Origin of the sequence: Vibrio sp. TRT 1302, from assembly GCF_050113875.1 — a bacterium.
Classification (GTDB): Bacteria; Pseudomonadota; Gammaproteobacteria; order Enterobacterales; family Vibrionaceae; genus Vibrio.
In genome coordinates, this window is the sequence record NZ_JBNJOF010000026.1 from 1 (window position 1) to 54,063 (window position 54,063).

The 54,063-nt window shown below is 43.8% G+C and carries 49 protein-coding genes; 21 read left to right on the forward strand and 28 right to left on the reverse strand.

All coding sequences use genetic code 11. The annotated features are described in order from the left end of the window. The 3 genes from ACQEXP_RS19275 to ACQEXP_RS19285 form a co-directional block, all read right to left on the reverse strand. The coding region (locus tag ACQEXP_RS19275) for a YagK/YfjJ domain-containing protein (RefSeq protein ID WP_426971269.1) at nucleotides 1–371 on the reverse strand (371 nt) is incomplete at its 3' end. Between the two features lie 53 nt (nucleotides 372–424). Next, nucleotides 425–1,099, reverse strand: a complete 675-nt coding sequence (locus ACQEXP_RS19280; protein WP_426971270.1) for an inovirus Gp2 family protein — start codon at nucleotides 1,097–1,099, stop codon at nucleotides 425–427. Nucleotides 1,100–1,163: 64 nt separating this feature from the next. Beyond that, nucleotides 1,164–1,799, reverse strand: coding sequence for an inovirus Gp2 family protein (locus ACQEXP_RS19285; RefSeq protein WP_426971271.1), 636 nt, complete (start codon nucleotides 1,797–1,799; stop codon nucleotides 1,164–1,166). Nucleotides 1,800–2,306: 507 nt separating this feature from the next. On the opposite strand from ACQEXP_RS19285, the gene ACQEXP_RS19290 reads away from it, so the two are divergent. Beyond that, nucleotides 2,307–3,425 (forward strand): hypothetical protein, encoded by a 1,119-nt coding sequence (locus ACQEXP_RS19290; RefSeq protein WP_426971272.1) that lies wholly within the window; start codon nucleotides 2,307–2,309, stop codon nucleotides 3,423–3,425. Between the two features lie 425 nt (nucleotides 3,426–3,850). Here the strand turns inward: ACQEXP_RS19290 and djlA are convergent, their stop codons facing one another. Next, complete coding sequence (gene djlA, locus ACQEXP_RS19295) at nucleotides 3,851–4,705, reverse strand: co-chaperone DjlA (protein WP_138970729.1); 855 nt, start codon at nucleotides 4,703–4,705, stop codon at nucleotides 3,851–3,853. Nucleotides 4,706–4,853: 148 nt separating this feature from the next. On the opposite strand from djlA, the gene lptD reads away from it, so the two are divergent. The 6 genes from lptD (at nucleotide 4,854) to apaH (ending at nucleotide 11,695) form a co-directional block, all read left to right on the forward strand. Next, nucleotides 4,854–7,271 (forward strand): LPS assembly protein LptD, encoded by a 2,418-nt coding sequence (lptD, locus tag ACQEXP_RS19300; protein ID WP_426971273.1) that lies wholly within the window; start codon nucleotides 4,854–4,856, stop codon nucleotides 7,269–7,271. A 54-nt stretch (nucleotides 7,272–7,325) separates the two neighbouring features. Beyond that, nucleotides 7,326–8,624, forward strand: a complete 1,299-nt coding sequence (gene surA, locus ACQEXP_RS19305; protein ID WP_426971274.1) for a peptidylprolyl isomerase SurA — start codon at nucleotides 7,326–7,328, stop codon at nucleotides 8,622–8,624. Then, on the forward strand, nucleotides 8,614–9,606 hold the full coding sequence (gene pdxA, locus ACQEXP_RS19310) for a 4-hydroxythreonine-4-phosphate dehydrogenase PdxA (RefSeq protein ID WP_426971275.1): 993 nt from the start codon (nucleotides 8,614–8,616) through the stop codon (nucleotides 9,604–9,606). The genes surA and pdxA overlap by 11 nt, the downstream gene beginning before the upstream one ends. A 12-nt stretch (nucleotides 9,607–9,618) precedes the next feature. Further along, nucleotides 9,619–10,425, forward strand: coding sequence for a 16S rRNA (adenine(1518)-N(6)/adenine(1519)-N(6))-dimethyltransferase RsmA (gene rsmA, locus ACQEXP_RS19315; RefSeq protein WP_138970725.1), 807 nt, complete (start codon nucleotides 9,619–9,621; stop codon nucleotides 10,423–10,425). Nucleotides 10,426–10,492: 67 nt separating this feature from the next. Further along, complete coding sequence (apaG, locus tag ACQEXP_RS19320; protein ID WP_269377505.1) at nucleotides 10,493–10,870, forward strand: Co2+/Mg2+ efflux protein ApaG; 378 nt, start codon at nucleotides 10,493–10,495, stop codon at nucleotides 10,868–10,870. A 9-nt stretch (nucleotides 10,871–10,879) separates the two neighbouring features. After that, entirely contained in the window at nucleotides 10,880–11,695 is an 816-nt protein-coding gene (apaH, locus tag ACQEXP_RS19325) for a bis(5'-nucleosyl)-tetraphosphatase (symmetrical) ApaH (RefSeq protein ID WP_426971276.1), read from the forward strand. 41 nt (nucleotides 11,696–11,736) lie between these two features. On the opposite strand, the gene folA is transcribed toward apaH, so the two are convergent. The 6 genes from folA to rplU form a co-directional block, all read right to left on the reverse strand. After that, the gene (gene folA / locus ACQEXP_RS19330) at nucleotides 11,737–12,222 is read right to left on the reverse strand and encodes a type 3 dihydrofolate reductase (protein ID WP_426971277.1); all 486 of its coding nucleotides are present in this window, start codon (nucleotides 12,220–12,222) and stop codon (nucleotides 11,737–11,739) included. A gap of 20 nt (nucleotides 12,223–12,242) precedes the next feature. Further along, nucleotides 12,243–12,716, reverse strand: a complete 474-nt coding sequence (locus tag ACQEXP_RS19335; RefSeq protein WP_138970721.1) for a threonine/serine exporter family protein — start codon at nucleotides 12,714–12,716, stop codon at nucleotides 12,243–12,245. Further along, nucleotides 12,713–13,480: a threonine/serine exporter family protein gene (locus tag ACQEXP_RS19340; protein WP_138970720.1), complete on the reverse strand. Its 768-nt coding sequence runs from the start codon at nucleotides 13,478–13,480 to the stop codon at nucleotides 12,713–12,715. The genes ACQEXP_RS19335 and ACQEXP_RS19340 overlap by 4 nt, the downstream gene beginning before the upstream one ends. Nucleotides 13,481–13,749: 269 nt before the next feature. Beyond that, complete coding sequence (gene cgtA, locus ACQEXP_RS19345) at nucleotides 13,750–14,922, reverse strand: Obg family GTPase CgtA (RefSeq protein ID WP_269377509.1); 1,173 nt, start codon at nucleotides 14,920–14,922, stop codon at nucleotides 13,750–13,752. 262 nt (nucleotides 14,923–15,184) lie between these two features. After that, entirely contained in the window at nucleotides 15,185–15,442 is a 258-nt protein-coding gene (gene rpmA, locus ACQEXP_RS19350; protein ID WP_004409945.1) for a 50S ribosomal protein L27, read from the reverse strand. A 20-nt stretch (nucleotides 15,443–15,462) separates the two neighbouring features. Further along, nucleotides 15,463–15,774 carry a 50S ribosomal protein L21 gene (gene rplU / locus ACQEXP_RS19355; protein WP_005383096.1) on the reverse strand — a complete coding sequence of 104 codons (312 nt, stop codon included), beginning with the start codon at nucleotides 15,772–15,774 and terminating at the stop codon, nucleotides 15,463–15,465. Nucleotides 15,775–16,045: 271 nt separating this feature from the next. On the opposite strand from rplU, the gene ispB reads away from it, so the two are divergent. From ispB to ACQEXP_RS19385, 6 genes are all read left to right on the forward strand, one after another. Next, nucleotides 16,046–17,017: an octaprenyl diphosphate synthase gene (gene ispB, locus ACQEXP_RS19360; RefSeq protein ID WP_426971278.1), complete on the forward strand. Its 972-nt coding sequence runs from the start codon at nucleotides 16,046–16,048 to the stop codon at nucleotides 17,015–17,017. Nucleotides 17,018–17,397: 380 nt separating this feature from the next. Next, entirely contained in the window at nucleotides 17,398–19,158 is a 1,761-nt protein-coding gene (locus ACQEXP_RS19365) for a lysophospholipid acyltransferase family protein (protein ID WP_426971279.1), read from the forward strand. A 256-nt stretch (nucleotides 19,159–19,414) separates the two neighbouring features. Then, nucleotides 19,415–20,497: a TRAP transporter substrate-binding protein gene (locus ACQEXP_RS19370; RefSeq protein ID WP_269377512.1), complete on the forward strand. Its 1,083-nt coding sequence runs from the start codon at nucleotides 19,415–19,417 to the stop codon at nucleotides 20,495–20,497. A gap of 503 nt (nucleotides 20,498–21,000) precedes the next feature. Then, on the forward strand, nucleotides 21,001–22,953 hold the full coding sequence (locus ACQEXP_RS19375) for a PTS mannitol transporter subunit IICBA (protein ID WP_426971280.1): 1,953 nt from the start codon (nucleotides 21,001–21,003) through the stop codon (nucleotides 22,951–22,953). Between the two features lie 113 nt (nucleotides 22,954–23,066). Then, nucleotides 23,067–24,215 carry a mannitol-1-phosphate 5-dehydrogenase gene (locus tag ACQEXP_RS19380; protein WP_426971281.1) on the forward strand — a complete coding sequence of 383 codons (1,149 nt, stop codon included), beginning with the start codon at nucleotides 23,067–23,069 and terminating at the stop codon, nucleotides 24,213–24,215. A 59-nt stretch (nucleotides 24,216–24,274) separates the two neighbouring features. Next, nucleotides 24,275–24,805, forward strand: a complete 531-nt coding sequence (locus ACQEXP_RS19385; RefSeq protein ID WP_138970713.1) for an MltR family transcriptional regulator — start codon at nucleotides 24,275–24,277, stop codon at nucleotides 24,803–24,805. 195 nt (nucleotides 24,806–25,000) lie between these two features. Here ACQEXP_RS19385 and ACQEXP_RS19390 read toward each other — a convergent pair whose 3' ends face one another. From ACQEXP_RS19390 to ACQEXP_RS19405, 4 genes are all read right to left on the reverse strand, one after another. After that, on the reverse strand, nucleotides 25,001–26,167 hold the full coding sequence (locus tag ACQEXP_RS19390) for an oligogalacturonate lyase family protein (RefSeq protein ID WP_426971282.1): 1,167 nt from the start codon (nucleotides 26,165–26,167) through the stop codon (nucleotides 25,001–25,003). A gap of 57 nt (nucleotides 26,168–26,224) precedes the next feature. After that, nucleotides 26,225–27,994 (reverse strand): sodium:solute symporter family protein, encoded by a 1,770-nt coding sequence (locus tag ACQEXP_RS19395; RefSeq protein ID WP_269377516.1) that lies wholly within the window; start codon nucleotides 27,992–27,994, stop codon nucleotides 26,225–26,227. A 299-nt stretch (nucleotides 27,995–28,293) separates the two neighbouring features. Further along, on the reverse strand, nucleotides 28,294–30,522 hold the full coding sequence (locus tag ACQEXP_RS19400; RefSeq protein WP_426971283.1) for a right-handed parallel beta-helix repeat-containing protein: 2,229 nt from the start codon (nucleotides 30,520–30,522) through the stop codon (nucleotides 28,294–28,296). A gap of 15 nt (nucleotides 30,523–30,537) precedes the next feature. After that, nucleotides 30,538–31,215, reverse strand: coding sequence for an oligogalacturonate-specific porin KdgM family protein (locus ACQEXP_RS19405; protein ID WP_426971284.1), 678 nt, complete (start codon nucleotides 31,213–31,215; stop codon nucleotides 30,538–30,540). 129 nt (nucleotides 31,216–31,344) lie between these two features. Here ACQEXP_RS19405 and ACQEXP_RS19410 point away from each other — a divergent pair, with 129 nt between their 5' ends. Beyond that, entirely contained in the window at nucleotides 31,345–33,075 is a 1,731-nt protein-coding gene (locus tag ACQEXP_RS19410) for a sodium:solute symporter family transporter (protein WP_426971285.1), read from the forward strand. Nucleotides 33,076–33,222: 147 nt separating this feature from the next. On the opposite strand, the gene ACQEXP_RS19415 is transcribed toward ACQEXP_RS19410, so the two are convergent. From ACQEXP_RS19415 to kduD, 6 genes are all read right to left on the reverse strand, one after another. Further along, entirely contained in the window at nucleotides 33,223–33,846 is a 624-nt protein-coding gene (locus tag ACQEXP_RS19415; protein ID WP_269377523.1) for a bifunctional 4-hydroxy-2-oxoglutarate aldolase/2-dehydro-3-deoxy-phosphogluconate aldolase, read from the reverse strand. Between the two features lie 10 nt (nucleotides 33,847–33,856). Continuing rightward, the gene (locus ACQEXP_RS19420) at nucleotides 33,857–34,786 is read right to left on the reverse strand and encodes a sugar kinase (RefSeq protein ID WP_426971286.1); all 930 of its coding nucleotides are present in this window, start codon (nucleotides 34,784–34,786) and stop codon (nucleotides 33,857–33,859) included. 188 nt (nucleotides 34,787–34,974) lie between these two features. Beyond that, nucleotides 34,975–35,610, reverse strand: coding sequence for an RpiB/LacA/LacB family sugar-phosphate isomerase (locus ACQEXP_RS19425; protein ID WP_269377525.1), 636 nt, complete (start codon nucleotides 35,608–35,610; stop codon nucleotides 34,975–34,977). A 40-nt stretch (nucleotides 35,611–35,650) separates the two neighbouring features. Further along, on the reverse strand, nucleotides 35,651–35,971 hold the full coding sequence (locus ACQEXP_RS19430) for a cupin domain-containing protein (protein WP_269377527.1): 321 nt from the start codon (nucleotides 35,969–35,971) through the stop codon (nucleotides 35,651–35,653). Nucleotides 35,972–35,974: 3 nt separating this feature from the next. Next, nucleotides 35,975–36,499 (reverse strand): YgjV family protein, encoded by a 525-nt coding sequence (locus ACQEXP_RS19435; protein ID WP_269377549.1) that lies wholly within the window; start codon nucleotides 36,497–36,499, stop codon nucleotides 35,975–35,977. Nucleotides 36,500–36,515: 16 nt separating this feature from the next. Further along, entirely contained in the window at nucleotides 36,516–37,277 is a 762-nt protein-coding gene (gene kduD / locus ACQEXP_RS19440; RefSeq protein WP_269377551.1) for a 2-dehydro-3-deoxy-D-gluconate 5-dehydrogenase KduD, read from the reverse strand. A 255-nt stretch (nucleotides 37,278–37,532) separates the two neighbouring features. Between kduD and kdgR the strand changes: the two genes are divergently transcribed. From kdgR to ACQEXP_RS19455, 3 genes are all read left to right on the forward strand, one after another. After that, on the forward strand, nucleotides 37,533–38,315 hold the full coding sequence (gene kdgR / locus ACQEXP_RS19445; RefSeq protein ID WP_269377528.1) for a DNA-binding transcriptional regulator KdgR: 783 nt from the start codon (nucleotides 37,533–37,535) through the stop codon (nucleotides 38,313–38,315). Nucleotides 38,316–38,397: 82 nt separating this feature from the next. Further along, nucleotides 38,398–40,266, forward strand: a complete 1,869-nt coding sequence (locus tag ACQEXP_RS19450; RefSeq protein WP_426971287.1) for a DUF294 nucleotidyltransferase-like domain-containing protein — start codon at nucleotides 38,398–38,400, stop codon at nucleotides 40,264–40,266. 2 nt (nucleotides 40,267–40,268) lie between these two features. Further along, nucleotides 40,269–40,985, forward strand: a complete 717-nt coding sequence (locus tag ACQEXP_RS19455) for an exonuclease domain-containing protein (protein ID WP_426971288.1) — start codon at nucleotides 40,269–40,271, stop codon at nucleotides 40,983–40,985. 85 nt (nucleotides 40,986–41,070) lie between these two features. Here the strand turns inward: ACQEXP_RS19455 and glmS are convergent, their stop codons facing one another. After that, a complete protein-coding gene (glmS, locus tag ACQEXP_RS19460) occupies nucleotides 41,071–42,903 on the reverse strand; it encodes a glutamine--fructose-6-phosphate transaminase (isomerizing) (RefSeq protein WP_269377531.1) in 1,833 nt (610 codons plus the stop codon). Between the two features lie 85 nt (nucleotides 42,904–42,988). Next, nucleotides 42,989–43,750 carry a DeoR/GlpR family DNA-binding transcription regulator gene (locus ACQEXP_RS19465; RefSeq protein ID WP_269377532.1) on the reverse strand — a complete coding sequence of 254 codons (762 nt, stop codon included), beginning with the start codon at nucleotides 43,748–43,750 and terminating at the stop codon, nucleotides 42,989–42,991. Nucleotides 43,751–44,181: 431 nt separating this feature from the next. Here ACQEXP_RS19465 and pykF point away from each other — a divergent pair, with 431 nt between their 5' ends. Then, nucleotides 44,182–45,594, forward strand: a complete 1,413-nt coding sequence (pykF, locus tag ACQEXP_RS19470) for a pyruvate kinase PykF (protein WP_269377533.1) — start codon at nucleotides 44,182–44,184, stop codon at nucleotides 45,592–45,594. Nucleotides 45,595–45,688: 94 nt separating this feature from the next. Here pykF and ACQEXP_RS19475 read toward each other — a convergent pair whose 3' ends face one another. Then, a complete protein-coding gene (locus ACQEXP_RS19475; protein WP_426971289.1) occupies nucleotides 45,689–46,384 on the reverse strand; it encodes an oxidative stress defense protein in 696 nt (231 codons plus the stop codon). A gap of 96 nt (nucleotides 46,385–46,480) precedes the next feature. Further along, nucleotides 46,481–47,377, reverse strand: coding sequence for a LysR family transcriptional regulator ArgP (locus tag ACQEXP_RS19480; RefSeq protein ID WP_426971290.1), 897 nt, complete (start codon nucleotides 47,375–47,377; stop codon nucleotides 46,481–46,483). Between the two features lie 137 nt (nucleotides 47,378–47,514). Here ACQEXP_RS19480 and ACQEXP_RS19485 point away from each other — a divergent pair, with 137 nt between their 5' ends. Both ACQEXP_RS19485 and ACQEXP_RS19490 read left to right on the forward strand, forming a co-directional pair. Further along, nucleotides 47,515–48,138, forward strand: a complete 624-nt coding sequence (locus ACQEXP_RS19485) for a LysE/ArgO family amino acid transporter (protein ID WP_269377536.1) — start codon at nucleotides 47,515–47,517, stop codon at nucleotides 48,136–48,138. 16 nt (nucleotides 48,139–48,154) lie between these two features. After that, nucleotides 48,155–48,643, forward strand: a complete 489-nt coding sequence (locus tag ACQEXP_RS19490) for a YbaK/EbsC family protein (protein ID WP_426971291.1) — start codon at nucleotides 48,155–48,157, stop codon at nucleotides 48,641–48,643. Between the two features lie 63 nt (nucleotides 48,644–48,706). Here the strand turns inward: ACQEXP_RS19490 and mscS are convergent, their stop codons facing one another. The 4 genes from mscS to epd form a co-directional block, all read right to left on the reverse strand. After that, entirely contained in the window at nucleotides 48,707–49,573 is an 867-nt protein-coding gene (mscS, locus tag ACQEXP_RS19495) for a small-conductance mechanosensitive channel MscS (RefSeq protein ID WP_269377538.1), read from the reverse strand. Between the two features lie 326 nt (nucleotides 49,574–49,899). Further along, the gene (gene fbaA / locus ACQEXP_RS19500; RefSeq protein ID WP_138970699.1) at nucleotides 49,900–50,976 is read right to left on the reverse strand and encodes a class II fructose-bisphosphate aldolase; all 1,077 of its coding nucleotides are present in this window, start codon (nucleotides 50,974–50,976) and stop codon (nucleotides 49,900–49,902) included. Between the two features lie 153 nt (nucleotides 50,977–51,129). After that, nucleotides 51,130–52,290 carry a phosphoglycerate kinase gene (locus ACQEXP_RS19505; protein ID WP_269377539.1) on the reverse strand — a complete coding sequence of 387 codons (1,161 nt, stop codon included), beginning with the start codon at nucleotides 52,288–52,290 and terminating at the stop codon, nucleotides 51,130–51,132. Nucleotides 52,291–52,443: 153 nt separating this feature from the next. After that, a complete protein-coding gene (gene epd / locus ACQEXP_RS19510) occupies nucleotides 52,444–53,469 on the reverse strand; it encodes an erythrose-4-phosphate dehydrogenase (protein ID WP_426971292.1) in 1,026 nt (341 codons plus the stop codon). Nucleotides 53,470–53,666: 197 nt separating this feature from the next. Here epd and ACQEXP_RS19515 point away from each other — a divergent pair, with 197 nt between their 5' ends. Continuing rightward, on the forward strand, nucleotides 53,667–53,903 hold the full coding sequence (locus tag ACQEXP_RS19515; protein WP_426971293.1) for a hypothetical protein: 237 nt from the start codon (nucleotides 53,667–53,669) through the stop codon (nucleotides 53,901–53,903). Nucleotides 53,904–54,063 lie beyond the last annotated feature (160 nt).

Below are 54,063 nucleotides of genomic sequence, written 5' to 3' on the forward strand. Positions count from 1 at the left end.
CGCTTGTCCCAACAAATAGCGGGACCAAAGTGCTGGCTATAGTCACTAAACAGCATCACGCGATAGTTGTGGGATGGCACCTTGTCCTCCCGCTTACGCCATACATAAAACAGAGAATCCGTATCAAGCTTTTCTTTAAGCAGATTAAAGTAATCGTTGAGGATACTGAGGTCGGTATCTTGATGGTCTTTAGGCAGGTATAAGTCCAAACGTGTAGCGAGAGCGATGTCAAACTGACTGAGTGCCTGTTCAAAGACATCGACCATTGAGGTCAGTGCTGACTCGTATACCCCCTTGTCGCTGTAATACAGCGGGTAATCTTCAAAAGTTCTATCAAGGGTAATGTTTGGGAGATAGGTTCTATTCGCCATGAGTAATACCTTTTCGTGTGTGAATGACATAGGTATTGCTCACGTTGTATTTTTTAAGGTGAGTCGTGACTGCAACCAAAGCTCTTGTTGCGGTGATCCTTCCGGTTGGCAATGGGCTTCGCAAGACGACTGATTCGATAGAAGAACTCGTTTAACTGCAACGGGAACGTTTCTGTATCGGAGAATAGTTCAAAGCCCTCATTGCTAGGGGAATAGGCTAACCCTGTGCATGGTCGGCTGTAATTAGCTTCAACCACCCTATCCCATGTCTTCCTCACTTTTTTATAGAGAAAACGCCCCCAACCCTCTCGACCGGTCCCTAAGTTTTGAAAGAGATCCCTATCAAAGAGCAATATAAAATGATGGTGATCGCTGGTGGACTCACTCGCCGTCGTCCAGATATAGCGAATGACCGTTTGCTGGTATTGATAAGTTCTGTCGGTGTATTTGTCCTTACAGAGCCCATTAGTCTCCGACTCCAAAATACGAAAGAAATGGGCAAACACCGTTAGGTAATCACCCCCGAAGTCACTCGGTAGATTTAGGTTGATGTGAACAGCAAAAATTCTTGGGTATTGGTTTAGTGCTTCAGTCAGTACTCGGTCGATCTTCTCTAGGTATTCGAGGACGAGACCATCCTCAAAGTAATAGAGTGGTTTACCATTGAAGGTTCTGTCATGAGTGATGGTGTGGGCACTTTGATGAGTAACGTTAAGTTGATGAGCCATGATTGGTTCCTGTGGTTTGTTGTGATTCCCACAGGAACTGAGACTACCGTTATTTTTAAGGGTATTAAGAGCTAGTAGCGAAGTTTCTCATAGTCCCTCCGTATACCTTTGAATTAGGTTTAGCGAAATAACACACCCTTTTGAATAGTTCATTCTTCGATTGTTCAATATCTGATGCATTCAGGTTTAAGCGATACACACCATTCTTGCAGAAATGAACTAGTGCTGGTTTCTCCTGTTTGATAGCGCTGCACCACGCTTGCTTAATCAAGTCGGCTAAAGAGCCGTCTGACGCCCCTACATCCCCGAGTTGATAATAGATATCTTTGTTCAGGAAGAGTGCAACATGGTAGTGGTACTGCTCAGAGGTATTCTTCTCTTTTGCCCAGATGTAACTGGTCTTGTTTCTCAATCCCCTTCCCCAGTTTTTCTCTTTACGTTTTATATCTACGTCCAATTTGGCATTTAGGGATTTGAAGAATCGGGTGATGACTTTCGAATCTGAATCATCGAAATCTTCGGGTAAGTGTAGGTCTATCCGAAAGACGGATAGCCTAGTGTGATACTTCAAAGCTTTCTCTATCAATTGAGAAATCTTGTAGAGGTGAAACTTACGATAGAAGAATCGTTGCTTTCGTTTCGTTGGTTGAGGTAAGTCGTAGTTGTTGAACTTGTCTTCAGATGTGTACTGGTGATTCATGGTGTTGTTATCCCTATTCGTGTGTCTCTCATACACACAGGGAGTAACGTTAATTTTAGTAGTTGATGGGGTTATGTATATTACCTATACCAACAAGTTAAAAATAACTTCCACACCAAAACCATGGCATAAATTCAGATTCACCTACCAATAATCATATCAAACTCAACTTACACCATCTATATGACTACCCATATATTACTTTCATCATAAATCACCAACTCGAAACTTAAATATTGATATCACATTAAATTTCAACCATGCTAATATAATGATTGACATAGCAGTAAGAATTCAAGTAAATAAAATTAACATTTGAAAGGGTAATCTCATCCACTCATTTTTTTTCAAAAAAAGTTGACTAATGAAGAAAACACAGAAACGATAAAAACCAACAAAAAAACCACATCAATCCCACAAAAAACAACAAAAACCCACTGTAAATATGTACTAAATCCGGTATATTTCTTACAACATTCCCACAAAAATCTTACTCAAGGATTCAGAATGAGTTCATACCGATATTTAGAATTAATAAAAAAATCCACTGAAAATGAATTAAAACGATATATTAGAATCATTGAATCAGAATCCGGATATAGCTATGCAATTACTAATTTTAATAATCGCAATAAAGCTAACCTTGAATTAACATTGAAGGAATTAATTAGTAAAAAATTAAAAATAGCTAGAGAAAGCTTAGATAATGGAAACTTAACCGAGATAGAAGAATATGAACTAGGCGATTGTATTGACGATCTTTTTGATCAATCAAGAGGAATCCAATATGAATTTAGCAATCACATCGGATGGCTCAATAACGAGCCAAGAGCCCTTTATTTTTTTGTTGTTATCGTTAAGGCCATAGTTAACACAGGCAACATAGAGCTTAGCTACCCTGTAACTACATTTTCTTTCGAAGCCAAATCAGAATCAGAAGATAAATCCAAATCAAAAAGTCTTTCAGGGGAAAAATACTTACCTCGAGACACCGACTACCTACAGCCTCTAGCAGATTTCTGCCCAAACAAGACTGGTTCAACCTACGATAATCTTGTTAGTGCACTAGAAGTGATAATCACCTCAAGCTTACCAAAGGAACAGCGAAGCACATACCGCTTACTTAGGAAGGTAGAAAGCTTATATGCAACTGTTTTCATCAACAGAAATGCAGATAGAAAAGCCTTTAAAACAGATGATGCTGAGTTAATCAATTGGTACTACCTATCTTTAACAAGACAATACCCATACACAGGGTTATCCATAACAGAGGATATCGATAAGCAGAAGCAAACTATTATGTGTATTTTTGATGTACTTTGTGCGACGACCGAACCAAACACGTTTACAAAGTTAGAAGACAGATTGGTCGAGAAATTCAATAGAAGAAAAAGAGATAAAGCAAATGGTAAAGTATCAAAGACGACTAAAGAAGAAAAAACACTGACATTCAGCGAATCAGATTGGGCCAAGCTTATCGAGATTGCAGGAGATAGTGCAAAGAACGGGATTAAGGCCAAGCTTAAGGAATTGATAGACAAGGAACTAGCAAATCAAAAGGATGCTAAAGAAGGCAATGTAGGTCAAGATTCCAACGGCAATCTTCAAGCAACTCAAACTCACTAAGAACAGCAAGAACAGCAAGAACAGCAAGAACAGCAAGAACAGCAAGAACAGCAAGATGATCGTTCAAGTCGTTTTTTACCTAAAGAAAGCAAATATGTTCATCTTTTATAGTCAATGAAGCGGCAGAACAACATAGTTACGCTTTAATCCAAAACAGTGGAGCGATTAGGTTCAGGCTAATTGCAATGTGATCTAGCCAAGATTTTTCGTAAATCACTCTGATTTTGAAAGAATGATGCTATTGGTTTCGCCATGATGTACCACCAAATGTACCAATGAATAAAATACAAACCATAAATAACATTATTTAACAATAAGTTAAAATATAAAATTGAGTCTGGGAGGGCCACCAGATACAGAAAGGCCTGAGAGCGATTACGCTTCTCAGGCCTTTTGCTTTTGTGATGAATCACAACTCAACGAATTCAGAAACCTTTGGCTTTCTTAATGACATCATAAGCATTCTGGATCTCTTGAGCCTTCTCTTTAGCAACATTCATCATCTCAGGTGGCAGACCTTTTGCCATCAACTTATCTGGATGGTGTTCATTCATCAGTTTACGATAAGCACGTTTCACACTCTTAGCATCTGCGCTGCTATCAACACCCAAAAGTTTATACGCGTCACTCAACTGGTCTGCTGTTGAAGCCTGCTGCCAACTACCACCTGACTGATTAGAATAGCTGCCACCGGATTGGCCGCCAAAACCACCTTGCTGAAAACGGAATGCCGCCTCTTGCATACGCAATCGCTGTTCTAGCTGATCAGATGAAAAACCAAGGCCACGGGCTATCTTATGTAAGACGTTACGCTCACTAGGATGAACATCTCCATCGGCAAATGCCGCTGAGATCTGTAGTTCGAGAAAGAACTGCATTAGATCGAAACGACCACCAGCAGAAATCCGCACGCGTTCCAAAACGGTCTCGAGTGGGAAGTCGCTCTCTTTGCCTTCACGAAACGCATCCTGAGCAGCTTTGCGCTGCGAACCATGCAGATTCATGCGATCCATCATGGTTGTAGCAAGTTGAATCTCTTCGCGCGTAACTTGCCCTTTCGCTTTGGCAACATGCCCCATCACAGCAAATGCCGCTTTAAAAAACTCTTCTTGCCGTTCGGCTTGACTCGGACCACTGCCAAATCCGCTATTAAAGCCCGCCATGCGTAAACGTCGTGCTTTATCGAATTGGTGCCCTAAAAATAAACCAAATACAGCACCAAAGGCTCCCCCAAATAGGAAACCGAAAAATGTGCCGAGAATTTTGCCGAAAATATGCATTATGTGCTCTCAATCTCTGAATTTTTTCTTCACGAAGCGGTCTGATAGTGCCGTAAGCTGTAAATTACTTTATTATAAGGACCGTTTTATTCTACATTCGGTCACCTATTCACCGGATATATCAAGTTCAACAGGATAGTAAAACTCGATGTTACGTTTTCCACGCACCTTGTTAGCCGCTTCAATCAGTGCTGCTTTTGTAGTGCCTCAGACTCAAGCAGAAACTATGTTAGACGATAGTGTGCAGGAACTGCCCGCTATAGATCAATGTTTGATCAACGAACCTGAGCCAGATAACCCAAATCAACAGCCTGTCAATGTTGAAGCCGATAGTTTAGAAGCCATAAATGGTGATAAAGCAACCTATCGGGGTAATGTTATCGTTGTTCAGGGCAAAAAGCGCATGCAGGCTGACAACGTGACTTTGCACCAGAAAGAAAACATCGTCGTCGCTGAAGGTAATGTGACTTTCAGCGATGGTGAAGTCAAAACTATTTCTGATAAAGCGACCAACAACCTCAACACTGATTACGTCACTTTAGAAAACACCAACTATCAGTTCTTATGTGAGCCTGGCCGAGGTGAAGCCGTCTATGTAGCTAAGACTGGCAAAGCTGTCTATGAGATTGAAGACGGCACCATCACTTCATGTCCAGAAGGTGATAGTTCGTGGCGCATGCGTGCTTCAAGCATTGATATTGACCAAGATGAAGAAGAAGCCACTTTCTACAATCCACGCTTCGAAATTGTCAACGTCCCAGTATTTTATCTGCCATTTCTCACTGTACCTATTGGTGATACGCGTAAAACGGGCTTCCTCTATCCAACCGTTTCGTATGGCTCAAGTGACGGCTTTGAAATGGAAGTTCCAATCTATTGGAACTTAGCGCCAAACTACGATTTGGAAACCACGCTCAAGTATATGCAAGAACGTGGCACTCAGTTAAACAGTGAATTTCGTTTCTTGTCTGATTTTGGCTACAGCACGCTGAAATCTGAATACCTCCCAGATGATAAAAAATATCCTGAGTACGGAGATCGCTGGGGCTTCCAGTTAGAGCACAGTGGTATTTACCAAGAGAACTGGAAGTTTACCGCTGACTACGCCAAAGTGAGTGATATCCGTTATTTCACCGATATCGATTCAAGCATAGGTAATAAAGAAGATGGTCAGCTTATCCAAGAAATGGAGGCCACTTACCGTTCAACAAATTGGGATGCATCTCTACTAGCACGAGATTTTCAGGTACTTACGGAAAACAATAACTTACCTTATCGCTTATTACCTCAATTAGAGTTTAACTATTACGCGCCAGAGCTGATGCGCTATTTAGACTTTGATATGACCAGCCATATATCTCGTTTTGATACCGATGCGCAAGGCAAGCCATCGGCGACTCGCGTTCACGTAGAACCTGGGTTGACGGTGCCAATTGGTACGACTTGGGGAACTTGGACAACCGAAGCAAGACTTCTTGGTACCTACTATCAACAGGACTTGTATGGCGTTGACACGACTTCGCAAAAAACAACGGATTCTTCAGGGAAATCGATTGATAACCCTTATTACGGCCTTGAAGAGAATGTATCACGTGTGATTCCTGAGTTTCGCTCTCACGCAACCGTTGTATTGGAGCGTGATACGGTAGTGTTTGACAATTACACCCAAACACTTGAACCGCAAATTCAATATGTGTACGTGCCTGAAAAAGATCAGAACAATATTGGTGACTACGATACAACTCTATTGCAAACCGACTACTATGGGCTATTCCGCAGCCGAAAATATAGCGGTGTAGACAAGATTGCGGAAGCAAACCAATTTAGTTACGGTGCTTCAACTCGCTTCTTTGATGACGGATATAAAGAAAGACTCAATATCTCATTTGGTCAAATTTTCTACATCGACAAAAACATCAGAAAAAACACTGGTGAAACAAACAAACCCGATACTACATCTAAGTCCAATTATTCCGCTTGGGCGGTTGAAGTCGACTTCAACTATGATGACTATTTGTTCTATCATGGTGGGGTTCAATACGATATTGACACAAGCGAAGTTCAGTTAGGTAACAGTACACTAGAATACCGTTTCAATGACGGTTACATCCAAAGCAACTATCGGTATGTATCCAAAAAATATCTAGACTGTACGGTGGGTGAATGTGCTGATGAAGGTAAAGGAAATATCGATGTAAATGGTATAACCGTTGATGGCATCTCTCAAGTAGGCTTACTCGCTGGATATCAGATTAATCGCAACTGGAATACCAGTGCACAATACTACTATGACTTAACGACCGATGAAGCGTTAGAGTGGCTAGCGCGCTTGAACTACACATCAGATTGTTGGTACATCGGCTTTACCTACAGCAAGCAGCTGCAAAGTTGGGATCCTAGCTTCTCAAGTTACCCCAATGCTAACCCAACTTACGAAAACAACTTTAGTCTGAACTTCGGTATCATAGGCTTTGGAACTAAGATTGGTGCAGGCTCTGGTTTAGCGGGTCTAGACAGTGCTGGTAACTCTCTAGGTTACGGTCGCCCATTTTTCTTAAACAACTAATTCAAGAGCCTGCTGTCTAACACCGCAGGCTCGATATATTTTATAGGTTCTTGAATGAAATTTTGGAAACACGCGTTATTGGCTATGTTTGCAAGCAGTACAGTGAATACTGTTTATGCACAGCCCGTTGCATTAGATAACATCGCTGTCATTGTGAATAGCGGTGTTGTGCTACAAAGTGATATCGAAACATCACTAAAAACGCTAAAGGCAAATGCAAAAAAAAGCGGTCAGGCTTTACCCTCAGAACAGATACTAAGAGAGCAAGTCACTGAAAAACTGATTGTCGACACCATTCAGCAACAAGAAGCGCAACGTATTGGTGTGCGTATTGATGATAGCCGCTTGAATGAAGCAATCGCAGAAATTGCCAAAAATAATCAGCAAACAGTCGAACAACTTAGTGTCTCTATTGCAGAAGAAGGGCTGAGTTATGCTGAATTTCGTGAACAAATCCGTAAAGAAATCGCCGCAAGTGAAGCTCGTAATGCTCTTGTCCGCCGCCGCATTAACATTTTACCCGCAGAAGTGGATAACCTAGCCAATATCTTGGCCAAAGAAACGAATGCAACGGTTCAGTACAAAATTGGGCATATCCAACTTCGCGTCAATGATGGTGACGATAAAGCTGCCATCGAGAAGCAAGCCAAGCAGTTAGCTGAACAACTGAAAAACGGGGCCGACTTTAGCACTATGGCTTACACCTACTCTAAAGGACCAAAAGCACTACAGGGTGGTGACTGGGGTTGGATGCGTAAAGAAGAGATGCCGACTATTTTTGCTGACCAAATCAATTTACAGAATAAAGGCAGTATTATCGGGCCCTTCCGTAGTGGCGTTGGCTTCCATATCCTCAAAATTGAAGACATCAAAGGCTTAGAAACGGTCGCGGTGACTGAAGTTAATGCTCGCCATATTCTGATTAAACCAACGGTCATCTTAAGCGATGAAGGCGTCCAGAAAGAGCTAAAAGAGATCACTCAGCGTATTACTTCAGGTAAGGCGACATTTGGTGAAATGGCACAGCAATATAGCCAAGATCCAGGTTCAGCCGCCCAAGATGGAGAACTGGGCTATCAGACTTCAGAACTCTATGTACCTGAGTTCAAACATCAAATTGATACTCTGCCTGTTGGTCAAATAAGCCAACCCTTTAAAACGGTTCACGGGTGGCACATTGTAGAAGTTCTTGATCGTCGCGAAGTAGATCGCACGGATTCAGCATTAAAGAACAAAGCTTACCGCATCTTGTTTAACCGTAAGTTCAACGAAGAAGCTAGCGCTTGGCTTCAGGAAATGCGCGCCAGTGCCTACGTTGAAATCATTAAAGATGAGACTCAAGATGAGCGTTAAACGCATCATAGTTACTGCTGGTGAACCAGCGGGCATCGGCCCTGATTTGGTGTTGGCTCAGTCCAAAGAGAGTTGGGCTCACCAAATCGTGGTTTGCGCAGACAAATTTATGCTGGCAGAACGTGCTAAGCAGTTGAATATTGATGTAGAGCTGATTGACTACCAGTCTGAATCGCCGATTATCCCTCAGCAAGCAGGTTCATTAGTGGTTGACCATATACCTTTGACCAACCCAGCAGTTGCGGGGAAGTTGGATGAAGCCAATGGCCACTACGTGTTAAAAACACTAGAAAGAGCCGCTTTAGGCTGTATGAATGGTGAATTTGATGCTATTGTCACCGGCCCTGTACATAAGGGGGTCATTAACCGCGCAGGCGTCGCCTTTAGTGGTCATACTGAATTCTTTGCTGAGAAGTCAAACACACCACTAGTCGTGATGATGCTTGCAACGGAAGGTTTACGTGTCGCTTTGGTGACAACGCATATCCCACTGGCTTATGTATCTAAAGCGGTGACAGAGGAAAGGCTAGAACTCATCATAGATATTCTGAACAAGGATCTTGTTGAGAAATTTGCAATAACGTCACCTAAAATCTATGTGTGTGGACTTAATCCACATGCAGGAGAAGATGGCTGCCTCGGAAGAGAGGAAATTGAAACCATCACTCCCACATTAGAAAAACTGCGTCAGACGAAAGGAATCAACCTAATTGGTCCTTTACCTGCCGATACTATCTTCAATAAGAAATATCTTGAAGATGCTGATGCCGTACTTGGGATGTACCATGATCAGGTACTTCCTGTATTAAAATACAAAGGCTTTGGCCGCTCAGTGAATATCACTTTAGGCCTGCCATTTATTAGGACCTCCGTTGATCACGGCACCGCTCTTGACCTAGCAGGGACAGGCAATGCGGATACAGGAAGCTTCCGAACGGCTTTAGCTCATGCAATAGAGCTAGTCGATAAGAAATCGAATTAACTTGAGAATACTATGAGAAACGATGTCCACTTAGGGCACAAAGCAAGAAAACGCTTTGGTCAAAACTTCCTTAACGATCCATACATCATTGATGGAATAGTCTCTGCGATCAACCCAAAACCTGGTCAGAACCTTGTAGAAATAGGCCCAGGTCTTGGTGCTATCACTGAACCTGTTGGTAAAGAAGTAGACAAGTTTACGGTTATCGAGCTTGACCGCGATCTTGCTGAACGCCTGCGCAACCACCCTGACTTGGGCGACAAGCTGACGATTCACGAAGGCGATGCGATGCGCTTTGACTTTGCTCAGTTAGTGAAGCCAAACAACAAGTTACGTATTTTTGGTAACCTGCCATACAACATCTCAACGCCACTGATGTTCCATCTTTTTGAGTTCCATAAAGACATTCAAGACATGCACTTTATGCTTCAAAAAGAGGTGGTAAACCGCCTAGCCGCTGGTCCTGGCACGAAAGCTTACGGCCGTCTTACCGTCATGGCACAATACTTCTGTAAAGTCGTACCAGTACTCGAAGTACCCCCGACAGCGTTTGTTCCGCCACCTAAAGTCGATTCAGCGGTAGTTCGTTTGGTGCCTTATGAAAACCTTCCTCACCCAGCAAGCAGTCTAAAATGGTTAGATCGCGTTTGCCGTGAAGGCTTCAATCAGCGCCGTAAAACCGTGCGTAACTGCTACAAAGGCCTATTAAGCGCTGAGGAGCTAGAGCAACTAGGCATTAACCCTGGAATGCGCCCAGAGAACCTAACGCTAGAACAATTCGTTGGAATGGCAAACTGGTTAGACGCTAACCACAAATAATTTCAGCTAATATAAAAGGTGGTAGACCCATGGTTTATCACCTTTTTGACTTTACATAGGAGTTCACATGGAAGCTACCCCGTGTATAAAAGTCCAAGTTCATACCAAATACATCGCCGACCAATCCCATCCGGATGCAAAACGTTACGTTTTTGCTTATATCATCACCATCAAAAATCTCAGTCAGCAATCAGTACAACTCATTGCTAGACGCTGGCTAATTACCGACTCTAATGGCAAACAGATGACCGTAGAAGGTGAAGGTGTTGTCGGTCAACAACCCGTCATCGCGGCCAATGATGAATACACCTATAATAGTGGCACCGTTATCGAGACCCCTGTTGGTGTAATGCAAGGCCAATACATTATGCACGATGCCACTGGACAAGAATTCGTTACTGAAATCGAACCTTTCAGACTCGCTATCCCAAATATTTTAAATTAGGACATAACTGTGGCGACATACATTGTCGGCGATCTTCAAGGTTGCTTAGACGAACTCTTACTGTTACTTGATAAAGTCAAATTTGATCCCAAGCATGACTCACTCTGGCTTGCGGGCGATCTTGTCGCCCGAGGTCCAAAATCACTTGAGGTATTGCGTTTTGTTCGCTCTCTAGGCCCCTGTGCTAAGGTGGTACTAGGAAATCACGATCTCCATCTCCTTGCCGTTTCACTCGGGCTATTCAAAGTCAAAAAGAAAGACAAAACCGCAGCGATCTTTGCCGCGAAAGATAAACATGAGTTGCTCAATTGGCTACGCAATCAACCTCTCCTTGCGGAACATGATGAATTTGTCATGTGCCATGCAGGAATACCTCCCCAGTGGACGTTAGATCAAGCGCGTGGCGCTGCCAGAGAAGTGGAAGCCATCTTACACAGTGACGAGTGGCCTTGGTTAATAGAGAATATGTACGCTAACCAACCTGATCTCTGGTCCAATAAACTACAAGGCATTGAGCGTTACCGCTATATCATCAACGCATTCACCCGCATGCGCTTTTGCGATGCGGAAGGAAGATTAGACATGGAGTGCAAACTCCCGCCCAAAGAAGTAAAAAATCACAGTCTGGTGCCTTGGTTCAAATTGAAGAAAAGAATCAAGTTAGATAAAACCGTACTGTTTGGTCACTGGGCAGCATTAGAAGGCTATGAAGGTAAAGAGGTGATAGGTTTGGATACTGGCTGTGTCTGGGGAGGGAAACTGACCATGTTACGCTGGGAAGATAAGCGTTTCTTTACGCAGAAAGCTTTAACGAGTGACTGTTAAGGGTTGCCACTGAGTGCCAACCCTTCTTGTTTACCAAACGTCTAGCAGTCTTTTTCTAAAACCACAAAACGCATGTCATAAACGTTGTTCTCGTCCGCCTGATAAGCTTCAGAGTGGACTTCTTGAAAATCATCACTCCAAGCTGGGAATTGAGTATCACCATCAACTTGAGCATCAATATGCGTCACATATAGCTTTTGTGCTTTTGGTAAGCAGGCTTGGTAAATAGTGCCACCACCAATGATCATCACTTCTTCTACATCACCAGCTACGGACAGAGCCTCATCGATTGAGGTCACAGTTGTAACCCCTTTGATAACCAGTGAGGCATCTCGACTGATCACGATATTCTCTCTTCCAGGAAGCGGGCGTCCAATAGACTCATAGGTTTTCCGTCCCATAATCACTGGTTTACCCATAGTACAACGTTTAAACCAAGCAAAATCAGCCGGAAGGTGCCAAGGCATCTGGTTATCTTTACCTATGATGCGATCATGTGCCATCGCGGCAATCATGCTAATGATCATTCTACTACTCTCCTGTATCCCTAAACGATTGGTTTGCGGCGGTAGAATAACAACCCTGGCATAGCTAAGCCAACCGCTAATCCTGCAATTATAAACATTGCCTTGAGAAAGTTTTCCATCAACATGGCAACCAACTCGGGAGAATAACCACGATGGTTGAGCTCAACTAATGCAATCATAGCTTTAAAGGCAAAGACACCAGGTACCATAGGAATTAATGCTGCCACAGTGAAGACTTTAGGGTGAGCTAAAAATCGAGCAGACCAATGGATACCCACCATACTCACCAGCATGGCAGCAAAGAACGTCGCCCACTCGATCGGTATACCAAAATGCATCATCAAATAACGCGAGCCATGACCTATAGCTCCACCAAGTGCGCAGTAGACCAGTGCTTTCTGTGGGACATTGAAGACTAACGCGAATCCCACCGCCGGAATGGCAGCAAATAGCATATCATTGATGAGACCAACAAGAAGATCGACAGAGATCATGCGACCCACCCCCAAACACCAACTAAACTCATTGCAGCTACGATGCCTAAACTGGTCGCTAAAGTGAGTAAACTTGCCATAACAAAACGAGCAATTCCCATGTTAACGTAACCTTTTAGCATGTCAGCGACCGAGTTGATTAGAGGGAACCCAGGAACAAGCATTAAGACAGACGAAGCCATCACCAATGACGGTGAATTTCCTAACTGATAAATCACGGCTTGAGCGGAAACAACGGTTGTGACAAAGGCGGTCGCCGCAAAATTCATTAAAGGGTTAAAATGGCGATGACCGATCTCTTGGCGAACGACCATACCGACAGCGGAAGCGATAAAAGTCATGGTAAAAACAAGCCAATCTCCTCCAGCTAAACGGCTGAATGCAGCACAAGATAAACCTATCATAAAGACCACAAGCCAGCGGTTGTATCGCTCTGGGCTAACCTTATCAAGTTTCTGCTGGGCAAGAGGATAATCGATGATTCCTCGCTCCAGCATGATACAAATACGCTGTACCTGCGTAATGGCCCACATGTTAATGCCACGATCCGGACATCGTCGCGCCGTTGTTATACAGTGTTCTTGATAAACCGTGGTAACCACTAGAGAGCTTGCAGAAAGAGATACCTCCACCTCATCCATTCCAGCGGCAAGACCGAAGCGACGCATTAGGTCACCAACGAGAGTACTTTCTGCACCGTGTGCTAACAACATTTGCCCTGCTTGGGCGACTAAACGAGAAACCGCTCGCTGTTTTGATGCCATGATTTTTTCTACTCCTTTATACCAACGTGAATGATTACCTAGTCATTCAAGCTGATCAAAACCACTCAGAGCCACGATAAGGTTTGTCACCAAATCAGCAACGACACTCTTTATCCTGAGCCGAGCGATTTTTCCTGCACAGTTATCCAAACAACTAACCGTATGGCAGAGTTTGAACTTGTGTATTTTGCGTTGAAATACACTTTGAAGATTTGATTTAGACACAAAAAAGCCGCAATTGATATTGCGGCTTTGAATATTATACACGGTTAATCGCGGACGTAGACAACGTGACCGTCATCTTCTTCATCGTCCCAGTCATCCCAGTCGTCTTCATCTTCTGTGATAACATCTTTACCAGCCATCGCATCTTTATGGTAGTCATCCCACATAAAGTCGACTTTTTCTTCCTCAGAAAGTTCTTGTTCTTCACGAGGTAGATTTTCCATAAAGTCAGCAAGCTTGTAGCACAACTCTTTCGTGCCTTGTTTGTTCACTGCTGAGATCTTGTAATACTCTTCTTCCCAACCTAGGGCATCCAGAATATTTTGGATCACTTCGTTGGCTTCTTCTTCAGGCATTAAATCAACCTTGTTGAAGATCAACCAACGTGGCTTCGCAGCCAATTTCTCGCTGTATTGCTCTAGCTCATCAATGATCGTTAATGCATTCTCAACCGGATCACTTTGATCAATTGGCATAATATCGATCATATGTAGTAACACACGACAGCGTTCTAGGTGCTTCAAGAAGCGAATACCCAGGCCTGCGCCATCCGCTGCACCTTCGATCAATCCAGGAATATCAGCAACGACAAAGCTCTTTTCAGGAACTACACTAACCACACCAAGACTTGGAATTAGTGTCGTAAATGGGTAGTCCGCCACTTTCGGTTTTGCAGCCGAAACCGCACGAATAAAGGTAGATTTACCTGCATTAGGCAAACCTAGCATACCCACATCAGCAAGCAACAATAGCTCTAGGCGAATCTCACGGATTTCACCTTTAGTACCTAATGTCTTTTGGCGTGGCGCACGGTTCACAGAAGACTTAAAACGCGTATTGCCTAAACCATGCCAGCCGCCTTTTGCAACCATGACTTTTTTGCCATGCTCAGCGACTTCAGCAACGATCTCATTTGTGTGGATATCAACCGCACGTGTGCCGACTGGTACTCGTAGAACTTTGTCTTTACCACGCTTACCGGTACAGTTACCACCGCGACCATTCTCACCACGTTCCGCTTCATAGAAGCGCTGGAAGCGATAATCAATCAGAGTATTCAGGTTTTCATCGGCTTGAATGTAGACATCGCCACCATCGCCACCGTCACCGCCATCAGGACCGCCTTTCGTAACGAATTTCTCACGCCAGAAACTCACTACACCGTTACCGCCATCACCGGCTTGAACTTTTACTACCGCTTCATCAACGAATTTCATCTCTTACTCCGCATAGGTGCGTTGCAAATATCATCTCAAACTTCAATCATGGACACCGAAGTGAATGATATAAATTCTAGCAGATTCCATTTTCAGATCGATCACCTTGATCTTCGATCGTTCTGCCACTTAGGAATATATAATGAGGGACTTTTTTCAAAGTGCCTTAGTATCTATTCCTACTACCATAAATAAAAAACCCCGCCGAATCGGCAGGGCTTTTGAATTCAGCTTTAAAGCTAATAATTAAACAGAAGTCTAATTACTCAGCTTCGATGCTAACGAATTTACGGTTTTTAGGACCTTTCACTTCAAATTTCACTTTACCTTCAGTAAGAGCGAAAAGAGTGTGGTCTTTACCGATACCAACGTTAGTGCCAGCGTGGAACTTAGTACCACGTTGACGAACGATGATGTTACCTGCAAGAACAGACTCACCACCGAAACGCTTAACACCTAGACGTTTGCTTTCTGAATCGCGGCCGTTACGAGTAGAACCACCAGCTTTTTTGTGTGCCATTGTTAAACTCTCCTAATCGATTAAGCGTTGATACCAGTGATTTTCACTTCCGTGAACCACTGACGGTGACCCTGTTGCTTACGAGAGTGCTTACGACGACGGAACTTAACGATTTTAACTTTATCGCCACGACCGTGTTGTACTACTTCAGCAACAATTTTACCACCCTCTACTAGAGGAGCACCAACTTTAATGTCTTCACCGTTAGCTACAAGAAGAACTTTATCAAATTCAACTGTTGCACCAGTTTCAACGTCTAATTTCTCTAAACGAAGAGTTTGACCTTCGCTTACACGGTGTTGTTTACCACCAGATTGGAAAACAGCGTACATATCTTACTCCGCTTTTTCCGCACAGCCGTATGCTATTTTTTGAGCATTAAGGGTGTGCGCTAAACTAATCATCAATAGGGCGCAGATTCTACAGAAAGGTCGCACCTATGACAAGCCATATTTTGAAAAAATTGGCGAAAAGCTAATCGCCAATGAAAAGTGCCCAAATGATGCCCGTTAACCATGTATTAATCAACGTTTTTTAGTGTATTATTCAACGATTAAAGTAGATAAGAATACCTTACTAGTTCTAACCTCAGCCGGATTTACAATGGATTTTAAAGCTATCCAAGCACTCACTGCCGATGACATGGCAAAAGTGAACGAAACAATTCACGCTCAACTCAACTCTGATGTCTCTTTAATCAATCAACTTGGTTTCTACATCGTTAGTGGAGGCGGCAAACGTATCCGTCCATTACTTGCTGTTTTATCAGCACGAGCACTCGGTTACCAGGGAGAGGCTCACACCACTTCCGCCGCCTTTATTGAGTTCATTCACACCGCCACCCTACTTCATGACGATGTGGTCGATGAGTCTGATATGCGACGCGGCAAAGCAACGGCCAACGCTGCATTTGGTAACGCGGCGAGTGTGCTAGTTGGAGACTTTATTTACACTCGCTCATTCCAGATGATGACCGAACTGGGATCTTTGAAGATCCTCAAGCTAATGAGTGATGCGGTAAACGTGATTGCTGAAGGTGAAGTTCTGCAACTAATGAACTGCAATGATCCGGACACGACTGAAGAAAGCTACATGCAGGTTATCTACTCGAAAACAGCACGTCTTTTTGAAGCAGCAACACAAATTGGTGCCATCCTCAACGATGCACCCGCCGAAGTTGAACTGGCACTGCAAAACTACGGGAAATATCTAGGTACGGCATTCCAGCTTATCGATGATGTTATGGATTACACCTCTGACGGTGAAGAGATGGGTAAAAATGTCGGTGACGACTTAGCCGAAGGTAAACCAACATTGCCTCTTTTATACGCAATGCAGCATGGCACGGCACAGCAAACTGCCATGATTCGTGAAGCGATTGAAAAAGCCAATGGTATGGAGCGTCTTAACGACATTCTCGCAGCAATGGAAGAGACAGGCTCTTTGGAATACACCCGTCAAAAAGCTTATCAAGAAGCAGACAAAGCGATCGCGCAATTGGATGTGTTAGAAGAATCTGTTTACAAGCAGGCGCTAATTACTCTCGCGCATATGTCGGTACACCGCACTAGCTAAGCGCTCAATTGATTGAATTACAACAACGGGAACCTTACGGTTCCCGTTTTCTCTTGGTGACAAGAGTGTATCCCAGAGCAGCATAAACGAAGGTAAACTTGACTTGGTGCTGCACATAACTTGTTTTGACCAAGTTTTTAGCAACACCTTACCCGCTTAATAAAGCTAGCAGTATTCCTTATATAGTCATAACTAAAACAAATGATTTGCGATCCAGTCATTTTAAATCTGAAATGTTAAGTTGGTTTTTCATCTTTTCTAGACATAAAATCACGTAACAAGAACGTCATCGCTTTGTCACTAATTCCTCATTGAAATGCAGCCTTATTGAAACTTCGCTTATCTATTCTCACAACGAATACCGCCGTAGAGAGAATAAAATGCAAACCTCTAGCCCATTTCGTCTACCAAAAAAAACGCCATTTCGCTTCGCCGAGTCCATCGCCGAATGGGCAACAGGACTAAGTAAACTCGAACAGTTTTATGCCCAACGCCCCGCAGGTTGTGATACCCAAGCATTTATCAGGTTCACTCTCGAAGTGCTTGGTATTGATTATGATGTCAGCCATGGCACTAAAGGAGGGATTCCAGCTTCTGGCGCAACAGTTATCGTTGCAAACCATCCCCTTGGATGTGTAGAAGGGGTGATACTTGCTGAGCTGCTGCTCACCATTCGTCAAGATGTAAAAATTCTCGCCAATCAATATCTAAAAACGGTCCCTGAGCTCGATGAACTCTTTATTGGCGTCGATGTGTTTGCGGGTCATATCGCTCAGAAAGCGAACTTAAAAGCACTTCGTCAAGCCCATCAGCATCTTGCGAATAATGGGCTAATACTGCTGTTTCCCGCGGGTGAAGTGTCTCAACTCGTCGATAGCAAAGCGCAGCGCCTAGAAGACAAAGAGTGGAGCCGCTCTGTCAGCAGTTTAATCCGCAAATCAGGCGCAACCACAGTGCCAGTTTTTATCAATGGACAGAATTCAAAACGCTTCTATTTGGCGGGAAAGGTACATCCCCTACTTCGCACCTTAATGCTGGGCAGAGAACTGCTTAACAAGTCTACACAGACTATAAAGATCGCGATCGGTTCTGCGATTCAATACCGAGAAGTAAAAGGATTAACCGATGTGCAAATGACCAACTATTTGCGTCTCAATACATACCTTCTTCAACACTTAGTCCAATCTAAGTCTATCGATTCATCATCACCGCAAAACGAGTTTCCCGTCGCTCAACCTTTGCCGCGAAAAGATCTACTTGAGGATCTAGATAATCTGCCTAGTGATCATCGGCTACTTTCAAGTGGTGAATTTGATGTGTACTGCACCTCCTCAGAGAATATCCCTTCACTACTGCATGAAATAGGCAGACTCAGAGAAACTAACTTTAGACGAGCGGGAGAAGGGACAGGGCTAGCGTTGGATCTTGATCAGTTTGATCACGATTACCGTCATCTATTTGTTTGGGACAGAGAAAACCAATGCTTGGTCGGTGCTTATCGACTTGGTTTAGTCGACGACATTCTAAGCGCCAAAGGGACTGAAGGTCTTTATTCTCGTACATTGTTTCATTACGACATGCCATTTATAGCCAGTATGGGGAAATCCATTGAGATGGGAAGATCTGTGATTGATCTACCCTATCAAAAAAGTATGACCGCTCTATTGCTACTATGGAAAGGTATCGCGACTTTCGTCTCTCACCATCCTGAATACACGCATCTGTTCGGCCCAGTCAGTATCAGCAACGATTACAGTGAACAGACCAGACAACTACTCGCTGAGTGCATGACATTACACTATTGTGATGCAGCAAAGGCAGAGCATGTCTCTCCATCTAACCCACTCCCTACATCAGACAACAATTGGAATACCAGCATGCTAACTGCTCTGGGGGATCTTCAACTCTTGTCTCGAGTCGTTGCTCGTATCGATCCAGGAAAGGGAATACCCGTTTTATTGCGCCAATACCTCGCCTTAAACGGCAAACTTATCTCTTTCAACGTTGATCCTGGCTTCAACAATGCCTTGGATGGCTTAATCGTTGTCGATCTCAGACAAGTTGATAGTAAGACATTGGCGCGATATATGGGGCTTGAACAGGCTGAACACTATCTCAATTATCACCAAACCTCAGAATAGCTATCTAACTACTCAGTGCTGCGTGACACATGCAGCACTTTTGTCAGCGGAATTATTCTCTAAATAACCCCACGCTTTCTATCATTTAGGTGCATCTAAGCCCTTAATTCCACAACTACATTCTAATAATTATCTTTCCTGTAGTCATACACTCCAATCAAAGTGCAATCCGACGAACAAAAATTAGATTGACGAAAAAATCTACAGAAGAAAAGCTAGCTCTAGACACACAAAACAACAAGGAAGTCGTATCGTTATGCTGCCAATAAAAATAACACTTCGCACAGTGCTCGCTGGAGTGCTGACGAGTTCATTAGCTCTAGGGTCATTTTCGAGTCTCGCCGCAGAGAAAGTCTACCGACTCACGCTAGCCGAAACATGGGGTCCAAATACGCCTATATTAGGCGATGCCACAAAAAACATGGCGAAGCTGGCAGAAGAAATGTCTAATGGCAGGCTACAAATTCGTATCGACTCTGCAAATAAACATAAAGCACCACTTGGCATTTTTGACTTAGTGAAATCAGGCCAGTACGACTTAGGCCACTCGAGCTCTTATTACTGGAAAGGAAAAGTGCCCAATACACTTTACTTTTCTTCGATGCCTTTCGGTATGATTTCAACCGAGCAGTATGCTTGGTTTTACCGTGGTGGTGGTATGGAGTTAATGGAAAAAGTCTATGCACCACATAACCTATTGTCATTTCCAGGTGGCAACTCCGACATTCAAATGGGCGGTTGGTTTAAAAAAGAAATTAATTCAGTAGAAGATTTACAAGGGCTTAAGATTCGTATTCCGGGCTTTGCCGGCGAAGTCATGGCAAAAGTTGGCGCTGCGCCAACAAACATTGCTCCGGGGGAACTTTATACATCACTTGAGCGCGGAACCATCGATGCACTTGAATGGGTAGGACCCGCGTTTGATCTACGTATGGGATTTCAAAAAATTGCTCCCTACTATTACACCGCGTGGCATGAGCCAGGATCTGAAACACAATTCCTAGTCAACAAGAAGACTTGGGACAAGCTTCCTAAAGATCTGCAAACCATTCTCGAAACGGCATTTCGTGTCAGTGCGTTTGATATGTATACCCAAGCGGTAGATGCAAACGCAAATAGCTGGGCAACGATGAGCGCAGAGTATCCTGATATAAAAGTGAGGGATTTCCCACCAGAAGTACTTCATGCAATGCAAGCCGCTACGTCTGAACTACTCGCAGAGCAAGCCGAAAAAGATGCGTTAGCTAAAGAAATTATCGAATCTCAAAAGCAATACTTAGCTAAAGTGCGTGCGTGGACAGATATCTCATCAAAAGCCTATCTAGACAGCACTCAATAACCCTAGCGGGCAGAGATGCTCTGCCCCTCTTTTCATAACAGACCAAGTCCAGTTCATATCGACACTCAGGCTTTTGTAAATTGTCACTTTCCTACAAAAACAGCAAAATTAGACACAGATCACTCACTGATCAAAATGCACACAGAACCAATTTGAGATCAATGTCACATCAGACAACAAATTCCGAAAAAAATATAATCATTAGGAGATCTAAATCACACTCAAACACAAACACGACATTTCATTATTGAGATATAAAACATTAAAATCTTATTGACAATTTTGTATCTTTAAATATGTAGCAAAATTACATTGTCAGAAAGTGTAATGGATCACTAAAAAAAGGTTTGATATAGGAAGATTCAGAGAGAAAGGTCACAAAAAACCCGTTGTCAGTTCTAAAAGAAAGTTGTGTGGTAAATTGATTAGGTACTAAGCAATCAAGCGGTTTTGGCGAACCGTACTACTACAATATTCATCAGAACATCAAACGGGGAACTCCTATGATATCACCAGATGCGAAGATCAAGATACAAAATTTTGGTCGTTTTCTGTCTAATATGGTAATGCCTAACATTGGCGCGTTTATCGCGTGGGGCTTTATTACCGCACTATTTATCCCAACAGGCTGGCTGCCAAATGAGACACTAGCATCCATGGTTGGGCCCATGATTACCTATCTCCTGCCATTACTGATCGGCTATACCGGCGGTAAGTTAGTTGGCGGAGAACGCGGAGCTGTTGTCGGTGCAATCACCACTATGGGTGTAATTGTCGGCACAGACATTCCAATGTTCATGGGCGCTATGATGGTTGGTCCACTCGGTGGCTGGGCAATCAAAAAATTCGACAACTACATTGACGGTAAAGTGAAAAGTGGTTTTGAGATGTTGGTAAACAACTTCTCAGCAGGCATCATCGGCATGATCTGCGCCATTCTTGCTTATCTATTTATCGGTCCGTTTGTCAAAGTCCTATCCGGTGGCCTAGCGGCTGGCGTAAACTTCTTGGTGTCAGCACACCTTCTACCTTTGACCTCCATTTTTGTTGAACCCGCGAAGATCCTATTCCTTAACAACGCTATTAACCACGGTATCTTCTCACCACTGGGTATCCAGCAAGCCTCAGAAGCAGGACAATCTATTTTCTTCCTGATTGAAGCGAACCCAGGTCCTGGTTTAGGCATTCTGCTTGCGTACATGGTGTTTGGTAAAGGAACCGCACGACAAACAGCCGGTGGTGCTTCAATTATCCATTTCTTTGGCGGTATTCATGAAATCTACTTCCCGTACATTCTAATGAATCCACGCTTAATTCTTGCGGCAATTGCAGGCGGTATGACAGGTGTCTTCGTTCTTGTGATGTTCAATGCAGGAATTGTGTCTCCGGCTTCTCCTGGCTCTATCTTCGCGATTTTACTGATGACACAGAAAGCTTCCATTGTTGGCATATTGGCCTCAATTGCCGCGGCAACCGGCGTATCATTTGCTGTAGCAGCCGTGCTAATGAAGACACAAACGTCAACAGAGGAAGATGGTGATGAGGCAGCGCTAGAAAAAGCAACATCACAAATGAAAGATATGAAAGCTGCATCTAAATCAAATGGAGCAGCACACAGCCAAAGCAAAGGCAATACAGAACTTGCCGATGTAAAAAGCATCGTAGTGGCATGTGACGCAGGTATGGGCTCCAGCGCGATGGGGGCAAGTATGTTGCGTAAAAAAGTTCAATCTGCGGGTCTCAACATCAGCGTCACCAATCTTGCTATCAACAGCTTAACAGAGAGTGCAGATATCGTGATTACTCACAAAGATTTAACCGATCGAGCTCGTAAACACGCACCAAATGCACAGCACATTTCATTGACTAACTTTCTAGACAGCGAAATGTACAACCAGCTAGTCACGAAGCTGCTTGCAGCACAGAAACAATCGGCAGCGAACGATGACAAACTTATCAAAGTCTCTGTACTTGCTGCTAACGATGATAACTATGAATCACAGCAGCCATCAGTATTCCAGATTGAACGTAAAAACATTCATTTAGGTTTACAAGCGAACAGCAAAGAGGAAGCAATTCGTTTTGCGGGAAACAAACTCGTGGAACTGGGTTACGCAGAACCCGAATACGTTGACGCGATGTTTGAGCGTGAAGCGCTTGTACCCACTTATCTTGGTGAGTCAATTGCAGTACCACACGGTACGGTTGAAGCAAAAGACCGCGTGAAGAAAACAGGCATCGTTATCTGCCAATACCCCGCAGGTATCCAGTTTACAGAAGACGACGAAGATATCGCAAAACTTGTTATCGGCATTGCCGCCAAAAACGACGAACACATTCAAGTCATTACCACCATCACAAACGCGCTCGATGAGCCTGAAGCAATTGAAAAACTGACAAGCACTAAGGACATAGAAGAAATTCTCACCATCCTTGGCGGTCAACAAGCAGCCTAATTGCTTCTTATATTTTGCTCCTGAGCAAACTGAGGTCAGCTGTCACCCCCTATGCGGTTGACCTCAACCTAGATTCGTTTTAATCAAATTTTAGATTTTGGTAGGTAAGTATTATGAAAAACGCAGTCCATTTTGGTGCAGGTAACATTGGTCGTGGCTTCATTGGCAAATTGCTGGCAGATGCAGACGTAGAAGTCACTTTTGCCGACGTTGACGTCCCTTTGGTCGATCAACTTAGTCATAAGCAAGAATATAAAGTCAAAGTGGTTGGTACAGAGTGCAAAATTGACACAGTGACTCATGTCACCGCAGTGAACTCGGCGAGTGAAGAGGTGATTGATCGAATTGTTAAAACCGACTTGGTGACAACGGCGGTTGGGCCAAACGTACTAGACATCATAGCCAAAACCATTGCGGCAGGTATTACTAAACGTTTTGCCGTTAATAACGACAAGCCACTCAACATCATCGCATGTGAAAACATGATTCGAGGTACGACTCACTTAAAAGGTCAGGTATACAAGCATCTCGATGCATCGCTTCATTCGAAAGCTGATGAGCTAGTCGGATTTGTAGACTCGGCTGTCGATCGCATAGTCCCACCTGCGGAAGCTGCGAATGACGACCCACTCGAAGTGACCGTAGAAAGTTTCAGCGAATGGATCGTCGATGAGCAACAGTTCAAAGGAGAAATTCCTGATATTTCAGGTATGGAGAAAACCGATAACCTAATGGCGTTTGTAGAACGAAAATTATTCACGCTCAATACAGGTCATTGCATCACCGCGTACTTAGGCTGCCTTAAAGGTCATCGCACAATCCGCGAAGCGATAGAAGATCCCGAAATTTACGCCGATGTTAAACAAGCAATGCGTGAGAGTGGTGAAGTCCTAATTCGTCGTTATGGATTTGCCCCAGACATGCACAACGCATACATAGACAAGATCCTCAGCCGATTTGCTAACCCTTATTTGGTCGATGAAGTGGATCGCGTTGGAAGACAACCTCTTCGTAAATTAGGGGCAAACGATAGATTAGTGAAGCCATTACTGGGTACAATCGAGTATGGCACTGAAAATAAAACGCTTTTAAAAGGGATTGCAGCTGCACTTAAGTACCACAACAGCGATGATCCACAGGCCGTTGAGTTGCAAAAGAGCCTCAAAGAGTTAGGCGTTAACAAAACGCTGGCTCTCTACACAGGCTTAGAAGAACACAGTAAAGAAGTCACCAAGATCCAAGCGATCTTCGAGACACTATAACGACAATAAACTAGGGGGAGTTAAACCTCCCCTTTTCAACAAAGTAATTAGTTCAGTATATGGCAGAGAAAATTAGTGAAACTGAAATAATAGAGCGACTCAATAGCGCCCCTTCGGTGCGTGGCTTTTTCATTGCTGCCGTAGACGTATTTGACGAGTCAATTGACGCGCTAATACAGAGAATCTTCCAAAAAGATAACTTTGCGGTGCAGTCTGTTGTTGGTCCCTTACTGCATGACTCTGGCCCACTCGGTAATCTGTCGGTACGTTTAAAACTACTCTATGGTCTAGGTGTACTTCCCGATAACGTCTACCACGACATTGAAGACATTATCAAAATCAAAAATACGCTCAATAGCGATGCCACCGACTACGATTTTACTGATCCAACCATCCTAGCGCCGATAAAAAAACTCAATTTGGTTCAAACTATGGGAATGGTTCAACTAGAGGTTTCAGAGCCAGACGGCGATATCGATTTAGAGTTCTATCAGCTTCAGCTTCAACGCCAGCAACAGATTATTAAATCAGGGCTTTCTTTGGCGATTGTTGCAATCTGCAATGAACTCGGCAAAGAGAGCCCATTCTAACGCCCGTTAGGCGTTTCCTATCTCAGCTCATGCCTTTGAAATCGGCCTTCTATTGATCTGTAAGCTCAAAAAATAGTGGTTTGTAATAAACAGCAACGATAGATACAAAAACACCCGATACCATCAATGGTTAATCGGGTGTGATAACGACTTTAATGAGTGACCAAAGCAGCGACTAAATCGCGCTGCTAGTGATCAATGCTTGAAACTCTCAGGCACTTCAGCAATATAAATTGCAGGTACCCCTTCAAAATCGCTGGTAAACAAGACGCCATCGTCATTTGGAGTAAATGATGGATGCGGGTGCGTAATTTGTCGATCACCATCAAGAACATCCCAAGACGTGCTGTGTTTACATAGTTTCTGTGCGGACTTCGCTTTAGTGTTAAGCACATATAGGAAGGGATCATTTTCTATGTTGTAGCTGTCTGCATCCGCCACATCGACAGGGGCATCACAACCATCACCCACCATTAGCGAACCATCAAAATTGCTCATTAGGTGAGAACAAGGCGGCATAACCATCACTTCCTCATTTTCGAGTGTTTCTGGGTTCGCTTTGTAAATCACACGATCCGTTTGGCCTTTAAAGTACGAGACATAAGCCATCGCACTGCCATCTGGAATCCAAAACTCGTGAGTACAAGATTCACCTTCCGCATGTTCTTTAATTTTACGTACATTACTGCCATTTTCGTTGACTAGCCACATACGAGAATCCACTAAGTCATGAGGCCCCTCATGACAAAAACCGACGGTTGAATCATCAAATGGACGATAAATAGGATGCCCTAGCCACGCATTGTCTTGATGGATCACTTCTAACTGACCCGTTGCGATATCAACTTTAATCAAACGGCATGTCGGGGCAGTATGATAAAACTCAGCAAACTTTTCCCACGACGTGAGTGGTTGCCAATCACGTTTAAGTATTTCAATACCGACCAACTTAGTACAATCAGAGTTTGCAACCCAAGTGCCGTAGCCTTTCCATTCTTCATCAACCGTGTAGATGATCGTTTCTTCCAACGTATCTAAATCGACTTTCATCAAGTTTAGTTCGTTCTTTACGTAGAAAAATGCACGTTCGTCAGTCGAGATAAAACCACCAAAGGTGTTGTCGCCTTTACCTTCCGTCAGTTGGACTGCTTGTTGCGTTTCAAGATTAAGCAGGTAATAGTTACGATTTCCGTCGAAATCACCTGCAAATAACAGCTTTTTTCCATCCTGAGTAAAGCACTTCTGGTAAAAGTAGTTACGATGACAAATCACGTCAGTTGGCGTTAATCGTGTCACTTTCACTTGAGTATCACTGTCAACAAAGGTTTCAAAGTTGAGAGTAATAACGTCACCCTTAGCCATAATATATCTCCAAAACAGGGCTGCCCAAATAAGGGCAGCCAAAATCACAAATTCAGTTTATTGCGTTGTTGTCGCGACGCTCGCCGTCTGTACATCTAGCCTGGCACTCTTTTTCAAGCCATAGCCGACTGCAAACACAGCAGCTGCACATGCAAGGAACAATAGGCGGCCCCAAAGAGGGTTTGGAATCAACACCATCAGAGTTAAACCTGCTGCCATATAGATAACCAGTGACCCCAATTTTGCACGTTGCATGCGGTCGACAATATCCTGACCTTCTTCCGCCACACACTCAGTGTCGACATCTTTAAAGAACTCCGTAGTGATCTCTTTGTGCGGATCTGTCTCTTCTTTGTAGAACAGAGTAGATAGACAGAAGAAACCAGCAGTGAAGACAAGATGCGCAGCGATAGTGATCATAGTGCGCATTTCACCAGCTTCACGACGTGTCAATTCATCAATGCCAAACCAGCTACCAACAAACTCTGGAGTGAAAATCTTCACTACCGACCAAGACACAAACATACCCACAACAACGGTTGCCCATGGCGCCCATTTAGGTGTTTTACGGATGATGATACCTAGGAACAACGGAACAAGAATTGGAGATTGAAGCAGAGTCGCAACTTGCATCATCAAATCGAACAGGCTTAGGTGCTTCAGCGAGTTGAAGAACTGAGCCATCATGATAACGAGAATACCGTTCACCAGACACGCGATCTGACCCGCACGTAACAGTTCTTTATCTGAAGCCTTACCTTTGCGCACGATGTTAGAGTAGAAGCTGCGAACGAAAATACCTGAGTTACGGTTTAGAGCAGAATCCATTGAAGACATAGTGGCGGCAAACAAACCCGCCATCAGCAGGCCAACAGTGCCAAGAGGCATAGTTTCGCGCGCAAACACTAGGTAGACCGCATCACTCGCTTTCGCGCCTAGAGATGAATACTGAGTGGCTGCATCTGGGTATAGGATTGCTGACGCCCATGGAGGAATAAACCAAATAATCGCACCAAACACCATCATCACTAACGCCATCAATGCTGCTTTACTTGCATTCTTAGAATCTTTAGCGTTCAGGAAACGGTAAGATTCCTGCATGTTGTTGATACTTTGAAGCTGTTTTACGACGAAGAAGATAAAAGTACAGACTAGAAGAAGTGGGTAGTTCATGTCTGGACCCATGATGAAACCACCAGGGAAGTTAGTAACGATCTCACCAGGACCGCCCACCACGTAAAGTGCAACCGCCGCACACGCAATCGAGATTACGGCAACAACAAGTGTCTGAATAAAGTCTGATGCAACAACACCCCATGCGCCACTGAGCAACGAAATGGCCAGTACTGCAAGGCCAGTCACCCAAATAGTAGTCACGATATCTGCATTAAATACCGCAGAAGCAAACACACCCAAACCGTTTAGCCAAACACCCGCGTTAATGACACTTAGGGGAATAATTACCCAAGTGAAGAACTGCTCATTGGTGTTACCAAAACGACGTTTCACCCCTTCTGTTGGCGTATCAACGCGCATTTGACGGAAGCGGCGAGCAAAGTAGAAGTAAGCGAAAACGTACGCCACCATGTTACCGATAAATACCGCTAATACTGCGAAACCATCGTTAAATGCTTTACCAGCTGCACCCGTAAAGGTCCATGCTGAGAACTGGGTCATAAAGGCTGTAGCACCAACCATCCACCAGAGCATCTTGCCGCCCCCACGGAAATAGTCACTGGTACTATTGCTTGCCATCTTTTTGAACAGCAAGCTGATTGCCACCATTAGGGCAAAGTAGCCTGCTATTACTAAGTAATCGTATTCCATAATAGAATCCTCGAAACGCTGTTTTAATTTAGATAAATTATAATTTCAAAAAACAAAGCTAACTGAGACAAAAATCAAAACAACGGTTCATTTTTATTTTTTTACCCACAAGTGTGATAGAGATCAATAGTGATCATCTTGTAAATAACAGGGAATGTATGCCCTCTTTTCCACGCTTCCCTTAGTTAATAATAGAAGTTCAAGGAGATTGTCACTGACAAGTCGGAAAAGGTAAAAGTGAGACCGTTGTATTGCGAGTTTTGATAAAAAAAGGGCTCGATAGAGCCCTTAATTACTCATTAGTTGATGAGTTGCTTAAGCAGAATGGCTTCTTGCTTGCCAGGCATATCTTGCTGACTATCAATGACTGCTGCTTGCTTCAACGGGGTAAGCGCTTTGCTGTCTACTGCTTTACCGTCGCTGTTGAGAGTTGTGCCACTTTCAATGAATGCATTACCTATCGACTTAGCACTGTTGATCACGTCATCGTATTGGCTGCTCACGTGGAAGCGGTATGAACGATTGTTAGTGAAAGTACCTTGCTCAATATCATCAGAGTATGGACTCTTGCGGAATAGATAATTAAATCGATGGTTATCAATCGATACATTATCACTGAGCACCAAGGATCCAGGGTTAAAGTTGTCGGTAAACCCATCCATGTTGTTGTTGAAAGACAGACTGTTTCTCACTACGTGTGGCACTGGGATACCTTCACCACCAAGCTTGAAACCATTACCGATCGTACCGCCTTTATTCGCCACTTCTAGGGTGCGCCCATTGTTGAATGCAATGGAGTCAATGATAGTCACCGCGCCATTTGCACCATCTTCAACCTTATTGAACAGATCCCATCCATCATCAATATTGTGATGAGAGATACAACGGATGAAACTATTACCATCTCCGATCCGCATCTTGGCGGCAAAACCATCTGCGTTGATCTGAGATGGATCCATGTTGTTGTAGCTTTCGCTATCGATCACTTGGTTGTAACTCGCCCACAAGGCACGGCCGATATTTTCTGGAGACGTAATAACAAAACCTGTGTCCGGTGCGCTATGAGTCACCATTTTCTCGAAGGTATTATGGCTACCATGCACAATGAACTGTGCCCCGGCGACTTCAATACCTTGGTAGTGCCAGTAGTTTGCGTCATGTAGGAGCTCGGAAATAAAGCGAACATTATCTCCATCTGCACGCAGATACTTGATCTTATCGGGACTACCACTCGCTGTAAGTGGGATTTCAATACCTTGATAATCCCCCTCTTTCAAATAGATAGTTCCACCAGCAGGAAGCAGTTCCACTGCCGTTGCTAAATCTAAAGGCTGTGAGTGAGAGCCATTACCTGTAGCGCTTCCATTCGGTGCAACATAAAGCACCATTGGATTATCTACAGCAACAAGATCAACGCTGTAACGATGAGATTGCAGCTCTGTATTAGGTCCATCAATAGCCTTAAACTTCACGTCTAACTCATTGACATCATTTGCCAGAGTCAACCTGTGACTAAATAACTCACCCGCATTCACCGTTTGCTTTACAACCGATTTGCCGTTGTGAAGCAGTTCAAATTCACCGGAATAATTGGCTCGAGCTTGAACTGGATAATCTCTGGTCGTCGTGCGTGGTGAAGAAGCGATTTGGAAGACGAGATCTCCCTGCTTCGAGGTGTATTTGGGAGCGTCAACGGTATCGGCTGAAGAGAGTTGCAAATCAACGTTACTCACTTGCATTTTGGCGTTACGTGATGCAAAGAAACCAACGTACTGAGATTCTTTATTCTGCATCTCTACAATGTTGGCATTCGCCCCTTTTACCGCTTGCTCGAAAAAGTTATCACCATTGCGGTAGCTAACTTTAAAGCCGTCATTGGTACGTGTCAGTGTCATACGGTAAGTTTCAGATTCACCATACGGAACGCCTTCTGCATAGTCGACTCGACTTAAGCGGTTACCTGGCGTTCCCCAAGGCTGATAGACCCCCTCACGGAATGAAGCATTGATGTTTGTCATTCCGTCGTTGCTACGAGTATGAGAACGCAGTAAGTTCATCACCATGTTTGACGCTGACGGAAATTCTTCATGACCTTCAGGTTGAGGGACCAAACGCTCTGCGCCCAAAATATCGCGAACCATCAAGCCAGCACCTTCTTGGCGGTTTGGCGTGGCACCCGTTTCAGGACCAAGTTGCTCTAACACCACGTCTGCACTAAGAGTAAAGTTCACATCGGTAGGCAGTTCTGTGTAGTAAAAGGTGAGCCCCTCATGAGAGTTAGCAAGCTTTCCTCCACGGCTTTCAATGGTAAATGCTGAAGCTAACTTGCCCGCTTCAAGCACATCACCATTGACAGTAACTTGGTTAACGCCAACTTTCTGCGGAAGAATTGTAGAGCCAAAATTCATGTCAGTTGACTGACCAAAAGTGATTGCTTTCCACGTAAGGTCTTCGACCTTGATATCCGTCGCATAGGCCGTTGGGGTTAATATTGCCGCAAGGCATAAGGCTAAAGTGTGTTTTTTCATGATCACTTTTCCTTGTTAGAAGTTGTACTTCAAACCAACACGGAAACGAGGAATATATTCATCCTTAAACTCTGCCCCATCCCCTTTATGAGTGATCGCGGCAACGGCAAAATATGGAATCACACCATTCTCTAGCTTGGTGTATTCACCTTTGAAATCGAACAGTTGGTCATAGCCTTTGTCTTTCCAACCGCCTTCACCACCATGAATATCTTTATATTCCGCTTCAACGCCTAACTTGCCCCACTCAAACTTACGGTTTGCGTAGAGGTTGAGCTGGTTATAGCGAGAATCATCGGTGTTTTTATATCCGTGGCGAATACGCGCTGCGACATCCCACTCATCATTGATTTTGTATGCTCCCGTTAAGTTGTACTTAAACACGGATGCCCCTGAAGGACTCGAATCAATGTTAATACCTGGAGTCAGAGAAAAGTTGTCAGTCATTCTCCAGCGGTAGTTGAGACCAGTTTCGTGACCAGCATTACTCATATGACTATTCTTGTAATCCCATTTAGCTTCGACGCTAAAGCCGATTTGATTATCGAAACGATGAGAAACGTAAATACGATCTCTATGTTCATCGCCATCACGATCAGGCACATATTCATGTCGAATATCAACAGAAGCGGCAGATGCCAAGCCAGAGGTCATTGCAAGTAGGAGTGCAGAAGTAAGGTATCTGATTTTCATTTTAAAACACCATTTCATTTTATAGTAAATATTGTTTTAATATATTCATTATTCAGAGTTGATAAAGTTCTCATCTAAATTTTTGTGATCTTTAAAACAGTGTTTTAATTTTTTCGTGAGCTCCGACACATGACTTTATTAGATTCGATGATCGTAATGATCTATCTGCTCTTCATTGGGATCGCCGCGTGGCTTTTTCGTCGCTTTTCCCAATCGTCTAGCCACTTTCTTCAAGGTGGCGGAACCATGATGTGGTGGATGGCTGGCGCCACCGCATTCATGACTCAATTTTCAGCATGGACATTTACCGGCGCGGCAGCCAAAGCCTATGAAGATGGTATTAGCGTGATGTTTATCTTTTGGGGTAACGCCATAGGCTTTTTTGTGGCGGCAGCATTTTTTGCAAGACGTTATCGAAGGCTGCGCGTCGAAACTGCGATGGAAGTGATTCGAGCTCGCTTTGGGTACGCTTCTGAGCAGGTATTTACCCTATTTAATTTTCCTGTGACCTTGATTGCTTGCGCAATTTGGATGAATGGATTGGCGGCATTTTTCTCCGCTGTGTTTGCCTTTGACGTCTCGACCACCATCATTGCCATGGGGGTCATTGTCACCTTGATCGCAGTGAGTGGTGGCGCATGGACAGTCTCTGTCACTAACGTTATTCAATTAATACTGCTTATCTCGATCACCTTGGTTATCGGCTTTACAGCACTACAAAATTTCAATTCACCTACTGAAATCTTTGCTCATGTGAGTCCAATCTACGGTGACAAAATTAGTACAACATCACTGTTTGCTATGTGGGCGGTCGCGATGCTTGTCCAGCAAACCATGAGCAATAATCACACGTTGAGTTGCTATCGCTTCCTCACCACTGCAAACGACAAAGATGCCACTAAAGCGGCTTTCGTGGCGGGAGTGCTATTTGGTTTTGCCCCCATATTGTGGTTTATGCCTGCTTGGTTTGTCGCAGCGCAGAACATCAATCTATTTGCTATCTATCCTGCTTTAGAACAGAACGCTAACAACGCCGCCTACCTCTACTACATCCAGCACTATATGCCACAGGGTATTTTGGGACTGGTCATGGTTGCTTTAGTCGCAGCCACCATTGCACCACTCACTTCAGCCCATAACCGAAATGCCGGTATTGTGGTGAAAAGCCTTTATCTAGTGTGGATAAGTCCTGAAGCCAACGAGCGTCAACAGTTAGTGGCTGGTAAAGTGGCGACCTTGTTGTCTGGCGCATTCGCAACAATCACTGCATTGCTATTGGCATCGGTCGAATCGCATAGCTTGTTTGACATGATGATTATGTTTGCAGCATTTATTCAAATGCCAATCAACATTCCTTCGCTGCTGGCACTGGTGACCTTAAAAACGCCAAACTGGTCTGGATGGGCAACCGTCATCGTCGGATGCGCGGTATCGCTATTTATGATGTTTATCTTTGACATCAACTGGCTATCTTCAACCACTCTTACAGCAAGAGAAAGTAAAGACCTTACCGTGGTAGTGACTCTCCTTCTGCATTTGATCGTTACCGGAGGATTCTTTTTATCTACCCGTATTTTTTACGCCAAAGAACCTGAGGCAATCCAACAACAACGAGGCCAACTTTCCGTGAAGTTGGCCACTCCGCTCAGTCAAGATGAACAATCCCCAATCAATCACAAGCAAGGGATCTACGTGGGATCACTCACGGCGTTGGCTGGCCTATTACTGATCCTCGCAGGCTTTGGTCTCTCTGCGCCTTCTAAGCCGATTTTTGTCGCGATTGGTTGTATGGTAATGCTGTTTAGCATGCTATTGCTTAAACCCGAACCTCGGGCAAAACACAAACTGCAAAAGTATTAACTAAGCGATAGGTAAGAGGGCTCGGATGTAACTAACCCGATTCGTGTCGCCAGATAAAAAAACGCCTGCGTTATCGCAGGCGTTCAATGAAAGTTTATCGATGAGAGCTAAGCACGAAGTGCGATCTCATAACGAACGGTATATCACCTATGCGATAATACCTGCCACTTCACGTACCAGTTTCGCCAAATCATCCCACTGCTCGTTATCAATGAGTTCACCAGGAACCATCCAAGTACCGCCACAAGCTAAAACAGACGATATCGATAGGTAGTCTTTTACATTACTTGGGCTAACACCACCTGTAGGCATAAATTTCACCGGGTAGACAGCAGATAACGCTTTAAGCATAGCGACACCTCCTGAAGGCTCCGCAGGGAAAAACTTCAGGGTGCGTAATCCCATTTCCATCGCCTGTTCAACCAAGCTTGGGTTGTTTACGCCAGGGACAATCGTGACGTTGCGTTGTTGACAGTATCTTACCGTCGTTGGGTTGAAACCTGGGCTAACAATAAAGTCTACACCCGCATCAATCGCTTCATCGACTTGCGCACTTGTTAACACGGTTCCCGCACCAATTAGCATCTCTGGATAAGCTTCACGCATGTTTTTGATCGCCAATGCCGCATCTTCTGTACGGAAAGTGACTTCAGCACACGGGAGACCATTCTCAATGAGTACCTGTGCCAATTTAACAGCTTTACCAGCATCTTTGATTGCGATGACAGGGACAACTTTAATCTCTGCAAGTTGTTGGTTAAGATCTTTCATTTCAGGTTCCTTAAATAGTTGGCATCGCTTGGCTTGGAATAATCGCACCACGATGTTGAATAACAGTACCAGCCACTTTGTGCCCAGCAAGCGCAGACTCAGCAAGGTCTCCGCCTAAAATTCTTTTTGCCAGATAACCAGCGCTAAAAGAATCTCCAGCCGCAGTCGTATCGATAACAGAGTCTACCTTTATGGCTGCTATCGTATGTTGCTGCTCTGCGGTCACAACAAAGCAATCGTCCGCCCCACGTTTGATGATTATCTCTTTCACACCAAAGTTTTTCGCACGACTAATCGCTTCATCTTCATGCTTGTCGCCCCAGAGCAACACCTCATCATCAAATGTCAAAAAGGCCAGATCGGTAAGGCTAAGGATTTGCGCGTAAAAATCTCGGGCCTGTTCAACACTTGACCAAAGTTGAGGACGGAAATTGTTATCAAAAGCAATCACAACCCCCTCTTTTCGACACATAGACAAGAGTTCAATCAAAGTCTGGCGACAATCATCCGCGATGATAGCCAAGCTAATACCGCTCAAATAGATCATTTGATACTGGCAGAGATCTTTGACCAATGATAGTAACGCTCGCTCACGCAGCCAAAACTTTGCCGCAGAGTCATTGCGCCAGTAAAAGAAACTACGTTCGCCATCGTCTGCTGTTTCGATTGCGTATATCCCAGGGAGTTTATCTTGAGAAAGGTAGACCATATCCGTATTAAGCCCTTCATCCTGCCAAGCGCTTAACATTTCACGGCTAAAGGGATCATGTCCAAGACCCGTAACATAAGAAGTTTCTACTCCTTGCTGTTTCGTTAAACGAGACAGATAAACAGCGGTATTGAGTGTATCGCCACCAAATCCTTGCTGAAGGGCTCCATCTTGTTTTTTAAGCTCCACCATACATTCGCCAATGATGGCGACGCGATTGATTGGGTTCATAGGAAGTCTCCAGATTACTTAATATCGCTATTATCTCAGCAATAAAACCACCAAACAATAAAAATAAAACATCGGTTCATTAAATATGGGATATAGATCTTAATACCAGAGATTTGCCATCCATTGAGGATAAATATGAAAAAGCCAGCAGACGCTGGCTTGAACTTATTTCCCGATAAAATGAGTGCTTAATCTAAGAGTGTTTTTACGTACTCTGCAATTTCAGGCACTTGGCAGTGAGCAAAGAAGCACTCTTGGAATTGTGTGCTGCCTACTGCTGTTTTTACGAGTTCTTGATCAATCGCACGTAACCCTTCAACAACGTCTTTTGCCACCGCTGCTTTAACGTTGTTTAGGATAGCAGCATTTGCTTGTTGTGGAGCAGCACGCTCAATTGGGTAGCCTTCACCACGTTTACCCGTAAAGGCTTTTTCGAAGATATAACGAACGTTAAGTTCACCCGCCCAACCAAAACCTTTAGCAAACGCAAGTGAAATCGCGTTGCCATTGTTGATTTGATTAAACAGGAACGCATCTGACGGCTCAAGGCAGTAGCCACAAACTACACCAGGGTGTAGGTTGCAAGACATCAGAGCACCTTGACCTGTACCACAACCTGTCACAACAAAATCGACGGCTTTCGAATTCAGTAGAATGCTCGCCATGATACCTAAGTGAATGTAGGTTAAATGATGATCATTTTCATCCATCATACCTAGGTTGAAAACATCGTGACCTAGGCCACCCGCTACAGAGTTCAATTCACCAGCCACCATCGCATTTTTTGCTGCTTGGCTGTTCTCCATCATTAGTGCAATTTTCATGTGTTACTCCTGCGGATACACCGCATTCTAATTTCAATTTTTAAACAAAATCTTTGCGCATCGGGGTGAAAGTATCGATAAGGACACCCGCTTTAAGACAAACACAGCCATGTTCAATATTTGGCTCTTTGTACATAGTATCGCCTGTTCTGACGATTTTTTTCTCTTCCCCAATAGTGAATTCAAACTCACCCGAAAGAACATAAGTTAGTTGCTCATGAGGGTGGCTGTGCATTGCGCCAATAGCACCTTCTTCGAAATGGACTTCGACGGACATCATGTTATCGCTGTGAGCGAGAACTTTGCGTGAAATACCTGCGCCGAGATCTTCCATCGGAATGTCTTGGTTTAATACGAACATGGTTCACCTAATCACTTGATTGATCATGGGTTCAGAACGCTGACGATATAGTCGAAAAATGGTGATTATATTCATCACAATAACTGTCATTTCTAACAGTGTTCCACCAATAGAACCCACTAAAATATTGTTAGTTAGCCAACAAGAAGCTCCGATCAAGAAGCCAATCCGCATTCTTATCCCAGATAAGCAGAACAGTGAGTATGTCCCAATCGAGGTACCTATAATTGGCCACAAATCACGCCATTGCTCTGCAAGCCAGAACCCACTGACTAAACTAATCACAATAAAAACAGCAGCAACTCGCTTGGATGAAACAAAAATCGCTGTTGTTGTTCTCAGAGCCGAAAGCAAAGCACTTAATGCCGATACCATCGAACCGAGTAATAAAAAGTGGAGAAGATGATTGAGATTAAAAATCAGCATCAAGATTTTTAGGTGCCTGTCATTTTTCTGGTAGAAGACGGAGAATCCCAAACCAAAACTTATAAACCCTAACGCTTGCGCCAATATCAAGCTATCCACAATCACCTTCTCACAATTTTTAGCGTGCTAGCCAACCACCATCAACAGCAATGGTATAACCGTTAATGTAGTCTGCCGCTTTTGACGCTAGGAATACGCAAGGCCCTGCAAGATCCTCAGGTGTACCCCAACGCGCTGCTGGGATTCGGTCAACGATCTCTTGGTTGCGTGTTTCATCAGCACGTAGTGCCGCTGTGTTATTCGTCGCCATGTAACCCGGTGCAATCGCATTGACGTTAATCCCATGACTTGCCCATTCATTTGCCATCAGGCGAGTCACACCCATTACGCCACTCTTAGAAGCGGTGTATGACGGCACGCGAATTCCGCCTTGGAAAGAAAGCATTGATGCAATGTTAATGATCTTGCCGCCTTCACCTTGCGCAATGAATTGCTTCGCAACAGCCTGAGACATGAAGAACACAGACTTCACATTGATGTTCATCACGTCATCCCAATCTTGCTCAGAAAATTCAATCGCATCATTACGACGAATAATACCCGCGTTGTTAACGAGAATATCGATACGACCTAACTCTGTGACGGCACGATCTACGATGGATGGAATATCATCTAGCTTCATCAGATTGGCACGGATATCGACAAACTTACGCCCTTCGGCCTCAATCTTTGCAATTGTTTCTGTTGGCTCACAGATGTTTACACCAACGATGTCACAGCCTGCTTTTGCAAGACCAAGTGCCATACCTTGACCAAGACCAGTATCACAACCAGTCACAATGGCAACTTTGCCCTCAAGGTTAAATGAATCAAGAATCATGTCGTTTTCCTCAGTAATAGGTAGTGTCGTGATTTGGCTCATCGGCCTTGTCACTTTGTGTACATTCATCCTCACCTAAAAAGAAACTGTTTGCAATTTTTTTTGAAAAGGCGTTTTAAAAATATTGATTACGATCTTGTTTTTCCAAAATGTTTAGCTGCGCGGTTTCAAATTTTTGAAAAGGTATTTTAAAAATACTGGTTCTTATCATTTTCAACGATATAATTCAGGAAACTAAGAATGAAAGGGGCAACAATGGAAAAGTCTACTCAGCCTGAATCGGTTTCATCAGTACTAAAAGTTTTTCATATTCTTCAGGCACTTGGTGAACAGAAGGCGATCGGCGTTTCAGAGCTTTCTCAACGTTTAATGATGTCTAAAGCGACGACTTATCGCTTTCTCCAGACGATGAAATCTTTGGGCTACGTCTCTCAAGAAGGCGAAGCCGACAAGTATTCATTAACGTTGAAACTCTTTGAACTCGGCGCAAAATCACTTGAATATGTTGATCTGATTGAACTGGCAGACAAAGAAATGCGCCATATTTCAGAGCAAACTAACGAAGCCTTGCACCTTGGTGCTTTGGATGAAAATGCCATCATTTACATCCACAAAATCGACTCAGGCTACAACTTACGTATGCAATCACGTATTGGTCGTCGTAACCCGCTCTACAGTACAGCGATAGGCAAAGTGTTGCTTTCTGAGCGTGAAGAGAGCTTTGTTCGCGATGTACTCAGTGATGTTGAATTCATTAAACATACTGAAAAAACCTTGGAAAGTACGGATCAGGTACTCGAAGAGTTAGCTAAAGTTCGTGACTTCCACTATGCGGAAGATAATGAAGAGCAAGAACCTGGTCTTCGCTGTATCGCAGCACCGATATACGATCGTTTTGGCCAAATCATAGCGGGATTATCTATTTCATTCCCAACCATCCGTTTCGATGAAGAGAGAATGGAATATTACGTCGGTTTACTGCATCAAGCGGGTAAAAACATCTCTGAACAGTTGGGTTACCACAAATATCCAGCCTAATCAGAAATAATAGGCAGCCATACGGCTGCTTTTTTTGCCATTAATGATGATAATGAAACACCGGTTCATTTAAGAGGTAACTATGGGCACATCTGTCACTCCTAACATTTTCGACTTTTTGATCAAAATTGATCCCTTCGATAAATTGCCAACAGCCGTAGTGGGAACAATTGCGAACTCGGTTAAAGTTAAGTATCTGGTGCGAGGGGAAACGATAGGCTTCAGTGCGCTGTGCGAACAAAGGTACCTCTATATCATTAGAACTGGGGCCATTGAACAACGAACACCTAAAGGCGAATTGAGAGCTCGACTAGGGCAAGATGACCAATTTGGATTTACCTTTCTCGACCCACTAGAAAAGGCCGAAGATGGCTATCAGGCCGAAGCAATTGAAGATTCACTGCTCTATCTTATTCCCCATTCTGAGCTAAGACTGGTCAGCGAAGCACATCCAGAATTTGCAGACTACTTTGCTACTCAGGCGAATGTGCGTTTGAGTTCGGCCGTAAACTACGTTTGCCGTAAAGAAGACAAAGGGCTCTTCTTCCGTACGGTCGGAGAAATTGCCAGCGAAAACATTGCCATTGTCGATGTGAATGATTCTATCCGCTACGTCGCTCAAACCATGTGTGGCAAACAGCGAAGTTCCTGTGCAGTCGTCATGAAACAAGGTGAAATCATTGGCTTAGTTACTGATCGTGACATGACCAAGTCGGTGGTCGCTGAAAATATGGATCCCCTTCAACCGATTGCCAAAGTGATGACCCCAAATCCAGTATTGATAGATGACGACGCCAAAGTTATCCAAGCAATCTCTTTGATGCTGCAATACAACATTCGCTGCCTACCTGTCGTCAACGGAAAACAAGTTAAAGGGCTGCTGACGACCACACATCTGGTACATAATCACCGGACACAGTCTTTGTTCTTGATTGAAAAAATCAAATACGCCAGTTCATTGAACGCCTTATCTGCACTTAGAGAAGAGCGTCAAACCATCTTCCAAGCCTTGGTAGAGAGTGGCGTAAGTGCAGAGATCCAAGGCCGTGTAATGTCTATGATCATGGATGCCTTCACACGCCGAATTATTCAGCTCAATGAAGAACTTTTGGGAGCACCACCCTGTGAGTACGCCTGGTTGGTTGCAGGCTCTCACGCCCGCAATGAAGTTCACATGCTGTCCGATCAAGATAGCGCGATTGTTCTTGCTGATGAGGCGACCGAAGAACACAAACTCTACTTTACTCATCTGGCTATGCGGGTATGCAATGGTTTAGCTGCGTGTGGCTATCCCTTATGTGATGGAAAATACATGGCAGCATCCCCTAAATGGTGTCAACCAATCTATCGCTGGAAAGAGTACTACCAAAAATGGGTGGCAAGCCCCGAGTACAACAAGCTCCTTAGTATCAGCGTATTCCTAGAAGTTCGCGCAATTCATGGTAACCGTGAATTTGTAGACCAAATACAGCAGCACTTACACACCTGCATCCAAAAGAGTCCGAGCTTTATCTCTGCGCTGACACGTGATGCGATAGACACTCAACCACCTCTTGGTATCTTTAACAATTTGGTACTGGAAAAAGGTGGCGAAAACAGCAATACCCTGAATATTAAGAAGTACGCTTTAAATTTGATCATCGACTTGGCGCGCATTTTTAGTCTCGCGGCGGGTGGATCTTTGACTGGCACGGAAGAGCGCTTTCGTTACGCAGCACAACACGGCACGTTATCGAAAGATAGCGCTGAGAACATCATTGGCGCATATCGTTTCATCACTCAAGTTCGTTTTCGTCACCAGTTGAATGCAATTCTGGCTGGAACGACTCCAGACAACCATATCGCTCCCGATGATTTCAGTAGCTTTGAACGTAAGCACTTAAAAGATGCCTTTAAGATCATCAGTGAACTGCAAGATGTCGCCAAATTGAAATTTGTTAAAGGGGTTTAATCGTGATTAAGCAGTGGTTCAAGCAATGGGAAACGCCTCTCTCTCCCGAAAAAATTCGCCAGACGATTAAGATTGAGGAGACTTGGTCTGTCGAGTTGCAAAACTATCTACAGCAGCCTTTAGTTGATGAAGCACTCACCTTAAATGAATTGGAGTTTGTCGCCTTAGATTTTGAAACCACCGGCATCGATGCACAGGACGATCAAATCTTATCGATTGGCGTTGTGGATCTGACACTTGAAGACATTAATATCGCGACTTGCAAAGAGTGGTTTATTTGCAACGGACAATTCATCAAGCCAGAATCGGCCAAAATAAACGGTTTAACCCCGCAAGATTTGGCCAAAGGCTTGTCATTAGATGAAGGGTTCAATCGGTTGCTGGAACGTATTACTGGCAAAGTTATCCTTGCCCATGGGAGTGGTATTGAAAAAGCCTTCATTGATGCGTATTTCGCCTCTCGCTTTCAAATCGATACGTTTCCGACTTACTTCCTTGATACATTGCAAATCGAAAAACAATTTAGCTACGCCGGAAAAAGCGGGACGCATACCAGTTACCAATTAGATGACTTGCGCCGTTACTACCATCTGCCAGATTATCTCTCACACTGTGCGGCTAGCGATGCCTTAGCCTGTGCAGAGTTGTTCCTGCTGCAAAACAAAAAACGCCCACACCTTTCAAAATTAACCTTGGGCCAAGTAGCAAAAACTCGATAGATTCTGAGCGTAGAAAATAAAAAATGGTAGCGTTCCAGCCAGAACGCTACCATTAATGAAACCATTTCTGCGGTTCGAAAAACCGTTATTCCACCGTTACCGCTTTGGCTAAGTTACGAGGTTGGTCAACATCAGTACCTTTAATCAGAGCCACATAGTATGACAGCAACTGCATCGGGATGGTGTAGTAGATTGGTGCGGTAATATCACTAACGTGAGGCATAGTAATGATCTTCATTGTCTCATCCGCTTCAAAACCTGCGTCCGCGTCAGCAAATACATACAGTAGACCGCCACGAGCTCGGACTTCTTCTACGTTCGACTTTAATTTCTCGAGTAGATCATTGCTTGGTGCTACCACAACAACAGGCATATCAGCATCAATCAATGCCAAAGGACCGTGTTTCAATTCACCTGCCGCATAAGCTTCAGCATGAATGTAAGAGATCTCTTTAAGTTTAAGAGAAGCTTCCATCGCAATTGGGTAGAACTCACCTCGGCCAAGGAACAGAGTATGGTGCTTATCAGCGAAGTCGGTCGCCAATTCCTCAATGTCTTTTTCAAAGGAAAGCGCTGCGTTGATTTGTTTTGGTAACGCATGCAATGCTTCTACGATCTCTTTCTCTTTTTCTTTAGTGATACGGCCTTGTTGCTTGCCCAAAGCAGTGACTAACATAAGTAACGCAGATAGCTGAGTAGTGAACGCTTTCGTTGAAGCGACGCCAATTTCTACCCCTGCGCGAGTCATAAACGCAAAATCTGATTCACGTACTAGCGATGAACCCGCTACGTTACAGATGGTCATTGCCGCCATGTAACCTTTCTCTTTTGCTAGGCGAAGAGCAGCAAGGGTATCCGCCGTTTCACCAGATTGAGACAAGGTAATCAGCAAGCTGTTTGGACGAGTGACAAACTTACGGTAACGGAACTCTGATGCAATTTCTACATCGCAGCTTACGCCAGCAATATCTTCAAACCAGTAACGCGCAGTCATACCGGCATTGTATGACGTACCACAGGCTACAATTTGGATATGCTCGACTTTGCTTAAGATCTCTGCCGCATTCACACCAATAGATTCCGTTACGACCGAATCTGAAGTGATACGTCCTTCCATGGTGTTGATTAAAGCGGTCGGCTGTTCGTAGATCTCTTTTTGCATAAAGTGACGGTACTGACCTTTATCACCAGCATCATGCTCTGCATTGGACTCAATGATTTCACGCTCAACACGTTCACCACTCTCATCAAACACAGTCACCTCACGGCGGGTAATTTCAGCTACGTCACCTTCCTCAAGGTACATAAAGCGACGAGTCACGTTAAGCAGTGCCAGTTGGTCTGAAGCTAGGAAATTTTCGCCTACACCAAAACCAATGACGATTGGGCTGCCTGAACGCGCAACCACAATACGAGAAGGATCTTTACGATCGAGAGCCACGGTACCGTATGCACCATGCAACTGCTGAGCCGTTTTTTGAAACGCTTCGAGTAACGATTGCGAGGTACGTAGTTCCCATTCGACTAGATGAGCAATCACTTCTGTATCTGTTTGAGACTCAAATACGTAACCACGTGATTTCAACAATTCACGTAACTCTTCATGGTTTTCAATAATACCATTGTGCACAACGGCAATATCACCTGACATATGAGGGTGTGCATTGATCTCTGAAGGTTCGCCATGAGTTGCCCAACGTGTATGAGCAATCCCAGTACCACCAATAACTTGCGCCGCATCTACAGCATCAGCAAGTTCTTGCACTTTACCTAAACGGCGCAGACGAGTCAGATTAGAATTGCCATCAACAATCGCAACCCCCGCTGAATCGTAGCCACGGTACTCCAAGCGACGTAAGCCTTCGACTAAGATTTCTGCAACATCTCGCTGTGCTACCGCACCGACGATTCCACACATAGTTCAACTCCCTTGTGTCTATTCCGATTGGCAGCAAGCAAAGGCCATATTCGGAAAGTTAAGTTTTATAAATTTGGTATTTTGGTTAGGCGCAAACCACTTTCACGCCATGAGATTCAATTTTTTCTTTAAACTCTGGGTTTAAGTCTTTGTTTGTAATCAATATGTCAATCGCATCCCAAGCCAGTTCTAAGTTAGGAATCTTGCGACCAATCTTTTCTGATTCCACCATAACAATGACTTCCCGTGATACTTCAGCCATCACTTTACTCAGGCCGACCAACTCATTGAACGTAGTTGTACCCCGATCGAGATCGACACCATCCGCTCCAATAAACAATTGGTCAAAGTCATATGATCGTAGAACAGATTCTGCCACCTGCCCCTGAAACGACTCTGAATGTGCATCCCAAGTGCCCCCCGTCATTAGCAAAGTCGGCTCACTTTCAAGTTCATTGAGTGCATTCGCAACATTGAGTGAGTTGGTCATCACGATCAGCCCTCTCATACCATCAAGCTGCTTGATTAACGCCCCTGTCGTACTGCCACTATCGATGACAATACGGTTATGCTCTCGAATCAACTTTGCGGCAGCTTGAGCCAACTCATTCTTTCGAACCGAAACATTTTCACTCATTTCATCGCTAACGACTTCTTTCGGTAATGCTATCGCACCACCATAACGACGAAGTAGCTGTCCATTCTTTTCCAAAGAAGCCAGATCCTTTCTGATCGTTACCTCGGATGTTTCAAACTGAATGGATAGAGCTTCGACACTGACTTCTCCTTTTTCATTTACAAGGTTAGAAATCGCATGCCTTCTTAGCTGTGTGTTTCGTTTCGACATTTAATCTTTGCCTTCAAGTTTCGAAGTGAAAGCAATTATAGTCAAGTCGAAAGATTTAAGTCCATTTATTTCGATCCAAAAAATTAATAAATAGCGCAAAAACCTTGTCCTAAGACAATTCTTAACCAGTGATATTGAAATGATTCGGTGGTAGAATTCGCACCCGAAAAGAAAATAAATTACAGAAATGACCGTTATTTTTTTGCAACCTGACGAATATATCCTAGTGTTGTCACAGAAATACGGCCTAAAATCCCAACCAGTTGGTCATAAAATGACTAAACTTGGTGAAAGACTTTCAGTTCTGGAGCCGACATAAACCACTACCGTGTTGATAAGTTGGCAGGCACAAAATGCCTCAACACCCGTAGTTGCTTCAGACCAATAACCGACTTTCAAATTGTAAATATATCGACCGGAGAGAATCTTCCATGAAAAAGACCAAAATCGTATGTACGATTGGCCCTAAAACTGAATCTGTAGAGAAGCTAACTGAACTAGTAAATGCAGGCATGAACGTTATGCGTCTTAACTTCTCTCACGGTGACTACGAAGAGCACGGCACTCGTATCGCGAACTTCCGTAAAGTAATGGAAGAAACAGGCAAACCGCTTGCTATCCTTCTAGATACTAAAGGTCCTGAAATCCGTACTATCAAACTAGAAAACGGCGACGACGTTGATCTAGTAGCTGGTCAAGAGTTCACTTTCACAACTGACATTTCAGTTGTTGGTAACAAAGACAAAGTAGCAGTAACTTACGCTGGTTTTGCCGCTGACCTAAATGTTGGTAACACTATCCTAGTAGACGACGGTCTAATCGAGATGGAAGTTGTTGCAACGACTGACACTGAAGTTAAGTGTAAAGTTCTTAACAACGGTGCACTAGGTGAAAACAAAGGTGTTAACCTTCCAGGCGTATCTGTAAACCTACCAGCGCTATCTGAAAAAGATAAAAACGACCTTAAATTCGGTTGTGAGCAAGGCGTTGATTTCGTCGCTGCATCATTCATCCGTAAAGCGTCTGACGTTCAAGAGATCCGTGAAGTACTTGCTGCAAATGGCGGTGAAAACATCCACATTATCTCTAAGATCGAAAACCAAGAAGGTGTTGATAACTTCGACGAGATCCTAGAGCTTTCTGACGGTATCATGGTTGCTCGTGGTGACCTAGGTGTGGAAATCCCAGCTGAAGAAGTAATCTTCGCTCAGAAGATGATGATCGAGAAGTGTAACCGTGCTCGTAAGATGGTTATCACTGCGACTCAAATGCTTGATTCAATGATCAACAACCCACGCCCTACTCGTGCAGAAGCTGGCGACGTAGCTAACGCAGTCATGGACGGTACAGACGCAGTAATGCTTTCTGGTGAAACAGCGAAAGGTAAGTACCCAGTTGAAGCGGTAACTATCATGGCTCAAATCGCGAACCGCACTGATTCAGCTCTAAAAGCTGAGCTAGGCTCTCGTCTAGACAGCCCACGTCTACGTATCACTGAAGCGGTATGTAAAGGTGCTGTAGATACAGCTGAAAAACTAGCTGCACCACTAATCGTTGTTGCAACTGAAGGTGGTAAATCTGCACGTTCAGTACGTAAGTACTTCCCAACTGCAAACATCCTAGCTCTAACAACTAACACTAAGACAGCTGCTCAGCTAGTTCTAACTAAAGGTGTTACTCCAGTTGTTGTTGATTCAATCGACAGCACTGACGCATTCTACGTAGCGGGTAAAGAACTTGCGCTAGAATCAGGCCTAGGTAACAAAGGTGATATCGTTGTGATGGTTTCTGGTGCTCTAGTTGCATCAGGCACAACTAACACAGCTTCTGTACACGTTCTATAATCAGAGCGTTTGCTGAAATAGAAAAAGAGGGCTTTAGCCCTCTTTTTTATTTTCTGTTCGATGACTTATCATTAATTAAACAGCAGCAATAACGTTAGTCGAGTTTATAAATCACGTCTACTCGATCGCGAATGACGATTTGGGAATCCTGATAGCCATTGGACTCAACCTTCGCATCCATTGCCATTGATCTCATTAAAACGGGCTGTTGCCCCGACATGTTGTAATCAATACGCCAGACACCTTTCAGTTCTTTGCCAAACCCTTCAGCCAAAGATTCCGCCTTACTATTGGCATCTTTAATCGCCGCTAAACGGGCCTTCTGCTGATATTGTTCCTGATCTTTAACTTGCAGCTGAATATTGTCGACTTGGTTGATCCCTGAGTTCAATGCGAGATCCAAATATTGGTTGAGATCTTCTAGGTGTTCAACGGTAACCGTAATACTACGCGACGCTTTATAGCCAACCAACTCTGGTTTGCCCTTTTTAGGATAGTGGTATTGCGGGGTAATATAGAGGTTAGAACTGGCGATATGCTTACTCTCCACCCCTTCTTTACTCAACGCGCCTAAGAATTCCGATACAACTTGATCAACTGACTGCTTAGCTTGTTCCGCAGTCATGGTTGACTCAACAACCTTAACCGAAAACTGAGCCATGTCTGGCGTCGCAATCACTTCGCCATAGCCAGTTGTTTCAAGATGTGGGAAGTCAGGGGAATTGGCTGCTGCACCAAAGCTCAGCATGGCGACGGACAATGATGCAATAACAGAAGAGACAGCTTTCATACTAATTTACCATGTGGACTTAACTGCATACATCATAGGTAACGAACTCATTTTGACCAAGCCACCTCCGTTGATCTGACAAAGAATTAACCAAACCTATTTCGGTAGTTGTTGATGGCTATAGCCAACAATAGCCTGCGTTATCTCCTTGAGCAGACCTGTTTCTAATTGCCAGTGATGCCAGTAAATCTGAAAACTCAGAATAAAGTTAGGCATGAGATCGATTAAGCGCCCTTGTTCCAACTCTTCACTAATTTGCAGACGCGGTATTAAGCAATATGCTACTCCCAACAGGGCCAACTTAACGAAGGCTTCTGAGCTGGCCACTTGATGGTGGGTGATGCTTTCTGGAGATAAGTTAAAATGCTGCTTGAGAAACATTTGATGCATCTCATCGTATTGATCAAACGAGACGGCTGGTGCGCGTTTCAAGGCCTCTCGGGTGACACCATTGGCAAAGTAGCGCTGTGCAAACTCTGGATTGGCAACGCATACATAGTCCATCCGTCCAAGATACTCGGCGTAGCAACCTGAAATGGGTTCAGACTCCCAGCTAATTGCACCTGTCACTTCACCTTTCTTTAGCTTATCTAAAGTTCGATCTTCACCATAAACGGCCAGATTAAATTCGACATTGCGTTCCTTCATGATGGGAGTCAGAGCTGGCAGCAACCAAGTAGCCAAACTGTCAGCATTGGTTGCAATAGCGATCTGAACAGGACGTAAATTCTCTTGATTGGTTAATTCGGGTAACACCTCGCTTTCCAATAGCTGTACTCGATGATACAGCCCCATCAACTTCTTTCCTGCTGTTGTTAGCCTAGGTGGCTGCTCGCGGATCAATACCGATTTAGCTAGGAACTTCTCTAACTGTTTTACCCTCTGAGATACGGCAGATTGTGAGATACATAACTGCTGGGCAGCACGCTCAAAGCTTCCTTGGTTAACAACCGCTTCAAGGGCCTCAACCCATTTGTAATCTAAACCTCTCATGACAGTCCTTATAACAACGCTTATCAATCAAAAAATTAGCAAAACTTATCATTCATTAAAATCATTAATTTCACTTATATCCCTATCTCTCCTATTTTATTCACTCTCACCATCATAGGAACGAAGGGGTAAAAACGGTGAATTTATGGCTGGTATTACAAGGGTTTGGCTTGGGCGCAAGTATGATCATTCCGATAGGCGCTCAAAATGCTTATGTTCTTAACCAAGGAATAAAGCGCCATCACCATCTGACAACCGCAACAATCTGTAGTTTGCTGGATGCCTTTTTTATTTCACTTGGCATATTCGGTGGCGGTGCGCTACTTGCGAGCAATACCGCACTACTAACGACAGTGACCATTGGTGGGATTATATTTTTGACAGTTTACGGCCTACTATCACTCAAAAGTGCCTTTAGTCAGACGACTGACCAAGGTGTCAGCTCAAGCCTTGTCAAATCGAGCGGCAGAAAAGCGGTGATTATTGGCGCACTTGCTGTCACGGTTTTAAATCCACACCTTTACTTAGATACCGTGGTCATTTTAGGGTCGATTGGCGGACAATTTGAAGGTAGCGACAGATTAGCTTTCGCGGTAGGTACGATTCTCGCGTCGTTCGTTTGGTTTTATTCCCTCTCTGTTGGTGCAGCGAAATTGGCTCCAACACTGTCTAAACCAAACGTCAGAAAAGCGATCGATATCGGCGTTGCTCTGATGATGTTTATCATCGCGGGCATACTAGCGAACGAACTGAACTTCTAGCACAAAGGAAATAACGATGAACAAATTAGATGAGATATATCAGTTCAACATCTCACTTCTCAAACGTTTAGGGATAGAGTTTCGCCAGTGGCAACATGAACCTATTCTCGATTTTGCCACCGATGTCATCGTAGCTGAAAAGCTTGGTTGGACAGGTACGCATAGCAAGAGCCTGTTTCTAAAACTAAAAGGCGGCGGTTTTGCTTTATACCTTACGCACAAAGATAGACGTCTCGACAGTAAAGCCATTAAAGCCTTGCTTGGTAAGCGCCCTTCCATTTGCAGCGATGATGAAATGACGTCGCAGTTGGGGTGTTTACCGGGGGCCGTCTGTCCATTTGGTATCCCTGAACAAATACCCATAGTCGTCGACAAGGATTTATATCAAACCGGTGAGATTCTCTATACCCCAGCTAACCCAGAGTTAACCATTGGGTTTGCTGCACACTCACTGCCTAAGATTCTCAATGAGCTTAGTAATCCTATATATGAACTCACCACTTAGCGGGCTGATAGGGATAAAAAAAGCGAGGCAAATGCCTCGCTTCTAGGTAATTATTGCACTCGATTAAGCGTCAACTTTATTCAAATGCACATCCATTTGTGGGAATGGGATTTCAATACCTGCTTCATCCAATGCTTCTTTAATTGCTTGCATTGAGTCAAAGTACACACTCCAGTAATCCTCAGTTTTACACCATGGGCGCACGACGAAGTTCACCGAAGAATCAGCAAGCGCTAAAACACCAATGGTCATGTCTGGATCTTTCAAAATACGCGCATCTTTCTCAAGAGCTTCACGGATCACTTGCTTAGTTTGCTTAAGATCTGATTTGTAAGAAACACCGATCACCAAATCCACACGACGTGTCTCATGACGTGAATAGTTGGTAATTGGACTACCGATAACACCTGAGTTAGGAACAACGACCATTTTGTTGTCAGGCGTTTTTAGCACTGTTTGGAAAATCTGAATCGCTTCTACGCTACCTGCAACACCGCCGATTTCAACGTAATCACCTGACTTGAATGGACGGAATGCAACGATAAGTACACCAGCTGCAAAGTTAGACAATGAACCTTGTAGTGCAAGACCAACAGCAAGACCCGCTGCACCGATAACCGCAACGACAGATGCGGTTTGAACACCGACTCGACCTAATGCTGCAATAAGTACAATAACAAATAGTAGGTAACGAACTAAACCGTGGACAAACTCAACCACAGCTTTGTCCATATTTTTCTTTTCAAGAACTTTAGAAACGCTGTTCGCTACTGCTTTAACGATGATATTACCGATAAACAGGATCAGAACCGCTGAAATGATATTCACACCGTACTGAACCAATAAATCAGAATTACTTGTTAGCCACTTTTCTGCTTGGCTTAAACCATCAACTAGGGGAGTTTCGATCCCCGCTGATTCACCTGCCATATATGTATCCTCAAAAAATTTATGATTCTATGAACCAAACTGCTATAGATTATTAATCAACAATGACATCTCTAATACATTTGCTGAAGCAATGTCAGTTTTTCGGCACGATATCACTTTTGACTATGTACAAAGTCAAGTTTTTGCAAAGAGAGCGAAAACAAAGGCTTATCAGAAAAATCTGATAAGCCTTTACAAGGTTACGCAAAGAGATCAACTTTCGCCAGAATTTTTATTGAGACAACCCTACTTATGCTTTGAACTTATGCATAAATAAAAAAAGCCGCTCATTGAGCGGCTTTTTCAACATCAGTTTGTTAGACGAATTATAGTACGTCTACTGCGTTTAGGTCAGCAAAAGCTTTTTCTAGACGAGCTACCATTGAAGCCTGACCTGCACGTAGCCATACGCGTGGGTCGTAGTACTTCTTGTTTGGTGCATCTTCGCCAGTTGGGTTACCGATTTGACCTTGTAGGTATTCACGGTTTTCAGCTTCGTACTTACGGATACCATCCCAAGTAGCCCACTGTGTATCAGTATCGATGTTCATTTTGATAACACCGTAGCCGATAGATTCTTGGATCTCAGCTTCAGTAGAACCTGAACCACCGTGGAATACGAAGTTTAGAGCGTTTGGTGCAATACCGAACTTCTCTGCACAGTATGCTTGAGAATCACGTAGGATAGTTGGAGTTAGAACAACGTTACCTGGCTTGTATACGCCGTGTACGTTACCGAAAGATGCTGCGATAGTGAAACGGTGGCTAACTGCGCTTAGTTTCTCGTATGCGTATGCAACGTCTTCTGGTGAAGTGTAAAGCTCAGAAGCGTCCATGTGAGAGTTATCAACACCGTCTTCTTCACCACCAGTACAACCAAGTTCGATCTCGATTGTCATACCCATTTTAGCCATGCGCTCTAGGTACTTAGCACATGTTTCGATGTTCTCTTCTAGAGACTCTTCAGAAAGGTCTAGCATGTGAGAAGAGAATAGAGGCTTACCAGTTTGAGCGAAGTACTCTTCACCAGCGTCTAGTAGACCGTCGATCCATGGAAGAAGTTTCTTAGCAGCGTGGTCAGTGTGTAGAATCACTGGCACACCGTAAGCTTCAGCTACAGCGTGTACGTATTTCGCGCCAGCTACAGCACCAAGGATTTGAGCACCTTGACCTTCAAGTTTAACGCCTTTACCAGCGAAGAAAGCTGCACCGCCGTTAGAGAACTGAACAACAACTGGAGCTTTCACTTTAGCTGCCGCTTCTAGTACTGCGTTTACAGAGTCAGTACCAACAACGTTTACTGCTGGTAGAGCGAAGTTGTTTTCTTTTGCAACTTCAAAAACTTTCTGTACGTCATCGCCAGAGATTACACCTGGTTTTACGAAATCGAAGATCTTAGACATGGATTTAATCCTATTTATCTGTCGTTTTAAAAATAAAACTTGTTAAGTTTAAATTCTTGCAAACGTTTGCTCACAACTCGCGCTATTCTAGCAAAGAAGTGTGATGTGCAGCAAACAAGAAAGCGGGAGATTAACTCCCCCGCTTTCACTTAATTACTTAGCACGCTCTTCAAGCATCGCTACAGCTGGTAGTACTTTACCTTCAACGAATTCAAGGAATGCGCCGCCGCCAGTAGAGATGTAAGAAACGTCAGCCTTGATACCGAACTTGTCGATAGCAGCTAGAGTATCGCCACCACCAGCTACAGAGAAACCTGCAGACTGAGCGATTGCTTCAGAGATACCTTTAGTACCCGCTTCAAAGTTCTTGAACTCGAATACGCCTACAGGACCATTCCATAGAATCGTTTTTGCGTTAGCGATGATTTCAGCTAGAGCAGCTGTTGAATCAGGACCAAGGTCGAAAATCATGTCGTCATCAGAAACTTCAGATACGTGCTTGATTTCAGCTTCTGCGTTTTCATCAAATGCTTTCGCACACGCAACATCAGTTGCAACTGGAATAGAACACTCTTTCATTAGTTTTTGAGCGGTTTCAACTAGGTCAGCTTCGTATAGAGACTTACCAACATTGTGGCCAGCTGCTGCAATAAATGTGTTTGCAATACCACCACCAACAACAAGTTGGTCAGCAACTTTAGATAGAGATTCTAGAACCGTTAGTTTAGTAGAAACTTTAGAACCACCTACGATAGCAACAAGTGGACGCTCTGGGTTGTCCATTGCTTTACCTAGAGCTTCAAGTTCAGCCGCTAGAAGAGGACCAGCACATGCTACAGGAGCGTTCATACCTACACCGTGTGTAGATGCTTGAGCACGGTGAGCAGTACCAAATGCGTCCATTACGAAGATGTCACAAAGTGCAGCGTATTTCTTAGATAGCTCTTCTTCGTTCTTCTTCTCGCCTTTGTTAAAACGAACGTTTTCAAGAACAACAAGCTCACCAGTGTTTAGCTCTAGGCCATCAAGGTAATCTTTTGCTAGTTTAACTTCGCAATCTAGAGCGTCGTTTAGGTAGTTAACTACAGGTTGTAGAGAGAACTCTTCTGCGTATTCACCTTCAGTTGGACGACCTAGGTGAGAAGTAACCATAACTTTAGCGCCTGCTTCTAGACAGTGCTTGATAGTTGGTAGAGATGCTAGGATACGTGCATCAGAAGTCACTTTGCCTTCTTTTACTGGTACGTTTAGGTCCGCACGGATAAATACACGTTTACCTGCTAGATCCAGGTCAGTCATCTTGATTACAGACATGATGTGTCCTCTCAAATATTAAATAAGTAAAGTTTTTCAGTCACCCGGCAACCCTGCCAAGCTCAATAATTCTTCAAACTGGTTTTGATATGGAGATCGATTTTATTTATTTCAAGGGTAAAAATAAATAATTCTCCATCGCTGCACTACGGCTTACTTTGCAGCTTGCATTGCGAGCGCAGTATCCAGCATACGGTTCGCAAAGCCCCATTCGTTGTCACACCAAACAAGCATCTTAACTAGATGGCCGTTACTAACTCGAGTCTGTGTACCATCGACAATCGCGCTATGGGGATCATGATTAAAGTCGATAGAAACGAGCGGCGCTTCAGTATAGTCAACAATGCCCTGTAATGTACACTGAGATGCGTTAACAATGGTTTGATTTACGTCATTAACTTTCACATTTGTATTAATTGTGACACTTAAATCCATTGCAGTAACGTTAACTGTCGGTACGCGTACTGAAATTGCCTCAAATTTGTTAGAAAATTTCGGGAATATTCTTTCAATTCCTTTATGCAACTTAGTGTCCACTGGGATTATCGATTGACTTGCAGCACGCGTGCGACGCAGATCCGAATGGTAAGCATCGATAACTTGCTGATCGTTCATTGAGGAATGAATGGTGGTAATGGTGCCGGATTCTATCTCAAACGCATCATCGAGCGCTTTGATAATCGGCACAATACAGTTTGTGGTACAAGAGCCGTTCGACACTATCTTGTCGTCGGCTTTGAGAGTTTGGTGGTTCACCCCATAAATAATGGTATTGTCGAGATCATTAGCACCAGGATGAGAGAAAAGAACTTTCTTCGCCCCTGCTTTTAAATGCTCTTGACCGTCAGCTTGAGAACCAAATACGCCCGTACAGTCCAAAACCAGATCAACCTCTAAATCACGCCAAGGTAATAGCTCAATCTCACTTAGATGAAGGATGCGAATGGAGTCAAACTCTCCACTGTCATGGTGAATATAGATATGCTCTTGGTCATTGGTTACTTTTTTACCAAAACGACCATGACTCGTATCGTACTGCAGTAGGTGTGCCATAGCATCAGGCTGTGCCAACTCATTCACTGCGACGACTTTAATCTGCTGGCTTTTGCCACTTTCATATACTGCTCGCAGTACATTACGACCGATACGTCCAAATCCATTGATCGCAACTCTAAGCATGATTCCTTCGCCTTACATGATTTTCGTGTCACAAATAGTAACCGATAGCTATCAAAAGCGCATTAAGTTAGTGATATGCACCGAGCTTTTCAATATATGCACATGACACCATATCTCAACAATTTATATCATGGAGATGGATGAATTATTCCTGTTGGCTGTTTTTCTTCAACTTTCATCAACCAAAGGAAATGATTATGTCTGGTTACCCGGCGAAACACTTTTGCCAACAATGTTCAAAAGAGACACCTCATAGCGAAGTTTTGGTGAGGAAGCCAAGCCGTTACGATAATGACCCTTCCTTACTAGGCAAAGCCAAACTTCTCCTTCATAGCTTCATCAATGGTGGACACTACTACGACATGGACAGATACGTAACATGTAAAGAGTGTGGTCACAAGCAGCTAGACAACTGGGGTAAAGAATTTGAATAGGCACGAGCACTCGTGATAGAAAAAAACCGAGCCAATGGCTCGGTTTTTGTTATTAGTTGCAACTGTATGCTTACGCTAGCAATTCTTTTGCTGTGTTTACTACGTTTTCAGTAGTGAAACCAAACATCTTGAACAGTTGGTCAGCTGGCGCTGATTCACC

Bases quoted from the DNA above. Each gene is read 5' to 3' on its own strand.
- ACQEXP_RS19390 (WP_426971282.1), bottom strand. From the start codon at position 26,167: ATGGCTAAGGGTGACGTTATTACTCTCAACTTTGAAACCTTTGTTGAC.
- ACQEXP_RS19395 (WP_269377516.1), bottom strand. From the start codon at position 27,994: ATGGAATACGATTACTTAGTAATAGCAGGCTACTTTGCCCTAATGGTG.
- rplU (WP_005383096.1), bottom strand. From the start codon at position 15,774: ATGTACGCTGTTTTCCAATCTGGTGGTAAACAACACCGTGTAAGCGAA.
- ACQEXP_RS19385 (WP_138970713.1), top strand. From the start codon at position 24,275: ATGGCAGAGAAAATTAGTGAAACTGAAATAATAGAGCGACTCAATAGC.
- ACQEXP_RS19280 (WP_426971270.1), bottom strand. From the start codon at position 1,099: ATGGCTCATCAACTTAACGTTACTCATCAAAGTGCCCACACCATCACT.
- ACQEXP_RS19465 (WP_269377532.1), bottom strand. From the start codon at position 43,750: ATGTCGAAACGAAACACACAGCTAAGAAGGCATGCGATTTCTAACCTT.
- pykF (WP_269377533.1), top strand. From the start codon at position 44,182: ATGAAAAAGACCAAAATCGTATGTACGATTGGCCCTAAAACTGAATCT.
- ispB (WP_426971278.1), top strand. From the start codon at position 16,046: ATGGATTTTAAAGCTATCCAAGCACTCACTGCCGATGACATGGCAAAA.
- fbaA (WP_138970699.1), bottom strand. From the start codon at position 50,976: ATGTCTAAGATCTTCGATTTCGTAAAACCAGGTGTAATCTCTGGCGAT.
- epd (WP_426971292.1), bottom strand. From the start codon at position 53,469: ATGCTTAGAGTTGCGATCAATGGATTTGGACGTATCGGTCGTAATGTA.
- ACQEXP_RS19480 (WP_426971290.1), bottom strand. From the start codon at position 47,377: ATGAGAGGTTTAGATTACAAATGGGTTGAGGCCCTTGAAGCGGTTGTT.
- ACQEXP_RS19285 (WP_426971271.1), bottom strand. From the start codon at position 1,799: ATGAATCACCAGTACACATCTGAAGACAAGTTCAACAACTACGACTTA.
- rpmA (WP_004409945.1), bottom strand. From the start codon at position 15,442: ATGGCACACAAAAAAGCTGGTGGTTCTACTCGTAACGGCCGCGATTCA.
- ACQEXP_RS19475 (WP_426971289.1), bottom strand. From the start codon at position 46,384: ATGAAAGCTGTCTCTTCTGTTATTGCATCATTGTCCGTCGCCATGCTG.
- folA (WP_426971277.1), bottom strand. From the start codon at position 12,222: ATGATCATTAGCATGATTGCCGCGATGGCACATGATCGCATCATAGGT.
- surA (WP_426971274.1), top strand. From the start codon at position 7,326: ATGAAATTTTGGAAACACGCGTTATTGGCTATGTTTGCAAGCAGTACA.
- cgtA (WP_269377509.1), bottom strand. From the start codon at position 14,922: ATGAAATTCGTTGATGAAGCGGTAGTAAAAGTTCAAGCCGGTGATGGC.
- ACQEXP_RS19405 (WP_426971284.1), bottom strand. From the start codon at position 31,215: ATGAAAATCAGATACCTTACTTCTGCACTCCTACTTGCAATGACCTCT.
- ACQEXP_RS19425 (WP_269377525.1), bottom strand. From the start codon at position 35,610: ATGAAAATTGCACTAATGATGGAGAACAGCCAAGCAGCAAAAAATGCG.
- ACQEXP_RS19430 (WP_269377527.1), bottom strand. From the start codon at position 35,971: ATGTTCGTATTAAACCAAGACATTCCGATGGAAGATCTCGGCGCAGGT.
- ACQEXP_RS19490 (WP_426971291.1), top strand. From the start codon at position 48,155: ATGAACAAATTAGATGAGATATATCAGTTCAACATCTCACTTCTCAAA.
- ACQEXP_RS19420 (WP_426971286.1), bottom strand. From the start codon at position 34,786: ATGAACCCAATCAATCGCGTCGCCATCATTGGCGAATGTATGGTGGAG.
- ACQEXP_RS19370 (WP_269377512.1), top strand. From the start codon at position 19,415: ATGCTGCCAATAAAAATAACACTTCGCACAGTGCTCGCTGGAGTGCTG.
- ACQEXP_RS19415 (WP_269377523.1), bottom strand. From the start codon at position 33,846: ATGAAAGATCTTAACCAACAACTTGCAGAGATTAAAGTTGTCCCTGTC.
- kdgR (WP_269377528.1), top strand. From the start codon at position 37,533: ATGGAAAAGTCTACTCAGCCTGAATCGGTTTCATCAGTACTAAAAGTT.
- ACQEXP_RS19380 (WP_426971281.1), top strand. From the start codon at position 23,067: ATGAAAAACGCAGTCCATTTTGGTGCAGGTAACATTGGTCGTGGCTTC.
- ACQEXP_RS19340 (WP_138970720.1), bottom strand. From the start codon at position 13,480: ATGGCATCAAAACAGCGAGCGGTTTCTCGTTTAGTCGCCCAAGCAGGG.
- mscS (WP_269377538.1), bottom strand. From the start codon at position 49,573: ATGGCAGGTGAATCAGCGGGGATCGAAACTCCCCTAGTTGATGGTTTA.
- lptD (WP_426971273.1), top strand. From the start codon at position 4,854: ATGTTACGTTTTCCACGCACCTTGTTAGCCGCTTCAATCAGTGCTGCT.
- ACQEXP_RS19365 (WP_426971279.1), top strand. From the start codon at position 17,398: ATGCAAACCTCTAGCCCATTTCGTCTACCAAAAAAAACGCCATTTCGC.
- ACQEXP_RS19505 (WP_269377539.1), bottom strand. From the start codon at position 52,290: ATGTCTGTAATCAAGATGACTGACCTGGATCTAGCAGGTAAACGTGTA.
- ACQEXP_RS19515 (WP_426971293.1), top strand. From the start codon at position 53,667: ATGTCTGGTTACCCGGCGAAACACTTTTGCCAACAATGTTCAAAAGAG.
- ACQEXP_RS19375 (WP_426971280.1), top strand. From the start codon at position 21,001: ATGATATCACCAGATGCGAAGATCAAGATACAAAATTTTGGTCGTTTT.
- ACQEXP_RS19450 (WP_426971287.1), top strand. From the start codon at position 38,398: ATGGGCACATCTGTCACTCCTAACATTTTCGACTTTTTGATCAAAATT.
- ACQEXP_RS19335 (WP_138970721.1), bottom strand. From the start codon at position 12,716: ATGATCTCTGTCGATCTTCTTGTTGGTCTCATCAATGATATGCTATTT.
- djlA (WP_138970729.1), bottom strand. From the start codon at position 4,705: ATGCATATTTTCGGCAAAATTCTCGGCACATTTTTCGGTTTCCTATTT.
- apaG (WP_269377505.1), top strand. From the start codon at position 10,493: ATGGAAGCTACCCCGTGTATAAAAGTCCAAGTTCATACCAAATACATC.
- ACQEXP_RS19290 (WP_426971272.1), top strand. From the start codon at position 2,307: ATGAGTTCATACCGATATTTAGAATTAATAAAAAAATCCACTGAAAAT.
- ACQEXP_RS19400 (WP_426971283.1), bottom strand. From the start codon at position 30,522: ATGAAAAAACACACTTTAGCCTTATGCCTTGCGGCAATATTAACCCCA.
- ACQEXP_RS19410 (WP_426971285.1), top strand. From the start codon at position 31,345: ATGACTTTATTAGATTCGATGATCGTAATGATCTATCTGCTCTTCATT.
- kduD (WP_269377551.1), bottom strand. From the start codon at position 37,277: ATGATTCTTGATTCATTTAACCTTGAGGGCAAAGTTGCCATTGTGACT.
- pdxA (WP_426971275.1), top strand. From the start codon at position 8,614: ATGAGCGTTAAACGCATCATAGTTACTGCTGGTGAACCAGCGGGCATC.
- rsmA (WP_138970725.1), top strand. From the start codon at position 9,619: ATGAGAAACGATGTCCACTTAGGGCACAAAGCAAGAAAACGCTTTGGT.
- glmS (WP_269377531.1), bottom strand. From the start codon at position 42,903: ATGTGTGGAATCGTCGGTGCGGTAGCACAGCGAGATGTTGCAGAAATC.